Consider the following 56,708-nt stretch of genomic DNA (forward strand, 5'->3'; position numbering starts at 1 on the left):
GAGGATGGTCCTCCCTGCCTTGTGCTTTACGGCGGCGGGCACCCTGCCGCGGCCTACTCCTCATCCGGGTCCCAGTCGATGGGGTCCGGCTCGGTATCCCACACCGCACCGTCGTCCACCGCACCGTCGTCCTCATCAAAGAACAGGTCCACACCGCGGTCGAGCCCCCAGGCCACCTCGTCCCATGCCGCCTCACCAAAGGGCGGCTCTTCCTCGGGCACCGCCGCCATGGTTTGGGCACCTGGATCGGCCTCCGGCCCTTTCCGCCCGGGCGCGCGAGAGGGCGCGCCCAGTCCGGGCCATGGGGCACCATGCGGTTTGGCAGGGAGCGGGCTTTGTTCTTCCACCCAGGACGGGCGCCAGCCGGGCGGCCAGCCCAGCGTGCGCCAGGCAGCCCGTGGTGGGGCGTCCGACCCTTCGTCCCTGGGCATCGGCTCCAGCGGCAGCGGTGCATAGCGGCGAATCACCGGCACCCCCTCCCTTCCTGCAGGCGGCGGGCCGGCCCGCTCCCTAGCAGGCCGGCCGGCGGCCTGCAGGCCCCAAGGGCCCGCCCGCCGCTTCGCGAAGGCGGCCCGGCCGTCAATCCGGCCGGGCCACCGCCAGGATGTGCCCCATCCGCTCCTGGATCCAGCGGGGGGGGAGCAGATCAAACAGGTCCGCGGCGCGCGCCTTCCAGATGGCCGACAGGGGCCCAATGGCTCCGGCGGCCAGATCGGCAAAGCCCATCCCGCAGACCCGCTCCACCAGCTTCCATACGGCGTCCCAATGGCGCCGTACGGAGGCAACGTCCTTACTGGCCTCCGCAATGGCCGCGCTCAGCGCCGCCATCAGGGCGTCGCCCCGCTCGGGCAGGGGATGCCCCAACGGATCGGCCAGAAGGTCCGCCGGCCGCGGGAGATTGGCTTCCCGCAGCCAGCCGGCCAATTCCATGGCCGGGCCGGACCCGACAGCCCCTGCGACCAGGGACGCGACCAGTTCCATGTCCCGGCCGCGCCCCATCGCCATGGCCGCCGCGACAAAATCCGCGGCCATGGACCACGTCCGCGGGCTCGGCCAGGCCCGGCCCGCCTCGCCCGGATCGCCGGGCACCCGGTGCAGCAGCTGGGGCCGCGCTTCGACGAAGGCGGCCACCACGGCCCGGGCCTGGGGCACCAGCGCCCGCCAGGTCCGGGGCAGCACCGGGATGTCCGGCTCCGGCCAGCCCCTCCGGAGCCCGTCCGCCCACTCGCGCACGTCGAGGCCGAACTCGAAGTGCGCGAACCGGTTGGCCAGCGGGGCGGCCAGATCGAGACCGCCCGCCGCTTGCTCAGCCGGGTTCGCTGCCGCGACGATCCAAAGATCGTCGGGCAGGGCCTCCTCCCCCACGACCCGGTCCAGCACGACCCGGAGCATGGCCGCCTGGACGGCCGGGGGGCAGGTCGTCAACTCGTCCAGAAACAGCACGGACGGCCGGCCTTCGGCCGCCATGTCCTGGATCCGGCGGACCCAGGGCATGGGGGCGAGGCGGAATTGACCGCCCTCGCCAACGACCGGCAGCCCCCCGAAGTCGACCGGGTCCCGCAAGGACCCGATCAGCACCTCAAGGTGCCGCCCGATGGACTGGGCCAGCGCCCGGACCCAGGCCGTCTTGCCGATGCCCGGGCCACCCCACAAAATGACCGGGTGGCCGGTTTGGATCGCGAGGCTCATCGCCTCGCGGGTACGTGCCGTCATTGGAGTCCCCCCTTGAATTGAAAATGATCGGGGGCACCCCGCCTGCGGGTCGTTGCAGGCGAGGTGCCCCCCAAAAGGCAAAAGGCCCCGTCCTGGGCTGCCGGGCGATTGGGCCCGGTGAGGGAGGAAGCTCAAGCCTCCTCCGTCGTCGCGCAGAACGAGCGCCTGGCTGCATTGTACCGTGCCTGCCCGTCCGGTCACAAGCCCGGCCCGAAGCGAAAAGGCCGGGACCGCTGACGGCGGTCCCGGCCTTCCGATCGGGCTTACGCGCTGGCCGGCGCGGCCCCGGAGGCCGCCGCCAGGAAGGTGCTGACCTTCCGGCGGCCCACCTCCAAGGTGCCGTCGAGCTCGGCCAGCTGGTCCTCGAGCAGCTGGCGGTACTTGGCGACCATGTCGCGGACGTACTGCCAGCGCTCGCCCACCGCCTTGAGGTCCGACGGCCGGAGTTCCTGCCCCTGGCGGTCATGGCGAATCTGCTCCATCTGGTGGAGCAGCCCCTCGACCGCCGTCCGGACCTCATACAGCACGGACGTCCGGACCATGTCCCGCTGTTCGCTCGTGTCCACGAGGGGCACGAGACGGAACTCGGTATGCCCGCCGCCCCGTTCGCCGGCCGCCGCGGCGAAGGCCTGTAGCGCCCGCAGCGTGGGCTCGTGCCCGGCCGGCACGAAGTAGACGCCGCCGGACGGGCGGACGACCACCGGGTAAAGATCGTCCAGCACGCGCCGGATGATCTGCCGGACGTGGGAGGAGGTGTACGTCGACTTGGCGGCATCGAAGGCCCTGCAGCACGCATCGAACAGCTGCCGGGCGGTATCCTCGATGTCGGCCGGGACGGTGTCGGCACCAGGGACGAGATAGATGGAGTCCGTCTCGTCCTGGTACACCCAGTTGGCCACGTGGTAGTAGGCCAACCGCCGACCTTCCTTGTCGACCACCTCCGCCACCAGGGCCCGCGTGACGTCCGCAGGCCCGCTGTGCACGTCGCGGACCATGTACCGGATTTCGCCTTCCTGCGTCGGCACCCGCCGGGAAATGCCCGACGAGGCCCGGCGGAAGGCGTCCCGGTTCCGGATCGGCCGGGGCGCGTGCTGGGCCGGCAACCCGTGGGCCTCGTAAAGTCCCTTCAATACGTCGGCCCCGATGCGGACCGAATCCTGTACCGAGTACCAGACGAGCTGCCCCAGCAAAGGCAGCCCGGCCGGCCCCTCCGACGGGGTGATGGCGGCGGCGAGATGCTCACCGCCATCAAGCCCGAGCCTCTGCACAGCCTCTGCAACCGCCGACATTGGGGATCGCCTCCTTCGCCCCCAGGGGGGCGGTGTTTTTAGCGGCTCAACACGGCCTCGAAGACGGCTTCCGCCGCCTCGAGGCCGGGGTTGCTGACGGCAAGGACCCGGTCCGCCACCGGTGCCAGGCTCGAGGGGTCGACGTTGCCGATGAGGACGCCCCAGAGCCGGAGCCCAGCGGTTTCCCGGGCCTGCGCGATCCGGGCGGCCGTTTCGTCCCGAACCGCGCAATAGCCGTCCGTCACGAACAAGATGTCGGCTCGCCGCAACCCTTCGACGCCTTCGATGAGCTCCAGGGCTTTCGCGAGCGGGGCATCAAAGTCGGTGCCACCGCCGAAGTAGGCGGTGCCCAGCTCGACAACCCGCTCAACGTACTCGGCCGCTTTCAACCCGGCCGGCACCTCGACCGAAACGAGCTCGCCTTCCGCCCCGAAGACGATCCCGGCGAAATCGCGGCGCTGCTCCCGGGCAAGCTGGGCCAGGGCCAGGGCGATGGCCTTGATCCACGCTTGCACGGCACCGGCCGTGCTGCCTGACGCATCCAGGCACATCACGAACGGCCCCATGCCGCCCTTGGGCCGGGCCCGAAGCCGGTACTGCATGAGCGACCGGTCGAGCAACCGGCCCATGAAAAGCGGCCGCAGCGCCGGATCGCCAAGGAGGGCCATCTCCTGCGGCAGGACTCGCTCCAGGTCCCCGCCGAACTCGATGCCGTAGAGGGTATCGGGGACGCGGTACGTACGGGTGCGGTGCAAACCCCGCAGGAGCGAGCGGATCGCGCCGAGCATCCGGCTGATCTGGCGAAGGTCGGGGTTTTTTAGCAGCCGCTCGACCAGGTCGAGCTGCTTCTCCAGGGGCAGGTGCCGCAGCATGCCCCGGTCGAACCCCCAGGCCGCCAGGGCCTCGGCCGCATCCTCCGCCGTCTGGGCCGCCGCGCTCGCGGCCGCCCGGGCCGCCTGGCGCAGGGCCTGGCTGTGCCGCTTGAGGGCCTGGGCCAGGGCCTCAGCCGTCCCGGGGTCAACGCCATCCCCTGCTTCGGTGCCGTCCTCACCCGAGCCACCACCGCTGTCCCCGTCCGGGCCGCCGTCGGCTTCACCCGCCCCGGCCTGGCGGAACAGCTGGTCGAGCTCCTGGCGCTGGCGGATCTGCTCCAGGAGGGTCTCTCCGAACTGGAGCACCCCCGCGGCACTCAGAAGCTCATCCTGAATGGAGTACGCCCGCGCATCCCGATGCGCGGGCGTCTCCATCGTCATTCGGACCAGTTCGTGGTTGGGACGGTGGCTGGGCCGCATCGCCTCGGCCGGCCGCTGCCGGGGATCCACCTTGTAGAGGGACAAGAACACGTCCTCCACAAGGTCCCGCCAGGCGGGGTACTCCGCACCGGCTTCCAGGAGCGCCTGCAGCCGGGCCGATTCGGCCAGCCGTTCCTCAAACAGCGTCCGGTCGAATCGGACGTGCTCGAGGCTCAGCGTCTCCTGAGGCCTTAGGTGACGCAGGAGGTCCATCATCCAAGCACCTCCCGCATCACCCGCTCGTGCAGGGCCCGGACCTGATCGGCCAAGGCCTCGATCCGGGCCGCCTGGCCCGACGTGCCCGATCCGGCCGCTTCCGCCCGGAGCCGCTCGAAGCGAGCGAGGATCTTCTTGAGCGTCCCGCCCGCCTCCACGGCCTTGGCCACCCGGCCGGCCTCGTCGGCCGCCTCGAAGCTCGAGACGACCTCCTGGGCCTGGTCCAGAAGGTCCTGGGCCTCAAGGACCAGCGGGGCGGCCTGGGCCATGATCGCCTTGCGTACCGTGGGGATCTGCTCCTCGCGATCCCACAGCACGGGGACCAGGGCCTCAAGGTCCGCTTCCGCCACGACCGCCCGGCCGTCCAGCCACGCCGACGCCTGAAGGACCTGCACGGACTGCCGCCAGCGGCGGTCGGAGAGGACGATGCCCTCGCCCCGGAGCCGCCGCCGCAGTTCGACCAAAAGGTCCACGGCCGGCCCGGCATCCACCGCCAGCACCGCCTGCCGCGCCGCCTCCACGTCGGCGAGCGTCAGGATCGGTTCCGGCTCCGGCTCAGCCTGGGCCAGCATCGCCCGGAACCCGCCATCGGAGCCGAGATACTCCACCCGATGGCGGAAGAGGAACCGGTCCCAGAGGGCCGCCGTGTCCTCCTCCGGGTCGGGGTACTCGTTGGAGGCCCCGACCAGCGTGATGAGGGGCGCCGGCTGGACCCGGGTCCCGTTGTGAAACCTCCGCTCGTTCATGAGTCCGAGCAGGAGGTTCAACAGGGCCGTGCTGGCCTTGAAGATCTCATCGAGGAAGCCCACATGGGCTTCCGGGAGCTTCCCCGACGTGACCCGCTCCAGGCGGCCGGCCTGCAGGGCTGCCAGATCCCACGGCCCGAGGAGCTCCTCGGGCGTCGTCGTCCGCCCCAGGAGCCACTCGAAGTAGGTGGCGCCCTCGACGGCCTGGCACACGGCCCGGGCCATGGCGGACTTCGCCGTGCCGGGCGGCCCGACGAGCACGATGTGCTGGCCCGTCAGCAAGGCCAGCACGAACGAGCGGGCCTCCGCATCCCGTTCGACGAAACGGGCGCGCAGGCTCGCCTCAAGCTTGGCAAAGGGCGCCGCAAGCGACGCCCCGGCCAGGGTCTGCATCGACCGCACCTCCTTTGCGCCCTCCGGCGCAGGGGAATGAAAAGGCCCCGCCGCGGGCGCAGGATCTTGCGCTCCGAACGGCGGGGCAAAAGAAAGCAAAAAGCGCCCGCCGGATGGTGGCGGGCGCTTCGGCGTCCCGTGCAAGTCCGCCCCTAGGGGGGCGGCGCAAACAGCCGTTGGCTTGTTTTAAGCGTGCACCAGGGGCGCGTTCTCGTCAAGGGCCACGGGCACCCTGCCGGTTCGATCCACTGGCGCACGGCTGGCGCACGGCCTTCACCGCTTTTTACAAGGCCGCCAACGCCTCGAACCCCGCAAGGTTCTGGGCGTCGGCATCCGATAGGCCGGAAAGCCAGGCCGCCACGGTCTCTGGAGCGGTGCCGCTTGCGGCCATGGCCACCGCCCGGCGCCAGACGGCCGCCAGCGCATCGGGCGGCACGCGGTCGAGCCGGATCCCGAAGGCGCAGCCCATCAGTCGCCACGACGCGTCGCCACCCCGGCCGCTCAGGTACATCCGCGGCACAAGGAGCGCCTTTTCCGGCCAGACCCCGAGCACCGCAAGGCCGTAGTCGGTGGGCTCCGGACCCTCGGTGCAAACGCGTGGAGTGACCCTCCCACTAAGCTCGTCAGCCAACATATAGCCGGCAACCCACCATATGCCGCCGGCCCCTTTGGCGAAGTGGCCGGGTGCGAACACGCGACTGTCGACGACGGGCTCAATGGCAAAGCCACCGAGTGCGCCGCCGAGGGCGAGGGCCTGCAACAATACCCCGGGGTCGACAACCCATTCGAGGCCCGGCTGCGGCTCGACCCGGCCGACCACCCGGCGCCAGGTGCGACCGAGGCGCTCCTTGCCGGATCCCGAGGCAAGGGTCGGCTGCGAGGCCTCGCGCGCCCGGTCGATAGCTTCAGGGGCGGGGACGCCGCTTGTCGCCAGGGCCAGGGCCGTTCCGGCCACCGCCCAGGCACGAGCCCGGGAAAGCCCCGGCGGTGCTGCCGTCCAGACCTCGACCGTGAAGCCCCGCGGGCCTCGTTGCATCACGGTGGAGACGCCCCACGGCCAGGCAGCCGCCACGTCGAGCACCGCGTGGAGCAACCGCTCCGGAGCCGCCGTTCGGGCCCACCAAAGCCGCGGATGCACGGAGACGAGCATCGTGAGCTCCACATTCAACCCGTCGGGCGCGATGGCCTCGCGGAGGGACGCCTCCACCCGGGCCAGCGGCTCGCGGCCCAGGTAGGCCGTCGCCGAAGGCTCCAGGGGATCGCGGCGCCGGCCCAGGGAAGCGAGCTGTCGGATGGCCGCCGGCAGGGGGCCCTCGAATCGCCACCGGCCCAGACGCTCCCTGTCGCGCGGCAGGCGGAAGCGGCTCATGCCACTCCCTCCCCGGCCAGGCGGTACAGGACCGCCATCCCGGCCAGCGTGTCCACGTCGAGCGGGCCGAGCCGCTGGCCGCTGGCGCGCCGCTCCAAAAGCCGCCTCACCACCATGGCGACGACCTCCGGCGGCTCAGCCGGCAGCGCCACCGCGACGACAAAGCTGCCCGCCCGGCGGCCTGCCGAATGGAACAACCCGCCGTCAAGAGCCTCCGGGAGCTCCATGGGGATGAGGTACTTCCAGCCGGCAGGCCACGCCCGAGCCACGGCGACCCGGTCCGCATGGGGAAAGCGGTCCATCCGGATCTCGTGGTAGGGGTACGGCATCTGGACCGATCCCTCCAGGACGTTGACCCGGACGAGCCGCCGGCCGGCGCCGGTCACGGCGACATCGCTCCAGCTCAGGTCCAGACCCACCAGCCAGACGCCGGGGATGTCGCGGAGCCGGCCAAAGGAACCGTCACTCAGCACGGGCACGAACCCGGCAATCGGTTCCTCCCGCACCGCCAGGTCCGCAAAGACCGCCGGCTCAAGCCACGCCATCGCCGGTGGCAACCGCAAGCCGGACAGCGTCAGGATCTCCTCCCGCCCGTCCAGGCTCCGCGGGGCCTCCGGCAGCTGCCAAAGCCACTGCGGCCAGGGAGCCGACCAGCTCCGGGCGATCGCTTCCCGCGTGCCCATACCCCGGAGGACCTGGGCGAACGCGGCGGCGATCACCCCGGCCGGAGCCTTCAGCCAAAGATCAAGGCCTCCGAACCCGTATGAGGCTGCCCTGCCTTCATCGGGCCAGGCCGCCAGCAACCGGCCGAGGGCGCGGCCACGACCGCCGGGTGGTCCCACGAAGAACCGCTCCAGGGGACTCCGAAAGGCTGGGTGCGCCACGTCCACCGAAAGCCGGATCTGCTCCGCCAGCGACCACCGGCTGATGCCGAGGCTCCGGTAGAGCAGAACCCGACCGATCCAGGTCCAGCCGTCTTCGCCCTCCGGGCGTGGGCGCAGCCGCCGTTTGGGCGTTCGCTCAAGCGTATCCCAAACGGCGATCCCCGGATCGGAAAGGGCTGCGTTGTCCTCCGCGCTCACAGGGACCCACCAGTCCCCGGGATGGAGTGGCAGCCGGTACGCCATACGAACCCCTCCTTGGTCAGAAGGCCCGGATGGCCGTACCAGCCTGGAGGCGGCCTGAAAAGCAAAAGCGGCCGCTCTCCGGAGAGAGCGGCCGCTTCAGGCAGCCGTCCGGGCCGGACCGGTCGGGTCCGGGCCTTCCAGGAATCTTGCCTTGATTGTGCCACAGTGGTGAGCCAATGACAAAGGCCCTGAAGACTCCGGTGGCCTTACCATGGTAGAATCAAGTTGTCGGGTGGCCAAGCTCACCCAGGCGCTTTCCGGTCTGGTATCACCTCCATCCGCCGTGGGGGCGGGCGCTTCCTCGAGCATTTGAGGAAGGAGGTGATACCGGATGGGTGAAGGGAGTCACCACTGCTGCCAACTACTTCTTCTCCTTTTGCTGTTGCTGACGCCGACACAAAAGGAGAAGCCGGAACGTGAACCACGTTCCGGCACCCATCACTCATCTGACATCTAGCAAGTGGCAGCTTGCTAGATGTCAAGGCCGGGGAAGCGTCCAGCCCCCGACCCGCCCGCCGGGTGGCAGCCCGGCGGGCTTTTTTAGTTTGCATCGGCGTCCACCTTGATTATACGACACCAGACCACGCCAAACCACACCAAACCTGTGTTCTTCACCACAGATCACTGTTCTTATTACCAAACTACAACAAACCGCAATAAACAGTATTGTGCCCTATGCTTACTGCTACTCTGCCTACGCCTTTTCCTCGAAAAGCTTTCTTTTCCTTCTTTCAGAGACGGCTCAACGCGTCGACGCTCCGCGCGTTGTCGCGACCGAGGCTTCCCACCCACCGCCTGAGGGTCTCTGCCGGCGCGCCGTCCCGAACGGCCCGGGCGACCCGCTCGAAAACACCCGCCGTCGCCGCGGGCGCAGCCGGTAAGACGATGTAGAAGCAGGCACTGCGAACGACCCACCCCGTAACAGCCGAGACGGCGATTCCCTTCCAGCCTTCAGGCCAGGCCTCAAAGGCACGCTCCACCGTCGTCAGATCGAACGCTGCGGCGGCCGGCTCAGGACGGGCCCAGACACTTCCCTCGACCCAGACACTGCCGTCGGCCTCGACCCGCACGGGCCAGGACCGAATGTCGAACGCTTGCCGTAAAACGGAAAGTCCGCCCCATTCCCTGAGAATAGGCTCCGGCACGATGGGCATCCCCGCCGGTCGGGACGCTTGCCAGAGCTGGTTCAAGTCGACCCAGCATAGCGCCTCGGGCAGGTTGGCGGGGTCCGGCCGCAAGTGACAAAGGACGGCCTTTCCGACTGGAGTTCGTTCAAGTGGTGGATCGGCCCAAAGGGCAGCAGGTGCGTGATGGCCGGTCGCCCAATCCAGCGCCGCATCAACCGGCAGGCCATGCCGGAGGGCCCAGCAAAAAGGTCGAAACCGGCCGTCGTCCTCGACCCACAGCACCACACCGTCGCGCTGGCGCACGATCGCCTTCCGCCCGGGCCAGGCGCAAAGTGCCGCCCCGAGAGCCGCCAGGCCCGCATCCTCGACGAGGAACGCCAGGCCTGCCTCAGGCGACCGACCCCGTGCCCGGACCTGCAGCGTCACAGCAGTGTCGTTGACGGCCACCTCCAGGCCCAGTTCCAAGGGCCCGATTCGCGTCCTGCCAAGGGGTGGTGGCGTCGCAACCTCCCAGCCTTCAGGCACACTCCCCCGTGCCAAGTCGAACCAAACACGGCCTGCCGAATCCATCGCCACGGGGACCAACCGCACCTGCACACAGACCGCTCCCTTGTGCCGTTTTAAGGATGTGCGGGTTGCGTCCGCAACGGCAAGCTGTTACTTTCGAGGTAGGCGCAGGCACTTGCCTGACGGTTGCGGCGACCGCTTGAGCGGGACGCCCGGGCGGAACGGGTCGACCGTTCCCTAGACCGTTTGGGCGGGTGCTTTTTCTTTTTGCGCCGGCCCACGAGAAGGGAGGGAAACCGGTGTTTAACCCGTTCGGCTTCTTTGTGGCCGCCGCCACCTTGTTGGCGTCGCGCCGGGCCGAGGCGGCCGAGCCGTCCCAGCCCATGGCCAAGCCCATGGTGGAGACCTGGGCGGCCCGTAAACCCAGTCGGCCTGGAACCATCGAGGCCCAGGCCGACCAGATCGTCGCGGATTACCTCTACCGATGGAAAATCGGTGGGCTCCGCGGCGAACGCAGGTATTTGTAAACCCGCGGGGGCCCCGGACCCCGCGTTGGGGCTGGGCCCGCGGGACGCCGTCGGATGACACCCATCCGGCGGCGTTTTCGTTTTCATCGTAAAGGCGCCACGGTGCAATGTCAACCGTTGCCACCGCCGGGTTTCCCTGGCGAAAGGGCTTCCCGGAAGACCTCGCCCAGCGGGATGGCCCATCGCAGCCACGGCGATCCTTCCTCCGGCCCAACCCGCAAAACCGGCCTGCCGTCCTCGGGCGCCGTGGACCGGAAGAGGTGCCCGGCCGCATCGAACGCTTCTACGCCACCGATCTCCAACACCAGCCAGATCCGCTCCTCCGCGTCCCGTTCCAGGACGAGGCGAAGGGGGAACACGTCCTCCCCCACGACCGGCGCCAGATCGACCGTCCAGGGCCGGGCCGGCGCCGCCACGGAGACCCCCCAGCGAAGAAAGGCCAGCCCCAACACGCCCAGGACCACGACCGGACCTAGCAGCCGCACCGGCCAGACCACAAACCGCCATGCCCACCGCAAGAGCCGCACCCGCCACCCCTCCTGCCCCCAAAAGCAAAGCGGCGCAGCGCCTCTGCGCTCCGCCGCCTGTGGCCTACCCGATTGCTTGCTTGCCAGGGAGACTTTTCGTCCTGTGGCGCCGCTCATCCTGCCGCCCATTAAAGGGGCCCGCCGGGCGGTGCGCCCGGCGGGCCCGGAGGGGGAGTGTCGGGGATCGGGCCTCGGGGGAGAGACCCTTACTCGGAGGGTGTTGCAAATTCCGCGAAGCCGCTGTCAAAAGCCTCGCGGAACCTGCCTGGCGCACCTCATCCGGGCTGCGCCGGACGCCGCCGGCGTCTTATCACCCGTCCTCGCGCCATCACCGGGACCGCGCTCCGGTCCCGGGGCCCCACCCCATGGGCACTACTCCTCCCGACCGGCGTCAGGCGGCCAGAACCGCCTTCTGCCGATCGGGCCGGAGATACGTCGTCTCCTGCTGGCGCGGCATCGGCCGCCCCGGCGGAAGCTCGCCCCAGAGGCCAAGCGCCAGGATGTTCGCCGCCCCCACCACGTCCCGGTGGGCCGTATGGCCGTTCGGACAGCGGAACACTCGCCCGGACGGCTTGCGCTTGGCCCCGCACGCGGGACACGTGCGCGAGGTCCCGCGCTCCGGGATCACGCGCACTTCGATCCCGTGGCGGGCCGCCAGCTGGCGAAGGCGCCGGAGCAACCGGCTTCGTCGCCAAAAGTGCATCCGCTGGCGGTGCCGCCGACCCTGGGCTCGATGCTCGATGCCATCTAGGTCGCCCACGTAAAGGGTCGTGACCCCTTGTTCGAGGCACCAGGCCACGGCGTGCCGGGCGACGCAGCACTCCAGGTGCTCGATCTGCCGGAGGATCTTGCCCAGGGCCCGCTCCTTCGCCCTTTGCAGCCGCCGCCAGCGGCGGGAGCCCTTCGGGCACCGGACCTGCAGCTTCTGCAACCGGCGCAGCGTAAGGTGGTACCCCCGCCACGCCGCGCGGATCTTCCGGCCCACAAGCACCAGGTGCGCTTCGCCCGTGCTCAGGGTGAGGGCGTGCACCTCGCCCAGATCGCCTCCTGCGGCCTTGCCGGCCGAGCCCTCCGCCCGTTCCGACGGAGCCGGCTCGGCCAGCGTCACGTGCAGCCAGTAGGCGCCGTGGCGGTAGACCAGCTGGACCTGGCGCACCCGCTCCCAGGACAGGCCGAATTCCGGGACAATGAGCGGCTCGCGCCCCCGGCCGCAGGCCAGCGCGACGCGGCCGCCCCGGAAGCGGATCTCGGGCGCCTTCCACGTGACCGTGAAGTGGGCCTTCTGCCGGTGGGGCGGCCGCTGGGCCGCGCCCTGCCGGCGGCGGAACCGCTCCACGGCCTCGACGTAGGCTTCCACCACGGCCTGGGTGCTGTTCGCAGCCAGCCCAAAGTCCCCGCCCGCCTTGCGGGCGGTCGCGGCCTTGAGCTGCTTTTCCAGCTCCCAGGCCGAGAGCTTCAGGCCGGCTTCGCGCCAGGTACGATCGAGTTCGACGCACCGGTTCCACACCCGGGCGGCCTCCCGGCGAAGGAAATCGCATCGGGCCGCCTGCCGGGGCCTAAGGCGCAGCCGGAAGCGCAGCACCCGCACGGCTGTCGCGGCCTGCCCCTTGCGGGCCCGCTTGATCGCGGACACGGTTTCACCTCCTTTCGCGGCCCAAGGGCCGCAAAATGAAAAACGACGCCCTGTCCGCGCGAACGCGGCCGCTTCGGCGGCCGGCCCTCGGGCTCCGCTTGCGCGGAGCCCGACCCCCGATGCGCGGGGGTGCGGCGTCAGAGCGCCATGCTTTGAGCAAACTTCGTTGCGGGTTCCCTCAATCCTGCCTCGATCCCGGAAAGGAGGCTCCCAAACCATAGCACGGTGAGCACACGCTCAAGGTGGGAAGCCGAGGCCACCGGAACTGCCAGGGCCGGCTGCGTCTTCAGCCACCCAAAGAACCGTTCGACCGCACCGCGCACCCGGTAAAGCCGCCGGCCCGCAGGCGTCGAAAGCAGCGCGGCGGCCTTCTTCCGGCAGGGAGTGCGAGGCCTGCCCGCCCCCAGACGGCGCGGCCGGGCCAGAAGGCGCACGCCCACCCGGGCATACGCCCGGGCGAGCCGTTCAGAATCGTAGCCCCGATCCGCCAGCAGCACAGTCAAGCCCGTGCCGCGAAAGAATACCCGGCTTTCGCCGACGGCGGCCGGTGTGAGGACGAAATCCCGCAAAAGGCCGGACGGCGTGACGACGGCATGGAGTTTGAGCCCGCAAAAGAGGCCGTACGGCCGGCTCCAGCCCCACCGGCTGCCGCGACTCCGGGTCCGAAGACCCGTCGCGTCCATCGCCCCGATCCAGCAGGGATCGACCTGGCGGGAGAGCCTGCGGCAAAGGAGAAGCAGCTGCGGCGCGAGCCGACGGAGCCGCCGGCTCAGCGTGGCGGCCGAGGGCGCGCGCGACAGGCCAAGCGCTCGTACGAGCGGCGGACTCATCTCAAGCAGCCGCACGAGGTGTCGTAGACTGCGCGCCTGAAGGCGGCACCCGATCACCAGGCAGGCCACGATCTGCGCGTCCGTATAGCCGGCCGGTCCGGGGCGGCGCGGTGCAGGTGGGAACCACTGCTGCAGGATGGACGGAAGTTGCGGCGAAACCATGAAAATGCACCCCGCCCCGATGCTCGGGGCGGGGTGTTGGCCTGTTTAATTTGCAACAGCCTCTACTCGATGATGATCGTGCGGACGGGCCGATCCGGTGAGACGTTACCCACATGCAGCTGCATCGGAATGTCGTGGGTGACGTTGTTGCCCTCCACGTCGCGACCCTGGACCCGGATCGTGAAGTTGTACGTCCCGTCCTCCGTGAACCAGGTGACGAAGAACCGGGCGAGCCAGCGGTTGGTTCCCTGCTGCTGGGTAAAGTCGACCGTGCCGACGTTGGGCACGTTCAGGGCCCGGATGCTCGTCACCGTCGCGCCCGACCCCTCGGCCACGGCCTGGCACACCAGGTCGACGACCTCTGCCCGCGACGCGGACACCGGGTCGGTATTCGGCACGCAGCCAAGGCGATAGGTCTGGCTGTTGAGCACGTCCGTGCCCGTCGAGATGGTCCGCACGAACCGGGTGCCAGAGTCGACCTTCCGTTCGCCGACGACCTTGTAATAGTTCGTGTTGTAGTAGTACTTGCGCTGGATCTCATAGACGTCGTAGTTCTGGTACTCGTTGAGCGCCCAGTCGCGCCGCGTCTCGTACTTGACGTTCCAGAAGTAGCGGTCATGCCACCGCTGCGCCGGAACCGTGTAAGGCGGCGACGTCCACTCCTTCTGCTGGAACCGGGTCGTGTCCCGCGTTTCCGTATAGTTTGCCCAGCGCCAGTACGGGTTTTCCACCTGGACCGTCCATTTATTCAGGACATCGTAGCCGGTCTGGACGATACCCTGATCGACCGTGCCCGAACCGAGAAGGGTCCGACCCGTTTCCTTCCGATAGCCGGTCTTCGTGTAGTACTTGTAATCGACCCTCCACCGGTAGTACTTCTGATACTGGTGCATGCCCCAGTCTCGGCGCGTCTCCCAGTACTGGGTCTCAATGTCGTTCGCGTAGGTGCGTTTGGCGATGATGTCATAGGGGGCCGAGAGCCACTCCTTGATCTGGTAGGGCGGGTCGTTCGTGACCTCGTTTTGCGATTGCGTCACATACGGACCTTCGCGGGTGAAGGGGCCTTCCAGGACGTACTCCGACCGGTAATCGTTGCGAAGGGTCGTCGTCTGCGACCACGGCTTCGACAGCCGCGTCACCGACCCCGCATAGTGGGAATCATAGGAGGCACTGGTACTGGACCATTGGTATAAGTAATCACAATCGGGATAGGTCGATATCTTTTTGGTAATCGGATCGCGGTAGGTTACATTCTCACAATAATACCTGTCGTAATATGTGGTCGTATAGCGAACCATCCTTTCCCAAAGCTCTGAATTGTAGTACATCGTCCCCCATTCGTATCTCACCCAATCATAATAATACTGATACCACACCTTATAGTATTCAAGATCCATCGACCACGAGTAGGAAGAGGCGCTCTCATAGAGATAGTTCTTGTGGGAAAACGCCTCGTATTCACGGCTCCCTTCAATTTGCAAATCGCAATGCCATGGGTAATAGACACACGTCGCATAGTAAAACGAATCGTGCATCCAATCGGTAGTACTTGACCTTACATACCGGTCCTCATACCACCCCGCCTCCGACCGCGGCGTGGCTGCCCACAGAAGGACCATAACCCAGAAACAGACCCATCCCATGCGCATCAAATGGCGGAGCGCAGATCGCATCACGACCTCCTCCTTAATATAAAGAGGGGTAACCATGGCACACAGGTTACCCCCCCCCCATATCGTCTTGTCTTGTTGTCACGCCATCCGACGACGACTGAGCGTTAACGCGCCACGGCCCTTTCAGTCTCCAGGTTCCGTAATGATGATGTGTTCATCGCTCCACGGCCGCGGCGGATTCGGTCCCACCGTCTGCACAGCCTGCTCTAGCAAATCCTCCATGGTGCCCAATTGGACGCACGCCCAGGCACGCTTCTGAACCCAGTTTCCAAAACAGAGATAGTAGTCGATTGCCGAGTCAATGGCATGGGCCATGTACGTAAATACGATGCTGCCTGCCGCCGTCTGCCCAGGAAGCACCGTCTCCGGCAACATCCGGAGCCCCTTCTCCTCAATAATCCATTTCACGATCTTCTTGTCCGCATCCTGATACCGTAACTCCTCCGCCAGTTGTTGGTCAGGCAGGATGAGGTAACGGCCGCCATCATGGAATCCAGCCACGAACCAGTTGATCATGGGATCAAACCCGTACTTCTTACGAAGGTTGTCCTTGTCCGCAATCCAGTACGCCTTGCGCGGATGCAGGTCCAGAACGCCGTCTCCATGGTTTTCGATCGTAACATGGAATTCGGTGATCGGCATGTCGGGCCTTTCTTCCGAAAGACTGCCGTCCGGTAATTTTTCGCGAATCTTCATGTAAAGCAGGCTATTCGCCACCACCGTCAACCGGACCGGCCCGACCTCCAAGGTCTCGCCCAGCTTGGCCATGGGGACCTTGGGTTCGTCCTTGCCCCCCACCTCATAAAGCGGCAGCTCAAGGGGCTTCAGTGCCTCGGGTTCGTTGTCCGCGGGTGTCGTCGTGGGCGCAGACTGTTCCGGAGGCGGTACCTGCTGTTCCGCCCTTTCCGCTCGGCACCCGGTCCCCGCGACGAGTACCGTTCCGATCACGAGCAGCGCGACCATCTTCTTCACCAGTCGTCCCCCCTCCACGCACATCCACCGTAAACAGGGATCAAGTCGACGTACCGGTTGCTCTCATTGTACCGCGTGAAGGGGATGGCGTCTTGCGTTCACCGCTTCTCCGCCGCCTTCTTGTCGGCCTCCATGAGTTCGGCCAGGCTGACCCCGATCTCCCCAATCTTCTTCACAAGCTCCTGCGGCGTCCCCACCCGAACCCGGAAGGCCGCCTTCTTTTCGCTCCAGTCGCCAAAGACAAGATCGAGCGCCGGTGCTTCCTTCTGGTTCAGATCGAGCCCCATGTCGACGGCCACATAGCCGGTGGCCTCCTTGCCCGCGGGAACCAGCGTCGGGAAGGACCCGAGTTCCGTCCCGTACAGGGTCGGCCCCACACTGGCCGGCAGGACCTGTTCGGGCTTCCACCCGTACGGTTCCAAAAGCTCCAGGTCAAAGAGGCGCAGGCACCGCAAGGGCTGGCACTGCTTCGGATCCCGCAAACCAACCCAGGTTTCGGGCTTGTCCAACCCGTCTTCCGACACGACCCAGAGGTTCTCTGCGGGATTGAGGGTCAGATCCTCCGTGCTTTCGTTCTTGACGGTCACCTTCAGGGCAAAAGACCCGGCCCGACCTTCGATGTATTCGTGGGCCCCCACCATGTCGACCTTGACCTTCGCGCCCTGGAACGTCGCCTCCTGGCCGAGACCCACAACCGGTGCATCCTTGACCGCGACCAGGGCCGCCGCCGATTCGCCTGCCGGCGCCTGCGGGCTCTTGTCACCCGGTGCGGCCACGTTGGAGCCCGGTCCGCTCCTGCACCCACTCAGTACAATCGCTGCCGCCAAAAGGATCGGCCACAACCTGCGCACGGTCGTCATGATCGTCCTCCCCTAAAGAAAAAGAGGGAGCAACCCCTTTCCGGGCTGCTCCCTCGGCACACTCGCTTGCTCCATTTGCTTTATCCTAATCCGTTCCTTAGCGAAAGGTCAACGTGCCTGGGTCCGCGCCCACAGCCAGGCCTCGACCCCGGCGATGGTTCCGAAGGCCGCCGCCGGCAACCACAGCCCCCGCACCGCGAGGAACACCGCCACCAGCAACGCCCCCATGGCCACGGGAAGACCGCTCCACGCCGTCACCCTGCTCCACCCTCCTTTCCGTTCGCCCCGAGGCCTTCGCACACCGAACCACCACCGTCCCCGCCACCTAGTCGTGGACACCGTCAAGCCGCCATCGCCACAAGCACAAAGGTCACCACGCCCACGGCTCCGGCCATGCTCAGCCGCGCCCACGACGGACCCGGAAAAAGCAGAGCGATCGGCATCGCAACACTACTGAGGACGATCAAGGACCACATCAAGGACAAACGGCCCTCCTTCCGGACCCGGCCCCCGGCCGTTGCACAGGCTGCACCACCACGTCCCGTCGACCTTCTCCCAACCAGGTAGCGCCCGGCATACTGCCTGGTCGATCTCCTCATCGGTGGGCTCCCGGTTCCAAAACCGGAGCACGACGCCCTGCTCACGTCCGCAACGGCACTTCGGGCGAACAAGCACCAGCGCAGGCCGCCAGCGAAGGGACCATCGCTCGGGAACCAGAAGGGCGACGCCCACGGCCACCGCGACCACCGTGGCCACAAAGAGGGCCCGCTCGCCCATCGGCAAACTGTCCCATGCCATGAAGCCGTCGTGTCGTCCCAGCGCCGCGAGGAGGCTACTTCCAGCCACCAGACCGAGCATGAGGCCCAGCACGCCTTCAACGAAAAACGTGCCTTCCTGACCGCTCCGTTTCATCCGCCTCACCGTCCCTCCCCATCATCCGGACCGTCCCCGTCCCACGTGACCGCCGCGCCCGGCCCTTGCCGGCCCGTCGTTGCCGCTTCGGGGCAGCGTCTTTAGCCGTCTCACGAAAGGTCAGCGCAACAGACTCCAGAGCAGCCACCCCCCATACCCCCCCGCCAGGCCCGGCACCAGCGGCACCGGCTCCCAGAGCCCGGTCGCCCAGGGCCTTTTCGACCGCACGTTCTGCACGATCCGCCCGGCCAGGACGGCCACGTGCCAAAGCCACCCGCCTGACAACGCAGCCAGCGTGGCCGTAAAGGCGTCGATCGGGGTCCACCAGGCCCCGGCGGCCGCCAGGAGCTTCACATCGCCCCAGGACGCCGACCGCTTGGCCAGATGGAGAATCACACCAAAGGCAAGGCCGATGCCCAACCCCCCCAGGCCAAGCCCTAGCCCCCGCACACCGCCTTGCGCCAGGTCGATCAACAGTCCCGCACCGGCAAAACCGGCGTTGAGGGCATTGGGGACCCGCTGCTCCCGCAAATCCCACCACGCGGCCACCGTCACGAACCCCGCAAACACCAGGGCCTCAACGCCGCCCACGCCGTCCCGCCTCCTCGCCGAGCCGCTCCCGGACCGTCCGGGCCAACCGGTCTAAGGCCCGGCGCCAGCCCCGGGCCATCTTTCCTGACCGGACCGCCCCGGACTCGGGAATCCACACGGCCGGCTCCAGCCCGCACGCCCGGGCAATGGCCCGTGGCTGCACCCCGCCGGGCAGGCCGGCCCGGTTGACGCAAAGGAGCACCCGCTCCATCTCGACGTCCTCCAAAAGCCACGACCAGACGGCTCCGATCCGCTCCAGCGCCGCCGGCTCAGGCGTCACGACGACCACCGCCAGCTGGACCTTTCCGAGCCCGCCCCGCACCACACCTCCGTCCGGAGGCAGATCGAGCACGGCATATTCGGCTGCGCCCAGGGCCCCGGCCAGCTCCTCGGGCCGGCGGATCGGCCCCGGTACGACCCACAGCCCTTCGTCGACGGCCTGCGGCTCCCCCGCGGGCGCCCCGTTGAGGCCGAACAGGTAGCGGGCATCCGACCCGGCCGGGCTCAGCTCGATCAGGGCCGCCGGCCGGCCAGGCACCCCCAGGGCCTGGGCCAGGCCCGCGGCCACGGTCGAGGTGCCCACCCCCCCCTTGGCCCCCACCACGGCGATGACCCCCACCCCCTGTAGCCACGACGCCGGCCGGCTCGTCCGCTCGGGCAAGCGGCTCGCCTTGCCTTTGTCCTCGATGGCCGGCCCGGACCCTACCGGCCCGGCCGTCACGACCGGGGAAGGGCCGGCCGGTATCGCCACTTCGGTTGGCACCTGAACGGGAAGGGCCGTCGCGGCCGCAGAAACGGCCCTCGGCCGCTCGACCCGCTCTGTATCGTCCAGTGACGCGTCGATTGGCAACGACACCTCCCTCCCGCCGCCCGCTTCGGGCACCGGCCCAGCCCCCGCCGCAGTGGGAATCAAGGCCTCGGTCGCGGGTTCGTTCGGCACAGTCCCGGAATGCACCGGCACCTCCGATCCCGGTCGGGCCGTAGCGTCCCCCGCGCCGGCCCCGGGCGCAGCCGGACGGGCGGCGGGTAGCGTCCCAGCCGGCTCGCACGTCGCGGTATAGCGCAGCCGGGCCAGCGTCAATCGCCCGGCCGCCTCCAGGGCGGCTTCGGCCGCCGCCTGCACGCCATCAGGATCCGCCTCCTTCGCAGGCAGGAGGGCAAAGCCCAAGGCTGCGGCCTGGCGCCAGTCGGCCAGGGTGGGCTTGCCCGGCACCACTGCGAGCACGCAAGCCTGGGGGTGCCGGTCGAGCACGGCCCGGGCCGGGTCAACCCATTCCCCCGGCGGCCACGGCACGAGGAGCGCTAGGGCCTCGGCGTCCCTGACCCCTTCCAGCACGGCCTCCAAAGCAGCCGGATCTTCAGCCCGGGCGGCACCGGGCAGCCGAACCCGGGCATCGACCGGTCCGCAAAGGACCGCCGCCAGCACGCTTCCGGCCTCCTTCCCCGCCGTCGAAAAGGAAAAGGGCGCCGGCGGGGAATGCCCCCGCGCCGGCGCCCACAATGCGCGCACACAGCTCTTCTTGGGGTTTAGTTTACCACCCCGGCACCTTCCGCGCCAGGGACGTGGGTGCTTCGATCGCCGCCGGCAACGGCCGACGCCGCAAGGGTCGCCGCGACCATGCCGTGAAGGTAGACACCATCGAGCCTCCGGCACGCCGCCAGGTCCTCCACGGCTTGGAGCGCCCGCACGGCGCGTCCCACGGCATCGCCGCGCACCGAGACCGCAGCGGCCAGCCGATCGGCCGCCACGGCGACGACAACCCGCCCGCCGGACCGGCCTTGCCCGAAAGCTCGCCAGACGCAGACGGGACCTTCGGGGTGCTGGAACACCAGGCCCGGCTGGCCGTCCGAAGGCTCCTTCGCCTCCCGGACGGCGGTCCACTCGGGCAGGTCGAAGAGGGACCGCAGAACCCCGTACACCGCCTCGGCCTGCCCGGGATGGGCGAGGAGGAGGAGACTCAGCACAACACGTCCCCTCCTTCCCCCGCCCCGGCATCTGCATCGTAGCGGCCCTCCTCGGCCGCGGCGACCATCGCCGCGTGGGCAGCCTCCAGCGCGGCCGGCTCGATGCTTTCGGGGTACCGCTTTTCCCCCAGCGGCGTGCCCCAGCAGGGCCGGCCCCGGTGATCGAGCGGAACGACCAGCGTCTCGGCCACCCGCTGACCCGGTACGGCCACCGTGGACACCAACACGCGGCCCCGCACCGTCGTCTGAAAATGAACGACGCCTCTCGAACTCGAACGTGTCATCCCGATCACCTCCAGGTGGAATGCGCGGGCCCCGAGCGCAACGACTCGGGGCCCGCATCGCTTTGCGGCCGCCTACTCCGCAGCGGTGCCGCGGCAGGCCGTTACGACGGCCCCTACCGTGGTGCAGGCCGCATCCGCGTTGCTGATGCCGTGGCCGGGCAGGAGGATGCGCTTCGCTCCTGCCTGGCCCTCGGCCTGATCGGCGAGCGGCGCGACATCCTTGAGCGCCTCCCCGATCCCGTCGGGCCCCACCCCCGTGCGGAGCACGACCACGGCCCCGTCGGCGACCACGGCGACAGCAAAGGAGCCCTCACTCCACGGCCCGGCGAGGACCAGGGCAGTCCATCCTTCGTCCGACCGGATTTGCGCGATGTCCCACTCGACCGCCTCGGGGTCGAGGTCCCCGGCCGAGGACGTGCGAACGGCACCCCACACGAGCTGCCATTCCGGCAGCCGGAACCGGCGCGCCGCCACATCATACATCTCGCGGGCGGTTCCGCCGGCCGGAACATAGACGCCAACCGTCACCACCATTGGGGGATTCCCTCCTTGTGTGCCGGCACGGGCGCGGAAAAACAAAAAACCCGCGCCGGCAGTGGCTCGGGTCATCGCAACCCTCAAGTCAAGCAGGGATGGGAATGAGGCGAAATGAGGCTACAGGACACGCCCCAAGGCGAGCCCTGCAATGGCCAGGACAAGACTGGCCAGCAGACCGACGATCCAACGGCGCATCCACCGTTGCTCGTCGCCCAGGGACGCCATCAGGGTGCCGAGGTTGCGGAGTTCGGTCCCCTGCACCTCCAGACGGGTCTCGATCCCTTCGACCCGCTGCTGGAGGAAAGCGACCCTCCCCTCAAGGGCATCGAACCGCTGGCCGAACTCACGAAAGCGCGCCTCCAGCGTGTCCATACGCTGGGCAATAGCGCCCAAACGCGTTTCCATGCGCGATTCCAGCGCGTCCATGCGCTGGGCAAGTGCGTCCCAGCGCGTTTCGAAGCGTGATTCCAGCGCTTCTAGCCGGCGTTCAAGACCGTCCTGCTGGCGCCGGAGGTCCTCCAGGCGCTGCAGAATCAGCCACGTCCCGTCGACCGGGCCCTTTCTGGATCCCGCCTGGGACTCGCCCGCCTCGGGCTCCTTCGTGGCGGCCTCCTCCGGAGCCGGCATCGGCATGCTCCCCCTCCTTTCACCAGTGTACCAAGCAAAAAACGCCTCGCACACCGGGGAATCGCCGCCCTTTCAAGGGGGCGTTCCAAGCCGTCCTTTCCCGAGGACGACCATACCGTGCGCGAAGCGCCTTGCCTTTAGGTTAGCCGGTCCTTCTGACCCAAAGCAAGCCTTGCTTTCAACTTCCGTTTGGCTTGCGTCCATGCGTCCAGATATTTGGACGCTTCCAAACCGCGTATGCGTCGCGTCCAAACGAGGCACTTCAACCGGCCTGGATCGTTCGCCATGAACACCGTGAATTGGTAAACTTCGTTGCAGGAGGTGGACCGGTTGCGTTTTCACCCGAGCCGCAAGGACCCCGAGTGGATCGTCTACCGGGACGACTACTACCCCCATCGGGTGGCAGCGATGCGGCAGGTGCCCGGAGCCCGCTGGATCGGCTGGCAATGGGTTTTCCCCCGCACGTCCTGGCCGCAGGCCGCCCGCGCCTTGCGGCTTCGGCCGGCCCACTGCTATCCGTACCTCACCCGCCTCATTCCGCGGCACCTGACGGGCCTCTTCGCCCGGCTCGGGCCGGACCGGGTCGAGCTGGCCGGCCCTTCGGCACTGGTCGAGGAAGCCGTCAAAGACCTTGAGATCCTGTGCGGCTACGAACAGCCGGCGCCCGTCCGCCGGGGCCAGCCGCCGCGGCCCGAGCGCGTGAGCCTGCTGACGGGCCGCCAGGATCAGCCCGGCGGGGTGGTGCTTTCCTTCCCCGAAGGCCTGCGCCGGCGCATCGGCCACTTCCTGCGCCTTGCGGGCGCCTCCGTCCAGGTCGAGCCGGAACCGGCCCCTCCGCCCAAAAGCGTCCACGCCACGATGCCTGCGCTGCGGGATTACCAGCGCCAGGCCGTGATGGAAGCCCTGGCCCGGCGGCGCGGCACCCTTGTGATGCCCACGGGCGCCGGAAAGACGCGTACGGCCGCCGGCATCATCGCCGCCGCGGGCCAGCGAACCCTGTTCTTGGTCCAGAGCAGGGACCTGGTCCGGCAGACGGTGGCGGCGTTTCAGGAGCACCTGGGCCTGCCCATCGGGGTCATCGTTGAGGGCAAGGTGCGCCTCCAGGAGGTCACCGTGGCCACCGTCCAGTCGCTGCTGGCCCGGACCGCCGAAGGGGCGGCCGAGCGGGACGCGATCCTCCAGTGGCTTGGGGGCGCGCAGCTCCTCATCGTCGACGAGGGGCACGGGCTGGGGGCGGACACGGTCTACGCGGCGGCCCGGATGTGCCGGCCGGCCTACGCCTTTGCGCTGACGGCCACGCCCCAGCGGGAGGACCGGCGGGAAGTGCAGATCGAGGCTGCCACGGGACCGGTCTGGCGGCCGGCGGGCTGCAGCGACGGCGAGCTGGTCGAGCGGGGCTACTTGCTGCCGGTAAAGGTCACCTGCGTGCCGTTCGTCCACGGGCGCAAGGCCCGCGGCCGCACCCCGGCCGAGCAGTTCGCCGAAGGCATCGCGGCGAACGAGGCTCGCAACCACCTCATCCTGCGGCTCGCCCGTACCGCCTTGCGGGCCTACAAGACCATCGTGCTGGTCAAGACGAAGGAGCACGGCGAGCACCTGGCCGCCCAGCTCGGCATCCCCTTCGTGCATGGAGCGACGAAGGATCGCGGCCCCATCTTCGAGGCCCTCGGCCGAGGTACGATCCGTGGGATCGTGGCAACGCCGTTGCTGGAGCAGGGCGTCGACATCCCGGAGGCGGAGTGTCTGATCGACGCGGTACCGCGGCGGAGCGCCGTGAAGATCCTCCAGACCATCGGGCGGGTGCGCCGGCCCGCACCGGGTAAGACGATCGCGCGGGTCGTGACGGTGATTGACCTCGACGGCGGCCCCTTCGAGCGGGCCGCCGCCCGGAAGCTGGATGTGTACGAGCAGGCCGGCTTTGCCTTAAGCTGGCTTGATCCAGTAACGCTCCGGCCGACCCAGGCAGCGCCGGAGGGTGCGGCAGCCACCGTTGCGGGCTAGGCCTTGCGGCTGCCGGCAGCTGCAACCGATGGTCCCGCTGATGCAGGTCATGGCAACGATGACCCCAGACCGCGGTCTCACCAACTTCCCGGTGAGCAGGTCATTGCAACCCCCAGGGGAGGCCAGCTCCCACAGCCGGTCGAAAGTCTCACCAACTTCCCGGTGAGCAGGTCATTGCAACCCTTACCTAACGCCCCACAAGTCTCACCCATGCTTCCCGGTGAGCAGGTCGTTGAAAACCTTTGCCAGATGATCCCTGCTTCACAAAACCCGTTTCAGTCGTTTTTCATTGGGGTTGTGGCTCTCCCGGTCCGGGGGTGGGATTTCGCCTCTTGGGCGGCGTTGCCGCCCAGATTTCATTCCAGGCTCGCCCCGGCCATAGCCCGCTGGGTGGTCGGGGTTCGTGGAAGTTTGGTCATGCACACCACTGCTTTCCGGGCATCCGATCTGGCATCAAGTCCTCCCTACCGCAACGCGCCACGGACCGGCCTGCCTTCCGGACAAACCGTCGGCAATCCACCCGGATGGACGGGGGAAGCGCGCTGCAGCGCCCCCCGCGCCGACCGTCAGGCGTCCTCCTCCTCGCCCCGATCGGCCGCCGTCGCCCGATCGACCACCTCCGTCTCACCAACCATCCCGGTGAGCAGGTCATTGCAACCACAGTAAGTCCCTCTGCTTGGCAGTCGCCGCTTGTCTCACCAACATCCCGGTGAGCAGGTCTTTGCAACCCTAAATTTAACACATCTCGCTTGGGGTTCGCGTGCTTTATGCAAGTGCAGGCCACCATGGCTACGACGCAGACCGCGCCCGTCCCGTGCCCCGTCGCAGGAGGTTGATCGCCGCATTACGGTCCTGGTCCCAGAGGGTCTGACAGTGCTCGCACCGGTGCAACACCATCGATCCGGCCACGAAGCGATTGATCCGCCCGCATACATGACAAGTCCGCGTCGTATCCTTCGGGTCGACTGCGACCAGCTCGCCCCCCCGCTTGCGCAACGCGGAGGACAGGCACTGCCGCAAAACGGAAAGCGCCGCCATATGCCGCAGCGTTCTCGTGGGTGCCGGCGCCGAATCCTTCGCTTCGGCCTCCCCCAGTTCGGCCATCTTCCGCAGATCCATAGCCTCCACGCACACGTACCGGTACCGTGCGGCAACCCTGGCCGCGAACACCCGGTAGATGTCCCGGCGATGACCGATCAGCTTGGCGCGCAGGTCGGATGCCCATGTATAAAGGTGCCGGTCTTGCTGGCGCCAGGCCCACAGCTGCTCAAAGATCGCCTCGTCCCCGTGAAACCGTCGCTCCGCCCACACTTCCGCCAGCTGCCGGAGCCGTCCAGCCGATCGCCACTGCGAAAGTCCAGCCGTGGCAGCGTGCAGCCAGTCCGGAACCTCTCGCCCGTCGAGCCACGCCACCAAGCGGTCGCGCATGGCGCCAAAGTGAAGGTCTGCAATGGACTGCAGTTGCCAGACCTTCTCCATCGCCTGGAGCCACGATCCGGGCAAGACCACCTCTTCCTCGTAGCCATCCTCCCCAACGAGGTACGCAACCCTCAGGCCGTCCTGCACCTTGCGCCATCCGAGGTCGATGCCGCAAGCAAGGGCAGGCGCCGGGTCGAGGATGCGCGCTGACGGAAGCTCAACGGCAAAGTGCAGTGCATAGATCCACCGGAGGCCCTGTCGCCGCCGCTGCAGATAGGCCGCCTTGATGCGGGCCCCTTCCGGCATGGGCCGATGGACCCAAACGGGCACTTCAATCCATCGGGGGGAGCGGTCCGGGTTGGACCCGATACGGATGCGGGCCACGGTCTTGCACAGCTTCGCCCTGCGCCGCCGCCCCCTCTCGCGCCACGCCTCAGGCGGCACAGGGTCGATCTGAATCCGTGTGTCCCGGCCGCTGAAAAGCTCCTTCCACGGGAGTCCCCCCTGGAGATGGACCGCAATCGTTCCCTCTCCCGTGAAGGCGCGGAATCGGGGATCCGCTTTGCTGCGCCGCATCCGCTCGGCCGCCTGTTCCACAAGGCCGTACGTCGGCCAGTAAAGCCCACGACGACTGAAGTCGGCGCGCGCCTCTTTAAGCGCCTCGCGGCTCGACCGGTCGATCGCGTGCAACGCCGTCTTGATAACGGGATCGTTCGCAATCCGCCGCCGCTCTTCGCGCAGCTGCTTGCGAACCTCCGCCAGCTCCTTCCGCACGGCACGCGCCTCGGCTTGCAGGTCCGCTACGCCGGCCGCCGCCCGGCTCCGGGACGCCTGACGGGCCGTCCGAATCTGGCTCCGGAGCGCCTCAAGGCGCTGGGCCAGCGCTTCTGCCTGGGCCGCCAGCCCCGGATCCTGGTACTGATCCAGAAGTTCCCGCACCCTGCGCCGGCGCTCCCGTTCAATTTCGACCAGCTTGTTCCGATAGGCGTGAGCAAGCCGCAGCTGTTCCTCCAGCACCGCGACATGCTCGGGACGGGGCGACGCCGCGCCGTATACGTAACGCATCGCCGGACCCGCTGACCGACCAAACGCCATGCCCCTCGACCCCCCTACCCCGCGTTGTCGGCCGCCGCCACCAGCTGCTGCAGGACCGCCCGCCCGGCCTCCAGGGGCCGTACCCTCTCAGCCGGCCCGAGGACCTCGATCCAGGCGACGTCCCGCTCCCACACCCGCTCCAGGACCGGCCAGAGCCGGCTTAGCTCCTGCAGGCGCAGCCGGGGAAGCGGCACGGCCCCGTCCGGTACCGTTCCGTACACGGCCTCCCACCACCGGGCCAGCGCCTCCAGCTCCTCGGCGAGCGCCGCCCGGGCTGCGGCGGTCCAAAGGCACCGCCGGCGCCAGGCCCGAAGCCGGTGGCCGATGAGTTCCCACGTGCCGCGCCGGACCGTCCAGGCCGTTTCCCCGGCCCGCTGCCAGACGTCCTGCAACACCGTGGCGGCGATGTCCAGGCCCATGGCCGCCTCGTGCCGCATGGCCGCCACATCCGGCGGAACGCGCCAAACGGACTTGGCGACGACATCCAAGGACACGTCGAGCCACCACAGCGCGGCCGGCAGCCGGCAAAGGCGCGGATCGCGCCGATCGAGGGGGAGCTGGGGGGCGGACGGATCCTCATCCTGCCGGGAGCGCCGGAGCACCCGTGCCATCTGGGCGAGGACCGCTTCCGCCGCCGGGGCGTGGCGCCGGTCTCCGGCGGTCCGGGGTCCTAGACCAATGGGCATTCGCTCAAGCCTGGGGCGACGGCGCCACCCGTGCATGTTCGGGGCCCTCATCGCTTCTGCCGCGCCTCCAGGGCGTCCGCGAGATCCTCGAGGATCTGCCCGGCGCACTGCATCGTGTAGGCCCGCTCGAGCCACTCGAGGGCATCTTCGCTACCCGGTCCCCGCTCGACCATGCTGCGGGCCACACCGGCCAGCGAATAGCCGATGTGCCGGAGCTCTTCGGCCAGGATCGGCTCCTCCCAGGGCACCCAGACCACATCGCCGCTTTCGGGCAGCGCCTTCAGCTCCGCCTCAAGCGCCGCCAGGCGGCCCCGGATGGCCCGGCTCGACAGGGCCGGGTCGTTCGTCCGCAAAGCCGCCGCCAGGTCGCGCAGCCGCACCGCAAAGCTCATGCGTCCTCCCCCTCTCCTCCCTCGCCTTGCGCCTGGGCGCTCTCGGCCAACGCCCTCCGCAGGAGCCGCTCGACGGTTTCGCTCAGGTACTCGTCGTTCCGCGCCGCCTCGACCCGCAGCGCCCGGACCAGATCGGGCGGCAGAAAGAACGTCACGCGCCGGCGGGCGGGCTGCTCCCCCTCGGCCATCCCGGATCCCCTCCTCTGTCTTCGTTCGATGGGCAGGACAAGCCCTCGGGTTGTCGCCATTGTACCACGTGGAACGTCACTCATGCTGTATGCGGGCACAGTCTGTGTTGAGGACGTAAGGTGATAACCCTGTGATGCCATGGCATAGATTGCACTGCAACTGCAACAACTAATCAGCCCAGCGGCGGGGATGCCGTCTGGGCCGGGCCGGGGTGCAAGTCTTGCGGGCAAGTCTTGCGGGTGGAGGACGGTTCAGGGAAGCCAAAACGTCTCGACCAGGAACTTCGTCAGGGCCAAGGTTGCGCCCGTGATGACGAGCACCCAGCCCAGGAGCACGAGTCCAGGCCGCGCGGCCGGCTGCATGGGGGCTCACCTCCACCCGGCAGGGTGTCCCCGCCGCGGTCCGGCCATGCGTGAAGGAGGCCGGGGGCGATGCGCATCCTTGTCAGTTGGGGCCGGCAGGGCCCGGAGCGGCCCCCTTTCGTCCGAACGGCCGCGGCCGTCCTCGTGGCGGCGGCGGCCGGCCTGGGGAGCCGTCTTGCGGAAGCCTCGCTGCCGCCGGGGCCCATGCCCGTCCCGCTACCGGCTGCGGGGCTTGCGACGACCGACATGGTGATGCGGGCCTTCGACCCGCTCATCAATCTCGTCCAGGCGCTAAGCTATCCCCTCTGCTTTCTGCTGCTGTCGGCAGGCTGTTTGCTGATCATGGCGGGCTACCGGGCGCGAGGGCTCGACATGATTCGCTGGGCGGCCGTGGGTTACATCCTGGTGCAACTGGCGCCGGCCATCATGCGGGTCCTCGTCGACGTGGGGATGGCGATGCGCCAAGCGCAGGCACCGTAGTCTGGGCCCTGGCGCCCGGGTCCGATCCAGGTCACCCGGAGCGGTTCTGCCGGGCCGTCGCGGATCTTTGGACGCCGCCGGCGGAGCGCTGGCAGGCAGGCCGGTTCGAGCCGCTGCCGGTCGTCAGCTGGGAGCTTTGGCTGGAGCCGGGCGGGGCGCGCTGGCAGCTTGCCGTACCCGCCGCTCTTGCGGCCAGCCTCCGGCGCCAGGCGGAACTGGCCTGGCCGGGCATTCAGCTCGAACCGGCCGCGGACGCCATGGCCCGCTTTGCTCCACAAGCGGCGGGCATCGCGACCCTGCAGCGTCATTACCTCTTCCCCCTTCGGGCCGACCGGCGCACCGCCGATCCGTTACCCGGCCTGTTGGATGCCGGCCGGCTGCTCCGTTCCGGCGAGCGGGCGGTGCTCCAAGTGCTCCTCGTTCCGGCCCCGCCGGATTGGTGGGCAGCAGCCGTTGCGGCGTACGAGCGGTTGCGCCAGGGCATCATGCCGCGCCGCGTCGCCGTCGACGGGGCGGCGCTGGCCCGGGGCGGCGCCTACGCCCTGGCCCTGGCCCTGTGGGAGGTCGCGTCGATTGTCGGGGAGCTTTTGGTGGGGGAACCGCCGCCGGCCACCTGGCGGCAGGAGGAGCCCGACCTGGCGACGGTGCTTCGCGAACGGCCGGATCACCGGCGGATTGCCGCCAAACTCCGCGGCCCGGCCCTTGACGTCACGATCCGGGCGGGGGTGGAAAGTCCCGATCCCGTCCATGCCCGGGCCGTATTGCAGGCGCTGGGCTGGGCGCTGCGGGATTTGGACGCGGACAATGCCCTGATTCTCCGGCCAGCCTCTCCCGATCGGCTGGCCGCCGCCTTGCGCCAGCGCGCCGTGCCGTGGAAGGTCAACCACGACTACCTGTCCCTGGCCGAGGCCGCGGCCCTTTTGCAGCTGCCGTCCCGCACGCTGGCCCAGGCGTTCGACCTGGCGCTTCCGCCGGGACCGGAGCAGGCCCCCCCTGCGGTGCTGCGGGCGGGCGGGTTACGGATCGGGACAGTGACCTTCCGGGGCCGGACCTGGCCGGTGCACCTGCCGACCGTCGATCTGGACGAGCTCTGCTTGCCACGGCTGTGCATCGGCGGGATGGGCACGGGCAAGACCCGGGGCTTTGCTGCGAACTTTGCGTACGAGGCCGTGCGGGCGGGCTACACCGTCATCGTCTTTGACCCTGCGGCCGGCGAGATCGGCGATGAGCTCGAAGCCGTGTTGCCGCCCGAGCAGATCCGGCGGATCCGCTTGGGCCGGGACGTCATCGCGATGGACTGGCGGGAGGTGCGCTATGCGCTTCGGGCGCGGAACCGCCTGGCGTCTGAGGTGCTCGGCTTTTTCGAGGGCATGGCGGACGAGCCGGGCGTTCAGACGGCGCGGTTTTTGCGGGCGGCGGCGAAGGCCGCGCCCGGAGGCCGGTTGTCGGAGATCACGGCGCTGTTTGTGGACCCGGCCTACCGGCGGGCGCAGCTTGCCCAAATGCGGCCGGCGGAGCGGGCCGTGTGGGAAAGCTACGACGCGTTATCCGACGCCCGGCAAAACCAGATTGCCTTGCCCGTACTCAACCGGCTGGACGTGATTCTGGGGGACGATTACCTGGCGGACTGTTTTGCGGCCCAAGCGGGGCTCGATCTGGTCCCCGTGATGGAACGGCCCGGACATGTCCTGGTGCTCGATGCTCCGAAAACGGACCTGGGGGCGGAGGCGCTGGACGTGTTGGGGGCGCTGGTTGCCTCGAAGATCCACCTGGCGATGCTGCTGCGCAAGAGCCGGCATCCGGTCTTTGCCGTGTGGGACGAGCCGCACCAGTACCTGCGCTCGGCGCGGACCTGGCGGGCGGCAGCGGTGGAAAGTCGCAAGTGGCGGGTCGGTTACGTCTGGTTGATCCACGCGTGGGAGCAGCTGCCGCGGGACGTGGCGGCCATCATCCGGGCCGCCCTGCCTCACTATCATCTCTACCCGTCCAGCCCAGCGACCTGGCAGACGCTGGCCGCGGAGATCGCCCCCTGGACGGTGGAACAGGCGCTGCAGATTCCCCGCTACCACGCCCTCCACATCCTACGGGCCGGTGGCCGGACCCTCCCGCCCGTGCTGGTGGCGATGGATCCGCCACCATCACGGCGCCACCGACCACCAGAGGGCCAGCACGGCGGCCACGGCGCCGACGCCGCCAAGGATCAGGGCGGCCTCCCGAAGCAGCGCCCGCTCCGCCGGGCTTAGCGCCTCCTCCGGCGTGAGCGGTCCACGGAGGCGTCGCTGCGCCCAAAGCTTGCGCACGATCGTCCGCAGACTCGATCCCTCCGATCCCGGCCGGTCAGTCCGGCGACACGTTTTGCCACAAGTTTACACAAAAAAGAGGGGGGCGCGGCCGTCGCCCCCCTTCCATCTCGCCGGGGCTACAGGCGCGCCAGCGCCTGCGCCCCGATGATCCGCCCCTGGTCGTCGCGGACCGTTTGGTCCACGATGACCAGGTCCTGGCGGTCCGGGACCGTTTCGGCGACGGCCCGGGCCACCAGCAACAGGACCCCGGGTTCCGGCTCCGGCAGCTGGGCCGGGGCCGTCACCCGGGATCGGAAGACGGGCACCGGGAAGGGTACGCCCTCGATGTCGACGGTCCCTTCCTCAACCCGGCCAATCACCACCCGCGCCGGACCGGCCGGATCCGGCGCAATGGTGTGTTGTTCCCCATCCGGTCCGACCAAGGTGACCGGATGGGGCGTCAGGTTCCGCAAACGAAAGCGGGACATGGTGAACCCTCCTTACGCCGGGCCCCGGCCCGGCGGATAAATAGAAAATGCCCACTCGGTCGACCCGGCGGGCAAAAAGACAAAAAGCTGCCTTTGTCTTTGGATGGCCGCCGCTTGAGCGGCGGTCCTTGGACCGCACCTAAAGGCGCAGTCCGTTCCCCCCAAAGGGGGTGGTGCACAAGGCACCCGTACTGCCTTCACGTTACCACTGCAGCTCGTCTTTGCCAAGCCTCCGGGCGCGTTCCGTCGACGTGGTACGGGACCTGCTCACACGCCGACCCGCCCGCCGGGTCGGCAAACGAAAAGGCTGCCGAGACATCAGCCCAGCAGGCCGAATGCCTCGGCAGCCGCCACGTCCTCGGTGCGCAGGCTTGTCAGCCAGCGCGCCAGGGCCTCCCCTTCGAGCCGCTCGGCGGCCGCCAGGCCGCGCGTCAGCCGATGCGCCACCAGCCGGGGAGGTTCGCCCGGCCAGCGGACCCAGATCTCGGCCTGGGCCGAGCCGCCGCGGACCGCCAGCCCTCGCCATGCCGCAGGCCAGGCGGCCAGCAGCCGGCCCAGCGAAGGTGCTTCGCACACCGCCGCCACCCGCGCGGCTTCTTCGAGCACCAGGCGGGCGGTGTCAGCCACCACACCGTCCTCCGGCACCGGGCCCAGGCAAAACCCCGTCCCGTCGGTATGGGTCGCGGCCGGCTCGATCCCGGCGGCCACGGCGATGTTCCACCCGACCCGGCCGCCCAGGTTCCGCCACCACGCATCGGCAGGGGCGGACCCGGTCCAGGCCCGGACCAGCGCCCCGAAGATCCCCCCGAGGCGTACGGCCTCGGGCGAGACCCACACGGTCTGGCCGGTCGTCATGAGCAGCCTTTCCTCGGCCGCCCAGGTCAGGCCGTTGCGCAGCCACGGTACCGGCCGGTCCCCCGACCCTGGCCGTGGCGCGGACAGGATCCGGCCTCCGGCCAGCAGCCAGCGCGGAAACCGCCCCCGCCATCCCAGCTGGGCATGCGGCGGATCCGCGGGCTGCCAGGTAACATACGTGCTGGCCTGGCGGACAAGCGGCAGCCACCCCGCCGGCCGCTTGGACCCGCGGGGCAGCGTCGCCAGCGCCCACACGAGACGCTCCGTCCCAGGCCGGACGGCGGGGCCGTCTTCCACGCTTGCACCTCCTACGCCCCGCCGAGCCGAAGCCGCTCGGCCAGCGGGTGCCGCCGTACGGTGGGCGGGAGGGATGCCAGAGCCGCCAGCACCGGCGTGCAAGGGCGCGGGACGGCCGCCGCACAAAACCACAGCTTCGGCCCGCTGCTCCGGTAAGGGCGGCGCCACAAGAACGCCTCCGGAGCCGCCGCCCAAGCCGCCTCCAGGGCCTCGAAGACGGCATCGGGCGCCGCCGCGCAACGACGCAGACCGAGGGCGCCGGCGATAGCCTGGGCGACCGGCTGGAGGATGCGGACCTCCACCGCACCGACCCCTTCCTCGCCGCCGCCAAGATCGCGCACCTGGTCGAAGACCAGCACGCCGCCTGGCACGCGCCGGGCTACGGGGGGCTTGCCGTCGACCGCCGACCGGATGCGGCGAAGGAGGGAAAGGCGCCATGTCGCTTCCGTTGCGGTCATAGGGAGCCCTCCTCTTGAGACGCCGCAGCATACCCTGCGGCGTCGGTTTGTGCGAAGCCGGTGGGGGCCGGCCCGCGATGGACCCGGCCCCCACCCCACGTTCCGCCGTTGCTTTACGCGGCCTCGATCTGGGGCACCCGCACGGGCAGAACCCAGTACCGGACCGTTCCGCCGCCGTGGGCGGGCTCGAGGACCGCGGCATTGGTGGGGCTGGAGAAGCCGATGGCCACCTGGTCCCCGGCCACACAGCGCAGCCCGTCAAGCAGGTACCGCGGGTTGAAGGCGATCCGCAGGGTCCCGCCCGTGACGGTAGCCGGGACGACATCCCGGGCCGCTCCCAGGTCCTGCCCGCGGGCGGCCAGCCGGATCCCGTCGGGTCCCACGTCGAGGAGGACGCAGGACTGGGCAAAAGGGACGACCATGACGCCGACCCGGGCGAGGGCGGCGGCCAGGGCCTGCCGGTCCACGACAGCCCGCACCCCGTAGCTTTGGGGCAGCAGGTCGTGGATCGCCGGATAAGTCCCCTCGAGGAGGGGCAACCGAACGGACGTCACGACCGCACCCGTCCGGATCTCCGCCCAGGCGGCCTTCGGGCCCATGCGCAGCGTGACCCGCTCCGCCCCGGCTGCAACCCGCGCCGCTTCGGCCAGGGAGCGGGCCTCGACGACGACGGCGTCGGTGCTCAACACGAGCCCCTTGCGCTCCAGCGCCAGAACCCGGTAGCCGTCCGTGGCCCAGACGGTGGTGCCGTCCGGGCCAGGCCGGAAGCACACACCCTGCAGGATCGGCCGTGTCGCGTCCGTTGCCGTGATGGGCGCGGCTCGCTGGCCCAGGTCCGCGAAGTCGATCCCGGCCAGGGTGACTGCAGACCCCTCCGCATCCGCCTCCGCGAAGACGGTGGCAGGGAACAAGTCGACTGAACCGGTTCGCAGCAGGACGGCCGACCGGTGCGTTTGGAGCAGGACGCCGCCGGCGTCGCAGCGGATCGTGACATCCCCCGCCAACCGGCTGGCCACCTGGTAGAGCTTCCGGCCCGGCAGGACGGCTTCGCCCGCGGCGCGAACGGTCGCGGGCACGGTGCGGCGGATGGCCCGCTCGCCGCCCCAGCCGTCGACGACACACTGCCCGGCCGTGGCGGCAAGCCGTACGGCCGTCTGGATGCGGTCCGTGGCCCGCAAGGCCGCCCGAGCCGCAGACCGCAGAAGCGCAGCATCGACCACAAGGTGCATTGCACCCACCTCCCCCGGGGGACGTGATGGGGGCCGTTCAAGGCCCCAAAAACAAAAAGCGCCCGCACGGGATGGGTGCGAGCGCTTCAGCGCCACGAGCTTCGGCCAGCCTCTTTGGAGACTGGCGCGGCAACCATCGTTCTGCCGCCAGTCTAGCGAGCGGGGCCACGGCCGTCAACCACGCTTCAGCCCAAAAGCTGCCGCGTCAGCCCGGTCGGACAACCGTCACGACGGCCATCTCCAGTGCGTCGGCCTTTTCGCCGCCCGTGGGCTTCCGAGGCTTGCCCTGCCGAAGCGCGCCGTGCGACACATCGGGGAGTTCAATGCGCGCTCCGTACTTCTTCACGTTTGCGTGCGAGGAACGGAATAACTTTCGCCATGGGCGGCGTTGGCAACACAATCCGCCCCGCGTTGATCCACCGTCGGATAGTGGCGGGCGTGGTACCCATGTACGCGGCCACCGCTTTGATGCGACGCCGGGCATCCTCGACCGGGATGCCGAGCGCTCGGGCGAGTCGTTCCGTGCTGTTCACTGGCTCCCACCTCCTTCGCAACCCACCTGTCGCACGCGCGCCTTCGGGCAGGCGAATCACCTGGGGCGGTAGCCGACAGACGGCACATCGGGCTGCGCTCGGGCGTTGCGGGCGTCTTACGATCCGTCCTTGCGCCTGCACCGGGATCGGGATGCCCGGCCCCAACGGCCCACTCCACGGGGTCCTACTCCACCCGATCCGCGTCAGGCCGACCGTTTAGGCCTAGGGCTCGCATGTTTCCGGCGGCACGTGTTCCAAGGTGCCGGGCCCATCGGACACGATGTAGCAGGCGCCGGTTTTGCTGTCGCGAACCACGAACAGCCGAGCGCCAGCGTCCTTGACGTAGTACCGGCCGACGAGCTGGAAGCGTTTGTCGTCGGCAGCCGGGAAAACCTCGTCACTAGAGACGCCCGGGGGGATCACCATGGCGTAGAGGACGGCGACGAGGAGCCCGAGCGTTAGCAGCGTTAGCAATAGCCCACCCAGCAAAAGACCTCCTGTCCTTTTGACCCCGGCGAAAATCCCTTGCACACCCATTGCCTTCCTTAACTTGGCCTATACCCTAAGCGACGTGGCCTTTACCCTAAGTGGAGCGCCGTCTCCCGGACACTCACCCCTTGCTCGCGCAAAAGCTGCACCTGCCGGCGGGCGAAATCCTCCTCGGCCGTGCCAGCCGATACGAGGTAAACAGCGCGGGCGGTATCTTTGGGCCGCATGATGCGCCCTGTGCGCTGGGTGCCTTCCTGGCGGCTGCCGCCGTGCCAGCTGAGCATCAGGGCGAGTTCCGCATCGGGCAGGTCGAGGCCCTGGTTGCCGACGCGGCTGACGACCAACGCCCGGATCCGGCCGGCCCGGAAGTCGGCGTAGAGGCGCTCCCGCTCGGCATGGGGCGTTTCGCCCCAAACGAAGGGCAACCCGAGGGCCTGCGCCACCGCCTGCCCGTGCTCGACCCACTCCACGAACAGGAGGGCTTTGGCGCCCGGCTCCGCGGCAAGGATCCTGCGGGCCGCCTCGATCTTGGCCGGGTTCATGGCCGCGACCTGCACGGCCCGAATGCCGCGGGCCCGGCGGTAGGCCTGGCGGGCCGTCTCCGGCAGCGGCAGCCGCCACAGTTCGACCTCGGGCTGCGCGACGAACCCGCCGGCAAAGAGCCGGCCCCACTCCCCGCCGATGGGCGGGCCGATGAGGGCCCAGATGTCCTTTTCGCGCCCGTCTTCGCGGACGGGGCTTGCCGTCAGGCCTAGGCGCCGGATGGCCTGAAACCGCGCGGCCTGCCGGAAAAAGGGCGCCGGCAGGTGGTGGCATTCGTCGAAGACGATCAGCCCCCAGGGGCGGTCAAAAAGGCGCTGGTGAGCCGGATCGGCCGCCATGGTGTAAGTCGCAACGGTGATCGGCGCGATCCGCTTTGCGCCGCCGTGGTAAAGGCCGATCTGGTGTGCAGGCCAGGTCGTCTTCTGGGCGATCTCGCGCCGCCACTGCTCGGCGAGCTCGCGCTGGGGCGTGAGAATCAGGGTGGACGTCTGGCACTTGCACACAAGCCCGAGCGCCACCACGGTCTTGCCCGCCCCGGGCGGGGCGAAGAGGACGGCTGCACCCAGCCGGTAGGCCTCTTCAACGTAGCGGCGCTGGTAGGCATCCCAGCGCGGGTCGGCTTCCACGTCCGGCCGCAGGCGGATCGCGACGGGCTCGCCCTCGGCAAGCCGTGCCCGGTCGGCGACGGGATAGCCCAGCCCGAGGAGGACGCGCTTGAGGGCATGCCGGTGGACCGCCCCGTCAGCCCCCTGCTTGATGCGGACGGCGGGGAGACCGCCGACGCACCGGTTCGGGGCATACAGGTGCTTGCGGACCGCCTCGCGCCGGAGGATGCCGGCCAGCTCCTCTTCCGAGCGGGACCGGAGGACCAGATAGCGGCCGTCGGGGCCGTCCTCGATGGCAAAGACGTTGCGCCGATCCCAGGCCTGCCTGGCCCACTCCCAAAAGTGCGGATGGTCCGGCGCGTACCGGCGGAGGATGGCGTCGACGACGTCCCATTCCGCCACCCGCCAAAGATCCTGTTCCCGGACGACGACCGAGTAGTTCCCGTCCTTGTCGGCGTAGTCGAGATGACCGATGGTGGCAAGGTCTTCGAGCTGCCGCGGGGAAGGCCGGGATACGATGAACTGCCGGCGCGGCTCAAGGAAGAGGACGGTGCCCTCCGGCTCGGGGGTCGAATCGGCGCGCGCGGCCCCCTTGTCCGGGGCGCGGGACGCGTCCAAGGCCGCCCGCAAGGCGGCGGCCGCCTCCTCGAGCTGCATGGCCAGGTGTTCGATGACCTCGCGCCGCACGGTGATTTCCGCCACCGGCTCCCTCCTCCCCGCGGGTCATTGGGTGCGACCTTATTCCTGCTTGTCTCGACCTGTGGGCACCTGAATGAACGGAATCGCCCCACCAGTAACATTGGGCAAATGGCCATCCCACTTTTCAATCGCGGCCCGCATGGCTTCGATCTCCCGTAGGCGAAGCAATTCTGGCGTTAGGGCTTCCCGCTGGATCCGTAGCGCTTCGGCTTCCGCCTTCGCTTCCGTCACCCGTTGCTCGGCTTCTATGCGGATGCGCTCCAGATCCCGCCTGGCCTTGAGCGCCATTTGTTCGGCGGTTTGCTGGCTTCAATGGCCCGGTTGAACTCTTCGCTGAAATTGAAGTCGATGATGTTGTATCCATCGACCACTAAGCCGTAGGGGGCAAGTTTCTTTTGCAAAAGGCTACGCGCCGCTTCGCTGACTTCGGGTCGTTTCGTAATGAGGTTTTCCGCATTGTATTGCGCCGTAACCGCCTTAAGGCTTCCTGGACGGCAGGCTCAACAACGGTTTGGGCGTAGTCGGGTCCGACCCTTTGGTAGAGGGTGTGGGCCTAATTCGGGTCCACGTGGTAGTTCACGGCAATCTTTGACGTGACCAACTGCAAGTCGTTGGATGCCGCGCTCGCGTCGGTTTCAACCTTTCTCCGTGATGCCCATCTCCGGCCACCACGGGGACGCCATCTTGGCCTGCCCCCGCGTCTCCGCCCACACGACATCCCACACCTCGCCGCCATCCGGCTCCGTGACGTAGACATACCACGCCTTCATTCCGCACCACCCCGCAGCCGTCCAAGGCGTCGCAACCGCGCCCGGCACCGCAGGCAGGTGACGTCTGCCTCCGTGCCGAGAACCCGCGGCCTCGGCGACCGCAGCCAGATCGGCTTGTTATCGTCGCGGACGAACCGCCAGCCGCACAGCGTGACGTCGGCATCGCCCTCCACCGCGTGCAGCTGCCTCCCGTAGACGATCCAAATCCGCTCGTCCTCTGGGTAATGCGACACCCTCCGCGCCACCCAACTCGCCCTCCCCATCCGGACCGACACCTCCATCGCCACGCCCATTGCTCGCGCCAATTGGACGGCCCGGGCCAGCGACCGGAAGAACAGCTCCAGCGCCAGGTCGGGGTCCACATCCTGGGCCCCGTGCTCGGGCGGCGGCGGCCGCCTCGAGCTCTTGGGCGAGGTGTTCGAGGACGTCGCGTCGCACGGCGATCGTCTCCACGTCCTACCGCCTCCCCCGCTGCGTCCGGTCATCCGAAGCCTCGCCGCGACTTCGGTTCTAGAGCCCGGCTTCCTGCGCCCCCACCGCTTCTTGCCGGCGGATCCACTCGAGGATGGCCTGCCGCTCCCGTTCGGCCGCTGCGAGGTCGATGCCGTAATAGTCGCCGAGGATCTGTTCGATGGTCCGTCCGGCCGGCCAATAGCCGGCCGGTTGCGCGAAATCATCGCCGACCCGTACGGCGTCCTGCCAGACGCAAAGGACGTACCCCTCGTCCCGTAGCCAAGCGAGGAACTCGCCGATCATGCGCAAGGCCTCCTGAACGGCGGCCATCTTGTCCAATTGCGGCGTTGCAGGCCGGTGATGCGGCATGGTCGCACCTCCTTCGCCACGCATCGCGACTGGCACAAGCATACCACATTCTCCCTGCACGGAAGGCCCGGGCGAAGAAAGCCAAAGCGGGCGGCGCCCACTGGGCGCCGCCCGCCGGCTGTCACCGCGGCCTACTTGACCGGAACAAGCCAGTCGAACGTACCGGTGCTGGAAGCCGCGTCCGGATCGTGCTGGCCATCGGGTCGCCAGCTGAGTTCGCCCCGCGCGGCGTCGATCCAGTACCAAGTCCCGGCCTTGGTACGGGCAAAGTCGACGCTCCAGTAACCTGGCAGGGCGGCACCGATTCGCTCGGCGTACGTCGTCAGCAACGCGACTTCTTCGGGCGTTTCCTGGTTGATCGCCCGCAGGCGTTCCCGCCAGTTGGCGGGTGTCTCCTGGCAAGGACGGATGGCGGCCTCGGGCCAGTAGGGATAGTGGGTCTCCACGCGACCGTCCCGGACAAAGTACCGCCGCTCAGGCGCAATCGGCAGCCGGCCGTGGAAGGCGACAAACCGCGCATCGAGCGGCAGCACCTCGCGGAACACCACGGCCGTGAAGGGCAGCCCGAGAATGTCCGCGAGCAGGTTTTCCTCGACGAGGCGAAAGAGGTTGGGCACAAGGTCCTCGCGGCATTCGACGAAGCAGGTCTGCCGCCACGAATGCTTCGCCGCTGCGGCGTCGGTCCGCATGAAAACGGGATAGCCGATACTTGCGGCAGCGGCCTCCAGCTCGGCGCGAAGGGCCGGAGGAAGGGGCCGGTCCTTCGTGACCGCCTCCCGAAGGGCCCGCCCGCAATCGGCCACGATGACGGTCCGCGGCTTCGGCACGTTCACGTGGGCGGTCCGGGGCCACCAGTACGTCAGATTGCTCTGCAGAGCCAGTTCGGTGGCACCGATTGCCTCCAAGGTGCACGCCCCCTTTCTGCAAAAGCAAAAGCGCCCCTGCCCTGCGGAACGCCGCCGCTTGCTGCGGCCGGCTTTCCGGGGGCCCGCTTTCACAGGCCCCGCCCCCCAACGGGGGCCGGTTGCAGGTGCGCTCGCACCGACGTCGCAACGTTTCGGCAAAGACCTGGCAAATCCTTCTGGTCTTGTGCTACGGCACGCCCGACCGTCTGACAGACCACCGGTCGTGGGCCCAGACCAGGCCCTATACGTTCAGGCCGTGGCCGAGCGCCTGCGCGGCCGCACGGAGTGTCGTGCCGGTTACGACGACGTTGTCCACGAGCCAAACGGTGCGGTACCTTGCCAGGATGGCGTCCCCGCCGGCGCACAGGACAATGGCCTGCGATTCCGGCGGAACGGAGCCCCGGCCTGCCAACCGGGATTCACGGCTTGACGCAACGGCGTGAGAGCGCGTAAGCAGCGGGGCCACGACCAGCCCTGTACGCTGCGCGATCGCCTGGCATAAGGCCGCATTGGCCGACGGATCACCCCACCGGTCCGGCACCGGCACCAGAAGCCCCGGGCGGTCGATCGCCCCGCCCGTGCCAGCACATCGGCCACGGTGCGCAATGCGGCGGGATCGGGCCGCTTGAGCCGCCACGCCAGATCGCGCACGGCCGGATCGGCCCGGTACCAAGCGCCCGCTCGCACGCGCAGCGGCGGCCTCACTGCGCCCACCGCGCTTCCCGCGGCGGGCAAAGCACCAGATCGGTCCCGCGGCGCCGGACCTGCACCGGCCAGATCCCCCCAAGCCGTTCCGTTTCGACCGGCACGATACCCTCCCGCTCAAGCTGCTCTTCGATGATGCCGGCCGCCGCCGCGGCATGCCCGGCACCCAACAGGTACGGCGCCCACAGCGCCCCGGATCCGGCGAAGGTCCGCCCGGCCCACAGAGTCGCCAGCGCGTAGTCGACAGGCGCATCGGGCCGCCACGGCTCGGCCGAGTGCAGGGAGACCATCAAGGCCAGCGGACCGCCGCCAACCTCCGGCGCCACAAGCCAGGTCCAGTACGGTCCTTCAAACGCCGCTAGGGCCCCCCGGCCCATCGCCAGGCCCAGCGCCGCCGCCGGATGTAGCCGCGCCGCATCGCCGAGCTCATCGAACAGGCGGACCACGTCGACCCGCTGCCGCAAGATCGCGCCGCCAGCGGCCTCCGCCGCCTCCGGGATCTCGCGCTGCAGCCGGAGCTGGCGGGCAAAATGCCGCGCCGCCGTCTCCGGGGCCATGTTGTGGCCAAAGAACAGCGCCCAGCTGGTCCAGTCCCAGCACGGCATCATCACGTCCGGCCCCGCCAGTGCCATCGCAGTCGCCGCCGTCCAGGACGCCGGCAGGTAGCGCGCCCCCTCAACGGGCGCGTCGACGCCCGGATAGCGCAGCACCACCTGCCGCCCGTCATCGAGCAACCAGCGACCGACGATCCCGCCTGGCAACGGTACCCCGGGCGGAATTACCTGCCACTCCCAATCCTCGATCTCCTCCGCCTCGGCGACCGGCACCGGCCCCTCCAGGACGACCCGCGCAACCCGGTCCGGGCCGACCAGGGCCTGACCGGATAGCCGTCCCGGCCCCCAAAGCCGCGGAAGCTCCACCGGCACCCACGTCCCGCCCTGCTCCTCGCTGTAGACGACGGCCAGCCGCCCATCCTCCCAGTGAACCACCGGCCCTCCTCCTTCCCCCATCACCCAGACAGGCACGTTCCGGCATCCCCGGAGCATAGGCTGGCGCAGGCTTCAGCCGCGCCAGCCCTGCCCGGGCCCTCGCAGGCTTTCCAGAAACGTCGCCACGGCCGCCTGTGCATCGCCAAAGTCGACCGGATCGGGGAGGACCAGCACCGGCCGGCCGAGCGCATGGGCCGCCCGGATGGCCTGCCACGTCCCGCCGCGCCCACCCCGCCGCGGGAAGGCGATGACCGCCCGCGCCATGTCCACCAGGCCGTAATCCCGGGCCAAGAGCCGCCGGGCCCAAGAACCCAGGCGCTCGGGTGCAGGGTGGAGCCGGTCCACGGATGCGGTCCACTCAGGCTGCCGCCGAGGATCATAGACGACCACCCGCCCTGCCAGCCCCTCGCACGACCCAAAACCCCGCCACGGCACGACGACCACGGCGTGCTGCTGCACAGCGGCGACGGCGGCCGCATCGACGCCCTCCGCCCCGCCGGTGACCACCTCATAGCCGGCCGCCACCGCCGCCTTCGCCGCCCAGGCGGCCGCCGCCCGCGTCGGCGGCGCCGGTTTCCGCGTGCCTACAATGGCCACCCGCACCGCTCCCCCTCCCCTGTCCGGCCCGTAGCCCCTCACCGGGCCCGCCGGGCCGTCCGTGCCGGGCGGGTGCCCGGGCCCGGGCCGGGCCGAACCGGCCCGGCAATCCGTTCCCAACCGGCTACCGAAGCGGCTGCCCCTGCCTTCCGCGGCGCAAGGCGAAGGCCGCCATCCGTGGCAAAGAGCGCGGATGTCGTCCACAAGACGCGCCGTCCGGCCAAAAGATCGGCAGCCTCTTCCCCGGCCAGCCAGAACACCGGGTAGATCCGCCCACCCGGCAGAGCCGCCGCCCACGCTTCGGCCCGCCCGGCCCAGGCCAAAAGTCCCCCTTCGTGCCGGGCATCGAGCACCAGAAGACCGGGCCGCCCCGGTCCGGGCCGAACAAGCGGCATCCGCCACGCACCGGGCGGTTCGACCCACTGGACCGTTGCCCCCGCATAGCCCGCCTGCTGGAGGGTCTGAGTGATCCGCTGTGCGGCCTCTTCATGGGGCCGGGCCGCCCCGGGCCGGCCCGCCCAAAAGTGCCACTCGGCGCGCAGCCGCTCCAGGCAGGCTTCTTGCGCGCCGACCCAGATCGATAGGGCCGGTCCGGCCCCGGCCCGTTCCCCGGTCAGGCCCGCCGGCGCCGTGCAGAGCCACTCGTCGAGCCACTCAGCAAAGAGCACGTTCAGCTGTGCAAACCGGGTGGGGCTCGGCCGCTCCAGCACCCACAGCACGCGAATGGACCGGTTCCGGCCGAAATCCCGGAAGGCCAGGACCTCCCGAAGCCGACTGAGCTTCGACTTGAGCTGGCTCGGCCGGACCGTTCCTCTGTCCACCTCGACCCACACGGAAAGCCCATCCAGGTCCACCCGGGCATCGGGATCGTAACTGACGTCATACGTTCCCACCGTCGCCCGCCCGTGGGACCGCCACAGGCCAAGCACCGGTGCGCCGTCCAGCGTCTCCGCCACCGCCGCAAAGAGCTCGTTCAGCAAGGCGCGGTGGCGGGACGGCTGCCGCGGCCGGTACCCCCAGCCGCTCAGGGCCGGGCCGGTCCAGACTTTGGCCGCCCACGCCTCGCCCTGTGCGGTGATCGCCCACCAGGCGAACCGGTCCCGAGCCGTCCGCCGAACCAGGCCGTCCCTTGCCATTTGGGCGATGGCCTTCCGCACCCACCGGTCACTCCGAGCCATGCCGACACTCCGCAAGACCTCGCGAAGATCCCCCGAACGGAACTGGCCCATGCGATCCGCAGCGACGAGGGCGGCTGCGGTGTCTTCCGCCGTGACGGCTTGGGGGACCGGCTCGAACGTGCGAAACAACTCGGACCTCACCACCGTGAACGATCCTATAGCACGCGTGCCAACGAATCTGGAGCAAGCCTTCTACCACCAACGTTTTTTGGTCCTGAAAACCGTGCCATTGTTGGCACGGTTTTTTACCCTATTTTCACCGTCCGAGGCGGAACGTGCAAACGTCGCATTTCGCCGTGCCAGCGAACACGAAAAAACCCTTGCAGCACAAAGTTTTTTGGCGATTGACAGTCGTGCCGCACCTGGAACGGACGCACCCCGTGTCGCCGTCGCCCCCTTCGGTTGGGGCCGTGAAGGGCCCTTGGAGGGCCCTTGAAGGGCCCAAGGCCTTCGACCACCTCGCCGATGCCCCCTTGAAGGGCCCTTGAAGGGCCCTTGAAAGGCCCAATCTTCTGTAGGTGCCGGCGGTGAGGGGTCAATGGGGACTTCAAGGGCCGTTGAAATCCCCAATGGCTGCGGAATGCCGCTTCTAGCCCGCCGAGACAGCGTCTGGCGCGTTTCTACAGGGGCGGACGGCGCTGGCGCAGCCATGCAGGTATGCTGGATACTTGAACCAGACTTGTGCTACCCATCACCTGGGGTGAAGGAGGGGTGCATTGGATGCACCGGTACGTAGCTGGAATCGACATCGGGTACGGGTGGACGAAGATTCTCTCCTCGGCCGCGGGCGCACCGCTCGTCTACCCGACCGTGATCGGCGATCCGAACCGCGACCTGATCGTCGTCGACGGGGCGGGTGCCGGGTTGAGGGAAGTCTCGCTGCGGCGCCTGGCCGTGCGTACCGAGCACGGCTTGCACTTTATTGGCGAGCTCGCTCTGGCCGAGTGCGATGCGTCGACGATTCGGACGGCCGCACAAATCGTGGACCGGGTGCAGGATGTCGACTTCGCAGTGCTTATGAGTGCGGCCCTGGGCCTGGCGCTGGGGCCAAGCCGGGCCGGAAGCCTCGTCGTCGTCACCGGTTTGCCGCTGACGGTCTACCGCCATGAGCGGGCAAGCTTGCAGGATCGCCTCACCGCCCGTCACACCCTAACATTCGTCGATCCCGCGAGCGGGGAAACGCTGCGTTCGAGCGTCGTCGAGGTCGCAGCCACCCTTGTGGTCCCGCAGCCGATGGGTGCCTTTGCCGCGACGCTTCTTGACGAAGGAGGCGCCGTTCGCGAGCCCGATTTGCTCAAGGCGCGGGTCGCCGTACTCGACATCGGGTTTGGCACGACGGACTTGCTAGTGCTGCGCCCGGGCGGCGACGTCGATAGCCGCGCCAGCGCGAACATCCCTGGCGGCGTGCGCAATCTCGTGCACCGCCTGCAGCGCGATCTGCAGGCCGATCCGACCTTCCGGCGGTTGCAGCCGGCGCAGATGCACCTGCACGAGTTGGAGCCGGCCCTCCGCGAATATCTCCTCCCCGGCCTGCGGCAGGACCGTCCGGAAGCGGCACAGCTGCGCCGGATCGTTGACCGTATCAAGACCGATGCGGCGCATACGATGGCCCAGCGCCTGGAAAGCCATCTGGGCGGCAGCCAGCAGCCGGACATCATTCTGCTGGCCGGCGGGGGCTCGGCGTTGCTCGGCCACGTCCTGGTTCGGGCGGTTGAAAGTGCCTTCCCCCTCGCCACCGTTACGCTGGCGGAGGACCCGCAGCAGGCCAACACCCGCGGGTTTTACCGGCTGGCGCGGCAGCTTGCCGCGAGGAGGGGCCTGAGCGTTGCGTAGTCAGCGCTCTGCGATGGTCGAGATCAAAGTGCGGCTCTATCGGGGACTCGACGACGCCGTCATCGCGTGGTGGGATGGCCTGCCCAAGAGGCGGCGCGCCGAAGAAGTTCGCCGCATTTTGCGGGCCTGCGTCCTCGGCTCCCCGCCGGTGGACACCCCGGTGGCGCCCCCTGGCGAGCCGCCCTCCAGGGCGGAATCGCACCACCTGGCGAAGGACAGCGATCCGCCCCGGCCCGCCGACAGCGACCAACCGTCCGTGCCCCAACCCAATCCCGTCCTCGACACGCTGTTCAGCCAGCTGGAATCCGGCTTCGCCGACGAGTCCGACAATCCCTGGACGGACTAGCGGGTGAAAAGAACCAGCCGGCGCCTAGATCGAGGTGCCGGCTGGTTCTTTGCCATCGATCGGCTTTGGGACCCAAGGGGCGAGGGCCTCTGGCTGGTCGGATTCCACCGTAAGGCGCCAACCGGTCTTGGTCCTTTCGAGTGCTGCCCGCACGCCGGTTGCCGCCGCCGCGGCACGGATCCGTTGGACCAGCTTGGCGGCATCGGACGGCTCGGCCTCATCTCGGCGGGTATGCGGGCCCCCCCGCTCTTTCCGCTGCCGCCGGCGCCGGACCGCCGCCTCGACCTGGCGGACGGTGGCGCCCCGCGCGACCGCCTCTTGCGCCAGTGCTTCGATCGCCTGAGGGTCATCCGCGATCCCAAGAAGGGCCAGGGCATGGCCCGTACTGAGCTGGCCGGCGGCCACCATCGCCCGGACCGGCTCGGGCAGTTGGAGGAGACGCAGGAGGTTGGCGATTCGGGCCCGGCTCTTCCCCACCGCCCGGGCAATCGCCTCTTGGGTCAGGCCGTGCTCGCTTTGCAACCGGGCGTAGCCCTCCGCCTCTTCGATGGGGTTCAAGTCTTCGCGCTGGAGGTTTTCGACGAGGGCGAACAGGGCCAGGCGCGCTGGGTCCATCGGTGGCCGCACGACACACGGCACCGTCTCCAGGCCGGCCTGCTCGGCCGCCCGATAACGCCGCTCGCCCGCCACCAGCACGTAGCCGCCGCCATCGGGCGTCACCACCAGCGGCTGAAGGAGGCCGTGTTCGCGGATCGAGGCGGCCAGGGCCTCGATCGATTCCGCCGGGAAGGTGCGCCGGGGCTGATAGGGATTCGGGCGAATCCGGTCGAGACGGACCTGGACGACCGTGGTCCCGCCTTCTGGGGTCCCCAAAAGATCCAGCAGCCCGCGGCCCAGGCTTCGCCGCTCCATTCTCCGTCCCTCCGTCCGTGGCCGTTAGAGGATAAGGGCGCCGAGCGTGTTCACCGCCGTGCTCGCACAGGCCGAGACGTCGTTTTCGGTGACCATCGCAAGGGCGTGCAGCAGCGCCGCCGCCGGGCGAGGCAGGTCGTACACGACCTTCCGGACAGCGGGCTGTTCCGGCACGGCCAGGCGGATCAGCCCGCGCCCCAGGCGCTTGCGAGTCGCGGGCGCCGCAGGCCGTTCGGGAACCCCCAGACCCTGGGCAGCATGCCAGGCCACCACCTCAAGCCCGATGCACACGAGCTTATAGGCCGCAAGCCCGGTTTCGGCCTGCAGTTGCTCAAGGAGTTCGAGATCCGGAGCGCGCAGATACAGGGTCTGCCTTCGCACCCGGGGGGTGCGCATGCCCGGCTCGTGGGCGGCCCACACCGCCAATCGCCCCTCAAGCCACCCCGCAAGGCCCTCCGGCCAGCCCTCTTCCCCGTAGGCCGCAGCCGGCACCGTCCTTACCGCACCGCGTTCCGGCAGCTCCGCCTCCCACCCCCCGGGCAGAGCGACCCGAACCCGTCCGTTTTCCCGAAGCAGAAGCCCCGCCAGGTCCCCCGGCATGCTTCCGCGCCGGCGCCGCCTCCCGGCAGGGGACCGCCGGCCCACGGCCAGGCTGTCATCTTCCCTCCCGCTGTCCGGACCGGACCGGCCTGCGCTCCACCCTGTCCCTTGCCCTGCCATCTGCCCTGTCATTTGCCCTGTCAAACTCGGGGGCGCCACGGCGGCGGCCTGCCCTGCCATACGCCCTGTCAACTGCCCTTTCTGATGCCCAATCATCCCCCCTGTCTGACTGCCCGTCATCTGCCCTGCCTTTTGCCCGGTCTCGAGCCCCGTCATGTGCCCTGTCTGCTGCCCTGTCGCACGCCCTGTCGCTTGCCCCGTCGGTTGCCCTGTTGCCGACCCCGTCAATGCACCCGCCGTCGTACCCGTTACATGCCCTGTCGGGTGCCCCGTCATCGGACCTGCCGCGTGCCCTGTCTGTGAACCTGTCATTTCCGTTGTGCTCACAGAAGACGATTCAGCCCCTCCCTCAGAGCCTTCGCGGGCGTCCGCCGGCGCCCCAGGTGGGGAAGGGGCCCTATCCTGCGGGCGCGACAGCCCTTCCTCGGCTGGCGCCCCGCCGTCGTGCTCGGTCGATTCGGTCGGCGCCCGACCCTCCGTCATGGCCGGACCTGTCGTTTTCCCTGTCTCTTGACCTGTCGTCCGCCCCGCCACCCCCCCTGTCGGGTGGCCCGTCACTCGCCCTGTCATCCCGCCTGTCGCGTGCCCTGTCTTGTGCCCTGTCGTCTGCCCCGTCCCCGAGCCTGTCACAGGCCCTGTCTCAGAACCCGTCCCTTGCCCCGTCGTCCGCCCTGTTGTCTGCCCTGTCTCTCGCCCCGTCGGTTGCCCTGTCTCGTGCCCTGTTGCCACACCTGTCATCGGGCCCGCCATCTGTCCTGTTATTGGCCCTGTTGGCTGACCTGTCATCGCGTCCGGCATGCCGGGCCCGCCGGAGGCCGCGCCCTCGGGGACTGGGGGAAGGGCCGCCTCCGGAGCGCCACGACTCCCACTGCCGATCGCTTCCACCGCAGCGGTCGCTGGGGGGCAGGCAGCCGCAGGGTCCGCGGCTTGCCATGCCGCCAGGACCTCGTCGACCCGGTTGCCCAGGTCGAAGACGATGGCCGCGATGGCTTCGTCGCGGTTGCGGGCCGGGAGCCCCTGGCCTCGCACCCATTCGAGCAGCACCGCATCTGGGACGGGCGCAAGGCGCGAGGCCGCGTCCTCCCAACCGTAGTCCGCCATGGCGCGAAAGCGCCGCCGCTTATCCCTGGCCACCGGCCTCCACCTCCGGGAACGCCGCCCGCTCCAGGGCGGCAAAGCGGCGGTCCACCTCCACGGCCAGGGCCCGGAACACCTCGGCCACTTTCCCCGCCCGCTTGCCGCCGCCCTCCACCGCGTAGTCAAAGACGGTCTGTCCCAGTGCCGCGGCCTCCGGGAAGGCGGCGGATTCGGGCAGCTCGACCTCAAAGACCCGGTCGCCCTTCGCTTCCCGGACGAGGCTTGCAAACTCCCGCCGCACGGTGGCATCCCGCTTGGGGTGGTTCAGCAGATACCCCAGCGGGTCGATCCGCTTCCCGATGTAGCCCAGGGCGTCGTCCACCAGGTCCTCAAACACGTGGATCCCGTAGACGGCAAACTCCTCCGGTTCGACGGGCACAAGGTACGCTGACGCCGATGCCAGCCCGGCGATGGTCAGCGGCCCGATCACGGGCGGCAGATCGAAGATGATCCAGTCCAGGTCCATGGCCTGCGAAATGGCCCACACCTGCTGGGGGAGGGTAAGGAAGAACGTCCCGATCCGCCGCTTGATGTGCTCCGGGTCGGGCAGGACGGGAGCGCTGGCCAGCTGTAGGGCCGTCGCAATAAGCGCATGCTCGACCACCAAGAGCCGGTCGTCGGCTGGGGCCAGCCAAATCCGCTCCCTCGCCTGCACGACGATGTCGGCCAGCGGCCGGGGGTGGGGGATGTCGGGCAACTCCCAGATCTCCGCCAGGGTCGCCCGGTACGGGCGGCGCCGGGGGCTCCGGCCAAAGCCGAAGTGCCGCGTGGCGTTCCCCTGGGGGTCGGCGTCGATGACGAGCACCTGGGCGCCCAGCTCCTCAACTAGGGCAGCGGCCAGGTTCACGGCCACCGTCGTCTTGCCGACGCCGCCTTTGTTGTTGGCAATCGCCAGGCGGCGCGGCCCTCCCGGACGGCTAAAGCGCCGGATCTCGTCGGCCAGCGGGCCCCCCGTGCTGGTCTGCCAGACGCGCACGGCATGGCGCACTTCCCGGGGGTCAAAGCGCCAATCCCCGTTCGGCAGCCGCCACGGTCGGATCCCTTGCTGCTGCATCTGGCCCGATTGGATCCACGCCTCCACCGTCCGCCGGCTCAGGCCGAAAAACCGCGCCACGTCCGCCGTCGTCCACGGCCGCTCCGGCGGCAGGTCCGCCGATGGCATCCGCACCCCTCCTCAAGCCGTTTTGGCAATGTGGCACTTCGTGGCAGGAGTTCGCAGGATCGCGCCGAAACCCTGCTTTTAGCGCACCGGAACGCAAACCGCGCACGAACGGGTCCCCGGGGCCGCCGAATTGGGACGTCGAATCGTGGCGCCTCGAAGCAGGAAAACGGGGGAGGAGGGCGAAAGGCCGCCTAAGAGCAGAAGCCAGGGAAAAGTTAGCAATTCAGTGGCGCCGCCGGAAAAGAAAAAGGGCCGTGTTGCCGCACGGCCCCGGTGGCGTGGCGGTCGGACGGGGCGACCGCCTTCGCGAGTTCTCTTCGACGCGAAGGAGTGGAATCCTTCCGCCGCCAGCAACGCTTGCGGCGGTTTTTTATGCAGGCAGGGAAAAAAGAAACCCCGATCTGTGGCCGCAGATCGGGGGCAGTGCCCTCTGGAGGGTGCGCTGGATTCCAGGTGTTATTTTAAAGCCAGCCCTCCAGCGGGTCAAGGTTTTTGTTGCCCAAAGGAGGGTTGGGTATGGGCGAGCCGGTCTCTCGCATCGTCTACCGCCCAGGCCCCCAGCGCCGGGGGGGCTTTGCCGCGGTCTACCACGAGCTCCTCGACCTCTACATGCCCCACATCGGCGGCTTTTTAGGCGTGGGCTATTACACCCTGCTTCTGCGGCTCGTCAGTCGGCGACCCGGCGACCCCTACGCAGACCGCGCCTATCCCACCAAACGCTACCTCAAGCATGCCGGGGGCATCGGCGCCGACAAGCTCAAAGAGCTGGAGCTGCGGCTTGTGGCCTGGGGGCTGCTGGAGATCCAGATCGAGAGGATTCCCGTTCGGGGCCGGGGCGGCAACCTCACCCAGGCTCTGAAGTACACGTACTACGTGAACGACCCGCTGCCCCCGGAGGCCTTTGAGGCCGCCGTGCGGGAAGGCCGCCTGCCCCGACCCATCCCTCCGGCGCTCTTGCCCTCCTGGTGGTCGCCCGCCGTTGCCCAGCGCCTCGGCATCCCGTATTCCGCCCAGGCCCCTTTCCCTGTTCCCGAGGAGGAACAGGGAACACCGTTCCCCGTTCCCGGTCAGGAACAGGGAAACACGGTCGCTGTTCCTGGACAGGAACAGGGAACCGAAGCGCCCGCTGTTCCTGGTCAGGAACAGGGAATTCCCTGTTCCCAGTCAGGAACAAAGAAAAACAAAAAGACGTTGACGATAAAAAACAACGTCGTCGTCGCTCAAGAAACTCCGGTGCAACAACGAAGCAGCCGGCGGACGCCATCGCGACGCGACGACGACGATGTTCACACCCTTTGCAAAGCCTACGAGGCCGTCACCCGGCAGCCGATTCCGCCCGAGCAAGCCCGCCAGCTGCTCGCTCGCTACGGTCTCGTCGACTGCCTTCGGCAGCTGCGTACCCTGGCCTGGCGCCTTGATCGGGGAGGTCTTGAGCGGCCGCTGGCCTACTACCTCAAGGCCCTGGAAGGGCGGTACGAACCGGGGCCGGTTCGCCGTCATCGCCAGGCCGCCCGGCGGGCGCAGCTGGAAGTCCTCAAGGCACGGCGCGAGGCCGCGGCGGCTAGCGAGGCCGTCCAAGCGAAGCGGATCCAGGCCCAGCGGGCGGAGGCGCTTCTTGCAGTCCTGCCGGAGGCGGAACGCCAGGCTCTGGAGGAGGAAGCCCGGCGGCGCCTGACCGGGCGAGTCGGGACGGTGCTGTCCGAGGCGATGGTGCGTATGGAGATGCGAATGCTGGTCCTGGCCCGTTACGGCTCCGAGCTTGGGGACACGAACGGCTAGCCAGGGGCCGGGCGGATGCGGTAAAATCATCCGAGACGTCGACGACAAGCGAAAGCGGCCTTTGAGGGGCGCCATGCGGGATCCTGTCGATCCCCATGGCGCCATTTCTTATGCAACGGAGGCATAGGGGGGAGGGCCGAAGGATGCGCCGTGTGGTGATTGTCTGGCCATCGCTCAGCACAATGACGTCGTCATTGCGCATGCGCCTGGCGGAGCACGGTCTCACGCTTGACGAGGTCGAGCCCGACATCTCGCCGGACGTCGTCGCGCGGATCGTCGACATGGGCTGTGATGTGGTCCTCGTCGCCGACTGGACGCCCGGCCAACCAGGTTACGGGTTTCGCGAGTTTGCGCGGGACCTTGTCCACCAGTGGGCATCCGCAGACCCCGAACGCCGACTGCTGGCGGTCATCTCCCAGCAGCCGGCCGGTGCCGAGCTGTACAACTGGCTGGCCAGCCGCGGCGTGTACAACATCGCCACGGCAGCCGGCAAAGAGCGAATCGGCATCGAGGATCTCGTCCGGCTGATGACGCAGCGCTTCCGCCCGACCGATCCGGCGGTCCTTGCCTTGATCGATCCGGCGTATGCAGAGAGCCTCAAGCAGGCACCGGCCGAAGGGATCCGGCGCGAGCCTGCGGCCGCGAACGGGACTGGACCGGCGGGCGTGTCCGCTCCGGGGAAGGGCCGCATCGTGGCTATTCGCAAGCTTGCTCAGAAGGCTTCGGCATCACCTGCGCCGGCACAGGATGCGGCAGGGCGGAAGCCCGTGCCCCCGCCGTCGCGCCGGCAGGAACCAGCGGATGCCGCTCCGGCCTCAGACGACTCTCCGAAAGTGGGGAACCGGCCCGCGCACCCGGCCGGGAGGCAGGCCACCAAGGAGGCGAGTGTCGCCGGCACGACAGAGGGCGTGCGGCCCGCGTCGCCCTACGGACAGCGGGGGAGCGGCCGGATCTACGTCGTGGCCGGCTACAAGGGAGGGGTCGGCCGGACGACGGCGGCTGCGTCGATCGCGGCGCTACTGGCCGGCCAGGGCTTGCGGGTGGCGGCCGGTGACCTGCACTGGGAGATGCCGACGCTGGGGGCACATTTCGGCCTAGAGTCCGTCGCTGCAGGACCGGGCTGGGAGGCGATCTGCACGGGCTATGTACCCAAGGACTTGCCGTCCCGCTGGGGCGTGACCGTCATTGCCGCGCCCAATGGTTACACCTGCCAGGTGGACGATCTCAGGGCGGGGCTGCGCCGGCTGACCCAGGAGTTTGATGCGATCGTCCTGGACGTCGGCCCAAGCCCATGGGATACGGCCTTCCGGGCCGCTGCGGTCGAGGCGGACCGGATCGTGGTGATGACAAGCAACGACCCCATCACGGTCGAGGCCAATACGCGGCTGGTGGAACTCCTCGCTGCCGAGCTCGGGGTGCAGATGGTCCGCGTGCTGGCCGCCGGCATGGCGTGGCGGGATCAGGCAGGCGGTGTCCCAGTCGACCTCGTCCGGGAGGCCTTGGGCGCACCCGCAACGGTCTGGGCCGGGGTCGTCCCGAGCGATCCCACGTCCGCCATGCAAGCCCTGGCCGGGGGCACACCGATGGGCCTTGTCGCGCCCGCCGCATGGGAACCGCTCATTCAGGCCCTGACCGGCCAGTCAGGGCGAAAGACCGATCGGGCGGCGCAGGCCGCAATAGGGGGCTAACCGAACATGCCGCGCCTTAAGATCAGCACCGTCCTGTTTGGGCTCTCGCTCGTCCTGGCCATCGCGGCGGGTGTGTCCTTGTACGTGTACGCGAGCAACCTGCAGGCGACCGTCGCCGTGTTACAGCTGAACCGGCCCGTCGAGGCGGGCACACCGATCACGAAGGGCCTGCTGGGGGTCGCGTACGTGCCGGCCGAGGCGGTCCCCGAGGATGCCATCCGGTCATGGGATGCCATCGAGGGGAAAGCCGCCCGGGGTTGGATCCCCGAGGGGACGATCTTGCGAGAGTCGCTGCTGCTGCCCAAAGAGCAGGCCAAAAGCCCCATCGAAGAGGTCCTCGGGACTAACATGGTGGCCATGACCGTCCCCTTGCAAGTCCAGTCTGGCGGGCTGCTCCCGTCGGCCGGCGACCGGATCATGTTGTACGGGCTCATGGCCGAGCAGAACAGCACGGTCACGGTCACCCGCATCGGCGAGGCCATTCGGGTGCTGGAGCGTCTCGGCCCGCCGCCCCTGACCACACCGGAGCCGCCGGCGCCGCCACCCGACGCCACGACGCAAGCGGCCTCGGGGGGAGGGCTGGTGGGCGGCGTTACCGGCGGCGCCACGACTCCGCCGAAGAACGACGAGGAGGTCAAGCCGGATACCACGGTGATCCTCGTACTGGAAGTCTCCCGCGATCAGGCCGAGACCATTGCTCGCCACATGGTGGCCGGTCGGTTGCTGGCGGTGCTTCCGAACCAGGACTCCTTGACGGCGGGGGGAGGCTTGTCAAGTAGCGCACCGGCTCCGGAGCCGTCGGTTCCGCCGGCCGCGCCCTCCATGCCTAGCAACGCAGGGGGCGAAGCCGCAGCGCCGGCCCCCGAGGCCGGGCCGTCGCCGAACAACCAAGCGCCATCGCCGGAGACGCCACAGACTGGAGGGACCCTCAGCTCATGAGCCATTTGCCGATTCGGGTGCTTGTTGCCGACACCGACCCGTCCGTTCGCGACGAGCTGCAGCGCCTGCTCAAGGACTGCGGCTGTGCAGTTGTCGCCACGGCCGACTCGAAAGCGGCGCTCCTTGAACGGACCAAGACCTACATCCCCGACGTGGTCCTTTCGGCGTGGGAGCTCGACGGCCCCATTGGCGACACCGTTGCGGAACTGACACGCGACGGCGGGCCGGCCATTTTGGCCACCACGCCGGGCCGGTACGATCTGGCCACCTGGCGGGCGGTTCGCGCGGCGGGGTGCCATAACTTGTTGCGCATCCCCATTGGCGATCCACAGGAGCTTTTGTCGAGTATTGAGGCCGCCCTGGCAAGCCGCCACCGCTTGCCCGAACCCGCCGCGGGCCCTTCCCAAGCGGCGCCGGGCGTGAGCCTGAATGGGACGGTGCGTCCGGTCGGAGGGCGCCTGATCGCCGTCTACAGCCACAAGGGCGGGGTCGGCAAGTCGACCGTCGCGGCCAACCTGGCCGTTGCCCTTCGCCAGCTCGGCTCGACCGTGGCCCTCGTTGACCTCGATTCGCCGCCCGGGTCGATCGGTACGATCATGGGTGCTCAGAATGCGGGCGTCCGACGGCAGACCATCAATGACTGGCAGCTGGTGCAGGGACAGCTCATCAGCTGGGCCGACGCCCGGGCGCTGACGATGGAGCACCCCTCGGGCGTCCACTATCTGCCGGCGGCCAACAGCATCGCCGAGATGGGGATGGGGGAGGACGGTAGCCCGCGCTTCCTCGATGAGGGGCTTTATGAGACCGTCCTGACGACGCTGCTGCGCTATTGGCGCTTTGTCATCGCAGACTGCGGGACCGAACCGGAGCTCACCCATGCCGGAGCCCGGGTGGCGCTACGCCACGCCGATGACATCTTGCTTGTCACAACCCCATCCATCGATGCCATCGTCCGGGTGCGGTCCCGACTCAACCAAGTTGCCCCGCAGAACGTGCGTCATAAGGCCCGGCTCATTGTCAACATGATGGAGCGGACGGTGCCGTGGGATCCGGCGGAGATCGCCGGGAAGATGGGGCTGGCAATGGGCTGCGTCATTGCCCGCGACCCGCGCCTGGCCCAGTTGGAGCAGTCGCGGGGTCTCGCCGTCGTCGACATGCCGCGCTCGGATCTCGCCAAGAAGATTCAGGAGCTTGCCGCCAACATCGAAGGCGCCCGCTCGTCGGGGCCGGCTTCGGTGGACGCCGATCCCGCCCCGGCTCGCCGCCGGCGCTTTGCCCTGTTTGGAAGGAGGTCGTAAGGTGTGACCCCGCGCCAGCCGGCCATCCGCCTGCGCCCCGTCGCACTCCCGTCCGCGTCAATGAACGGTCATGGCCCGGCCTTGCCGGGCGGTCCGGGCCGTTCGCCATCGCAACCCCGCCAGCCGGGCATGACGGAGGCCGTGCTGCAGGACTTGCGCGAGCGCCTTCGCGATGCGGTGCGGGCCGAAACACAGAACCTCGGGGTCGATCCCACGTCGAACACGCACGAATACCGCGACGTGCTGTTGCGGTTGGTTCGCGAGACGCTGGCCGCCTACGTCCGGGAACAGGGCCCCACCGTCCTCGGGGGCCTGGGGATGGACCAGGCGATCCAGCATGTGTTTTCGGAGGTCTACGGGTTTTCCGTTCTGGACCCCCTCCTGGCCGACCCCGAAGTGACGGAGATCATGGTGGTCGGCCCGGAAAAGGTCGCCATCGAGGTGGGCGGGAAGACGACCCTGGCGCCTGTGACCTTCCGAAACGAGCAACACCTGGTGGACGTCATTGCACGCATCGCCCGGTTCTGCGGGCGGGAGATCAACGAAGCTCAGCCGCTTCTCGATGCACGGCTGCCCGACGGTTCGCGGGTGCACGCCAGCTTGAAAGTGGTGTGCCCCACAGGCCCCGAACTGACGATCCGGAAATTCCGGGCGCAGCTCTCCCTTGAGCGCCTGATCGCCTTCGGGTCGCTCGACGAGGCCCTGGCCGACCTGCTCAAGCAACTTGTGGTGGGGCGGGCGAACATTCTTGTCTCGGGCGGCACGGGGTCGGGGAAGACCACGATGCTTAACATCCTTTCAGAATTCATCCCTGACCACGAACGGATCATCACCATCGAGGACAGCCGGGAGCTGCAGATCCGGCAGTGGCACTGGGTGGCGATGGAGGCCCGGCCGGCGAACATCGAGGGCCGCGGTGAGATCACGATCCGGGAACTGGTGCGAAACTCGCTGCGGATGCGGCCCGACCGGGTCGTGGTCGGTGAGGTCCGGGCGGGAGAGGCCTTTGACCTTCTCCAGGCGATGAACACGGGCCACGACGGGACGATGGGAACGATCCACGCGAACTCGGCCGCCGACTGTATCAAGCGCATGGAAAGCCTCGTTCTGATGGCCGGCATGGACCTACCGTACGCCGCGATTCGGCAGCAGATCGCAAGCGCCATCGACGCCATTGTCCAGATCAAGCGCCTGCGCGACGGTTCACGCAAGGTCGTCGAAGTGGCCGAGATCGGCGAGGAACAAGCGCCCGACGGAAGTCCCTTGGCCGTCGCCAAGCCGGTTGTCCGCTTTGTGGAGGATGGGGAAGTCCACGGCAAGATCCAGGGCCACTGGGAGCCGACCGGCCACATCCCCCGACGGCTGATCGAGAAGTGCCAGCTCCACGGCGTGCGGTTGCCGGACTGGGTAACAAAAGGAGGGGAGCAAGGGTGAGCCTCCCGATCGGGCCCGCCACGGCGGCCGTCCTCTTCGCGGCTGCCATTGCCCTGGTGGGCGTTGGGATCATGGTGCAAGCCCGGGAGCGGTCGCTTGAACGGGCGCTGCACGATCCGGGCGCCCGCCCGGCGCGAGGGGGGGAGCGCCAAAGGGACCCGATGGCCCTGCTCTCGCAGTCGCAGGAAGTGCTGGGCCGCCTTGTCGGGTCCACGTCGGGTCTGGCGGCGATCCTCTTGCCTATCCTGTGGTGGCTGACCCACAACCCCGTGGCGGCTGTTGTGGCCGCGCTGCTGACGGCAGCGGGCTTTGTCGCACTGCGTGAACGCCAGGCCAAACGGGCCCAGCGAGAAAAGCTGCTCTCCCAGATTGGGGTCATGCTCATGCGGATCGAGCAGCAGCTCACGGCCAAGTCGCTGGTACAGGCGGTCGCGTCGTTGCGGGGTGACTTGCCGGAGCCGCTGGCGTCAATCATGGACCCTATCCTCACCGAAGTGGCAGAAACGAGCCGGG

57 protein-coding genes (1 of these 57 running past the window's edge) are annotated in these 56,708 nt (G+C 68.9%); 12 read left to right on the top strand and 45 right to left on the bottom strand.

Features of this window, described 5'->3' with window-relative positions; genetic code table 11:
* Window positions 1-53 precede the first annotated feature (53 nt).
* The 8 genes from ACYQ02_RS01180 to ACYQ02_RS01215 all read right to left on the bottom strand — a co-directional run bounded on the left by ACYQ02_RS01180 (window position 54) and on the right by ACYQ02_RS01215 (window position 9,737).
* On the bottom strand, window positions 54-230 hold the full coding sequence (locus ACYQ02_RS01180; protein WP_460038609.1) for a hypothetical protein: 177 nt from the start codon (window positions 228-230) through the stop codon (window positions 54-56).
* Between the two features lie 349 nt (window positions 231-579).
* The gene (locus ACYQ02_RS01185; RefSeq protein WP_460038610.1) at window positions 580-1,713 is read right to left on the bottom strand and encodes an ATP-binding protein; all 1,134 of its coding nucleotides are present in this window, start codon (window positions 1,711-1,713) and stop codon (window positions 580-582) included.
* Window positions 1,714-1,976: 263 nt separating this feature from the next.
* Window positions 1,977-3,002 (bottom strand): DUF6744 family protein, encoded by a 1,026-nt coding sequence (locus tag ACYQ02_RS01190; protein ID WP_460038611.1) that lies wholly within the window; start codon window positions 3,000-3,002, stop codon window positions 1,977-1,979.
* Between the two features lie 38 nt (window positions 3,003-3,040).
* Entirely contained in the window at window positions 3,041-4,510 is a 1,470-nt protein-coding gene (locus ACYQ02_RS01195) for a VWA domain-containing protein (RefSeq protein WP_460038612.1), read from the bottom strand.
* Window positions 4,507-5,649, bottom strand: a complete 1,143-nt coding sequence (locus ACYQ02_RS01200; RefSeq protein ID WP_460038613.1) for an AAA family ATPase — start codon at window positions 5,647-5,649, stop codon at window positions 4,507-4,509. Before ACYQ02_RS01200 ends, ACYQ02_RS01195 begins: the two co-directional genes overlap by 4 nt.
* Window positions 5,650-5,932: 283 nt before the next feature.
* Window positions 5,933-7,018, bottom strand: a complete 1,086-nt coding sequence (locus ACYQ02_RS01205) for a hypothetical protein (RefSeq protein WP_460038614.1) — start codon at window positions 7,016-7,018, stop codon at window positions 5,933-5,935.
* Window positions 7,015-8,145 carry a hypothetical protein gene (locus ACYQ02_RS01210; protein WP_460038615.1) on the bottom strand — a complete coding sequence of 377 codons (1,131 nt, stop codon included), beginning with the start codon at window positions 8,143-8,145 and terminating at the stop codon, window positions 7,015-7,017. The genes ACYQ02_RS01205 and ACYQ02_RS01210 overlap by 4 nt, the downstream gene beginning before the upstream one ends.
* A 731-nt stretch (window positions 8,146-8,876) precedes the next feature.
* Complete coding sequence (locus ACYQ02_RS01215; RefSeq protein WP_460038616.1) at window positions 8,877-9,737, bottom strand: hypothetical protein; 861 nt, start codon at window positions 9,735-9,737, stop codon at window positions 8,877-8,879.
* Window positions 9,738-10,078: 341 nt separating this feature from the next.
* On the opposite strand from ACYQ02_RS01215, the gene ACYQ02_RS01220 reads away from it, so the two are divergent.
* Window positions 10,079-10,306, top strand: a complete 228-nt coding sequence (locus tag ACYQ02_RS01220; RefSeq protein ID WP_460038617.1) for a hypothetical protein — start codon at window positions 10,079-10,081, stop codon at window positions 10,304-10,306.
* Between the two features lie 110 nt (window positions 10,307-10,416).
* Here the strand turns inward: ACYQ02_RS01220 and ACYQ02_RS01225 are convergent, their stop codons facing one another.
* From ACYQ02_RS01225 to ACYQ02_RS01290, 14 genes are all read right to left on the bottom strand, one after another.
* The gene (locus ACYQ02_RS01225) at window positions 10,417-10,833 is read right to left on the bottom strand and encodes a hypothetical protein (protein ID WP_460038618.1); all 417 of its coding nucleotides are present in this window, start codon (window positions 10,831-10,833) and stop codon (window positions 10,417-10,419) included.
* 391 nt (window positions 10,834-11,224) lie between these two features.
* Window positions 11,225-12,466 (bottom strand): RNA-guided endonuclease InsQ/TnpB family protein, encoded by a 1,242-nt coding sequence (locus ACYQ02_RS01230; RefSeq protein ID WP_460038619.1) that lies wholly within the window; start codon window positions 12,464-12,466, stop codon window positions 11,225-11,227.
* 137 nt (window positions 12,467-12,603) lie between these two features.
* Window positions 12,604-13,458 carry a transposase gene (locus ACYQ02_RS01235; protein ID WP_460038620.1) on the bottom strand — a complete coding sequence of 285 codons (855 nt, stop codon included), beginning with the start codon at window positions 13,456-13,458 and terminating at the stop codon, window positions 12,604-12,606.
* A 62-nt stretch (window positions 13,459-13,520) separates the two neighbouring features.
* On the bottom strand, window positions 13,521-14,597 hold the full coding sequence (locus ACYQ02_RS01240; protein ID WP_460038621.1) for a hypothetical protein: 1,077 nt from the start codon (window positions 14,595-14,597) through the stop codon (window positions 13,521-13,523).
* 657 nt (window positions 14,598-15,254) lie between these two features.
* Window positions 15,255-16,103 carry a hypothetical protein gene (locus ACYQ02_RS01245; RefSeq protein WP_460038622.1) on the bottom strand — a complete coding sequence of 283 codons (849 nt, stop codon included), beginning with the start codon at window positions 16,101-16,103 and terminating at the stop codon, window positions 15,255-15,257.
* Between the two features lie 98 nt (window positions 16,104-16,201).
* Entirely contained in the window at window positions 16,202-16,963 is a 762-nt protein-coding gene (locus tag ACYQ02_RS01250; RefSeq protein ID WP_460038623.1) for a hypothetical protein, read from the bottom strand.
* A gap of 108 nt (window positions 16,964-17,071) precedes the next feature.
* Complete coding sequence (locus ACYQ02_RS01255) at window positions 17,072-17,221, bottom strand: hypothetical protein (RefSeq protein WP_460038624.1); 150 nt, start codon at window positions 17,219-17,221, stop codon at window positions 17,072-17,074.
* Between the two features lie 192 nt (window positions 17,222-17,413).
* Window positions 17,414-17,875 carry a hypothetical protein gene (locus ACYQ02_RS01260; protein WP_460038625.1) on the bottom strand — a complete coding sequence of 154 codons (462 nt, stop codon included), beginning with the start codon at window positions 17,873-17,875 and terminating at the stop codon, window positions 17,414-17,416.
* 120 nt (window positions 17,876-17,995) lie between these two features.
* A complete protein-coding gene (locus tag ACYQ02_RS01265; protein ID WP_460038626.1) occupies window positions 17,996-18,466 on the bottom strand; it encodes a prepilin peptidase in 471 nt (156 codons plus the stop codon).
* On the bottom strand, window positions 18,453-19,892 hold the full coding sequence (locus ACYQ02_RS01270; protein ID WP_460038627.1) for a CpaE/TadZ family protein: 1,440 nt from the start codon (window positions 19,890-19,892) through the stop codon (window positions 18,453-18,455). Before ACYQ02_RS01270 ends, ACYQ02_RS01265 begins: the two co-directional genes overlap by 14 nt.
* Before the next feature lie 101 nt (window positions 19,893-19,993).
* Window positions 19,994-20,431: a hypothetical protein gene (locus ACYQ02_RS01275; RefSeq protein ID WP_460038628.1), complete on the bottom strand. Its 438-nt coding sequence runs from the start codon at window positions 20,429-20,431 to the stop codon at window positions 19,994-19,996.
* Entirely contained in the window at window positions 20,425-20,715 is a 291-nt protein-coding gene (locus ACYQ02_RS01280) for a hypothetical protein (protein WP_460038629.1), read from the bottom strand. The genes ACYQ02_RS01275 and ACYQ02_RS01280 overlap by 7 nt, the downstream gene beginning before the upstream one ends.
* Window positions 20,716-20,787: 72 nt before the next feature.
* Complete coding sequence (locus tag ACYQ02_RS01285) at window positions 20,788-21,249, bottom strand: hypothetical protein (protein ID WP_460038630.1); 462 nt, start codon at window positions 21,247-21,249, stop codon at window positions 20,788-20,790.
* Window positions 21,250-21,369: 120 nt separating this feature from the next.
* Entirely contained in the window at window positions 21,370-21,885 is a 516-nt protein-coding gene (locus tag ACYQ02_RS01290) for an AAA family ATPase (RefSeq protein WP_460038631.1), read from the bottom strand.
* A gap of 324 nt (window positions 21,886-22,209) precedes the next feature.
* Here ACYQ02_RS01290 and ACYQ02_RS01295 point away from each other — a divergent pair, with 324 nt between their 5' ends.
* Window positions 22,210-23,880, top strand: coding sequence for a DEAD/DEAH box helicase (locus tag ACYQ02_RS01295; RefSeq protein WP_460038632.1), 1,671 nt, complete (start codon window positions 22,210-22,212; stop codon window positions 23,878-23,880).
* Window positions 23,881-24,669: 789 nt separating this feature from the next.
* On the opposite strand, the gene ACYQ02_RS01300 is transcribed toward ACYQ02_RS01295, so the two are convergent.
* From ACYQ02_RS01300 to ACYQ02_RS01315, 4 genes are all read right to left on the bottom strand, one after another.
* Window positions 24,670-26,364 carry a zinc ribbon domain-containing protein gene (locus ACYQ02_RS01300; protein WP_460038633.1) on the bottom strand — a complete coding sequence of 565 codons (1,695 nt, stop codon included), beginning with the start codon at window positions 26,362-26,364 and terminating at the stop codon, window positions 24,670-24,672.
* Window positions 26,365-26,408: 44 nt separating this feature from the next.
* Window positions 26,409-27,005 carry a hypothetical protein gene (locus tag ACYQ02_RS01305; protein ID WP_460038634.1) on the bottom strand — a complete coding sequence of 199 codons (597 nt, stop codon included), beginning with the start codon at window positions 27,003-27,005 and terminating at the stop codon, window positions 26,409-26,411.
* Window positions 27,006-27,127: 122 nt separating this feature from the next.
* Window positions 27,128-27,472 carry a hypothetical protein gene (locus tag ACYQ02_RS01310; protein ID WP_460038635.1) on the bottom strand — a complete coding sequence of 115 codons (345 nt, stop codon included), beginning with the start codon at window positions 27,470-27,472 and terminating at the stop codon, window positions 27,128-27,130.
* Window positions 27,469-27,660, bottom strand: a complete 192-nt coding sequence (locus tag ACYQ02_RS01315; protein ID WP_460038636.1) for a hypothetical protein — start codon at window positions 27,658-27,660, stop codon at window positions 27,469-27,471. Before ACYQ02_RS01315 ends, ACYQ02_RS01310 begins: the two co-directional genes overlap by 4 nt.
* Window positions 27,661-28,092: 432 nt before the next feature.
* Between ACYQ02_RS01315 and ACYQ02_RS01320 the strand changes: the two genes are divergently transcribed.
* Window positions 28,093-28,503 (top strand): hypothetical protein, encoded by a 411-nt coding sequence (locus tag ACYQ02_RS01320; RefSeq protein WP_460038637.1) that lies wholly within the window; start codon window positions 28,093-28,095, stop codon window positions 28,501-28,503.
* A 257-nt stretch (window positions 28,504-28,760) separates the two neighbouring features.
* Window positions 28,761-30,746: an ATP-binding protein gene (locus tag ACYQ02_RS01325; protein WP_460038638.1), complete on the top strand. Its 1,986-nt coding sequence runs from the start codon at window positions 28,761-28,763 to the stop codon at window positions 30,744-30,746.
* Window positions 30,747-30,922: 176 nt separating this feature from the next.
* Here ACYQ02_RS01325 and ACYQ02_RS01330 read toward each other — a convergent pair whose 3' ends face one another.
* The 16 genes from ACYQ02_RS01330 to ACYQ02_RS01405 form a co-directional block, all read right to left on the bottom strand.
* Window positions 30,923-31,273 carry a hypothetical protein gene (locus ACYQ02_RS01330; protein WP_460038639.1) on the bottom strand — a complete coding sequence of 117 codons (351 nt, stop codon included), beginning with the start codon at window positions 31,271-31,273 and terminating at the stop codon, window positions 30,923-30,925.
* Between the two features lie 318 nt (window positions 31,274-31,591).
* The gene (locus ACYQ02_RS01335) at window positions 31,592-32,425 is read right to left on the bottom strand and encodes a hypothetical protein (RefSeq protein ID WP_460038640.1); all 834 of its coding nucleotides are present in this window, start codon (window positions 32,423-32,425) and stop codon (window positions 31,592-31,594) included.
* Between the two features lie 11 nt (window positions 32,426-32,436).
* Entirely contained in the window at window positions 32,437-32,883 is a 447-nt protein-coding gene (locus ACYQ02_RS01340; protein WP_460038641.1) for a hypothetical protein, read from the bottom strand.
* A 113-nt stretch (window positions 32,884-32,996) separates the two neighbouring features.
* On the bottom strand, window positions 32,997-34,112 hold the full coding sequence (locus ACYQ02_RS01345) for a DNA polymerase III subunit beta (RefSeq protein WP_460038642.1): 1,116 nt from the start codon (window positions 34,110-34,112) through the stop codon (window positions 32,997-32,999).
* Window positions 34,113-34,432: 320 nt separating this feature from the next.
* Complete coding sequence (locus ACYQ02_RS01350; protein ID WP_460038643.1) at window positions 34,433-34,645, bottom strand: hypothetical protein; 213 nt, start codon at window positions 34,643-34,645, stop codon at window positions 34,433-34,435.
* Between the two features lie 222 nt (window positions 34,646-34,867).
* On the bottom strand, window positions 34,868-35,176 hold the full coding sequence (locus tag ACYQ02_RS01355; protein WP_460038644.1) for a hypothetical protein: 309 nt from the start codon (window positions 35,174-35,176) through the stop codon (window positions 34,868-34,870).
* Window positions 35,177-35,223: 47 nt separating this feature from the next.
* Window positions 35,224-36,984, bottom strand: coding sequence for a DEAD/DEAH box helicase (locus ACYQ02_RS01360; RefSeq protein WP_460038645.1), 1,761 nt, complete (start codon window positions 36,982-36,984; stop codon window positions 35,224-35,226).
* Window positions 36,985-37,020: 36 nt separating this feature from the next.
* Entirely contained in the window at window positions 37,021-37,269 is a 249-nt protein-coding gene (locus ACYQ02_RS01365) for a hypothetical protein (RefSeq protein WP_460038646.1), read from the bottom strand.
* A complete protein-coding gene (locus tag ACYQ02_RS01370) occupies window positions 37,227-37,424 on the bottom strand; it encodes an SPFH domain-containing protein (RefSeq protein WP_460038734.1) in 198 nt (65 codons plus the stop codon). Before ACYQ02_RS01370 ends, ACYQ02_RS01365 begins: the two co-directional genes overlap by 43 nt.
* A 192-nt stretch (window positions 37,425-37,616) precedes the next feature.
* Window positions 37,617-37,751, bottom strand: coding sequence for a hypothetical protein (locus tag ACYQ02_RS01375; protein ID WP_460038647.1), 135 nt, complete (start codon window positions 37,749-37,751; stop codon window positions 37,617-37,619).
* Window positions 37,748-37,984 carry a hypothetical protein gene (locus tag ACYQ02_RS01380; protein WP_460038648.1) on the bottom strand — a complete coding sequence of 79 codons (237 nt, stop codon included), beginning with the start codon at window positions 37,982-37,984 and terminating at the stop codon, window positions 37,748-37,750. The genes ACYQ02_RS01375 and ACYQ02_RS01380 overlap by 4 nt, the downstream gene beginning before the upstream one ends.
* A 277-nt stretch (window positions 37,985-38,261) precedes the next feature.
* Window positions 38,262-38,573 carry a hypothetical protein gene (locus ACYQ02_RS01385; RefSeq protein WP_460038649.1) on the bottom strand — a complete coding sequence of 104 codons (312 nt, stop codon included), beginning with the start codon at window positions 38,571-38,573 and terminating at the stop codon, window positions 38,262-38,264.
* 131 nt (window positions 38,574-38,704) lie between these two features.
* Window positions 38,705-39,478 carry an ATP-grasp domain-containing protein gene (locus tag ACYQ02_RS01390; protein ID WP_460038650.1) on the bottom strand — a complete coding sequence of 258 codons (774 nt, stop codon included), beginning with the start codon at window positions 39,476-39,478 and terminating at the stop codon, window positions 38,705-38,707.
* A gap of 701 nt (window positions 39,479-40,179) precedes the next feature.
* Entirely contained in the window at window positions 40,180-41,172 is a 993-nt protein-coding gene (locus ACYQ02_RS01395; protein ID WP_460038651.1) for a hypothetical protein, read from the bottom strand.
* A gap of 72 nt (window positions 41,173-41,244) precedes the next feature.
* Window positions 41,245-41,775: a DNA-processing protein DprA gene (locus tag ACYQ02_RS01400; protein WP_460038652.1), complete on the bottom strand. Its 531-nt coding sequence runs from the start codon at window positions 41,773-41,775 to the stop codon at window positions 41,245-41,247.
* A 32-nt stretch (window positions 41,776-41,807) separates the two neighbouring features.
* A complete protein-coding gene (locus ACYQ02_RS01405) occupies window positions 41,808-42,998 on the bottom strand; it encodes a replication-relaxation family protein (protein ID WP_460038735.1) in 1,191 nt (396 codons plus the stop codon).
* Window positions 42,999-43,667: 669 nt separating this feature from the next.
* Here ACYQ02_RS01405 and ACYQ02_RS01410 point away from each other — a divergent pair.
* Complete coding sequence (locus tag ACYQ02_RS01410) at window positions 43,668-44,780, top strand: ParM/StbA family protein (RefSeq protein WP_460038653.1); 1,113 nt, start codon at window positions 43,668-43,670, stop codon at window positions 44,778-44,780.
* On the top strand, window positions 44,773-45,126 hold the full coding sequence (locus tag ACYQ02_RS01415; protein WP_460038654.1) for a hypothetical protein: 354 nt from the start codon (window positions 44,773-44,775) through the stop codon (window positions 45,124-45,126). The genes ACYQ02_RS01410 and ACYQ02_RS01415 overlap by 8 nt, the downstream gene beginning before the upstream one ends.
* A 24-nt stretch (window positions 45,127-45,150) precedes the next feature.
* Here the strand turns inward: ACYQ02_RS01415 and ACYQ02_RS01420 are convergent, their stop codons facing one another.
* The 3 genes from ACYQ02_RS01420 to ACYQ02_RS01430 form a co-directional block, all read right to left on the bottom strand.
* On the bottom strand, window positions 45,151-46,038 hold the full coding sequence (locus tag ACYQ02_RS01420) for a ParB/RepB/Spo0J family partition protein (protein ID WP_460038655.1): 888 nt from the start codon (window positions 46,036-46,038) through the stop codon (window positions 45,151-45,153).
* A 24-nt stretch (window positions 46,039-46,062) separates the two neighbouring features.
* A complete protein-coding gene (locus tag ACYQ02_RS01425) occupies window positions 46,063-46,464 on the bottom strand; it encodes a hypothetical protein (protein WP_460038656.1) in 402 nt (133 codons plus the stop codon).
* Window positions 46,465-47,878: 1,414 nt separating this feature from the next.
* Window positions 47,879-49,057, bottom strand: coding sequence for a ParA family protein (locus ACYQ02_RS01430; RefSeq protein WP_460038657.1), 1,179 nt, complete (start codon window positions 49,055-49,057; stop codon window positions 47,879-47,881).
* A 516-nt stretch (window positions 49,058-49,573) separates the two neighbouring features.
* Between ACYQ02_RS01430 and ACYQ02_RS01435 the strand changes: the two genes are divergently transcribed.
* The 6 genes from ACYQ02_RS01435 to ACYQ02_RS01460 form a co-directional block, all read left to right on the top strand.
* Window positions 49,574-50,836: a hypothetical protein gene (locus ACYQ02_RS01435; protein WP_460038658.1), complete on the top strand. Its 1,263-nt coding sequence runs from the start codon at window positions 49,574-49,576 to the stop codon at window positions 50,834-50,836.
* Between the two features lie 143 nt (window positions 50,837-50,979).
* Entirely contained in the window at window positions 50,980-52,524 is a 1,545-nt protein-coding gene (locus tag ACYQ02_RS01440) for a nucleotide-binding protein (RefSeq protein WP_460038659.1), read from the top strand.
* A gap of 6 nt (window positions 52,525-52,530) precedes the next feature.
* Window positions 52,531-53,463 (top strand): Flp pilus assembly protein CpaB, encoded by a 933-nt coding sequence (gene cpaB / locus ACYQ02_RS01445; RefSeq protein WP_460038660.1) that lies wholly within the window; start codon window positions 52,531-52,533, stop codon window positions 53,461-53,463.
* Entirely contained in the window at window positions 53,460-54,761 is a 1,302-nt protein-coding gene (locus ACYQ02_RS01450; RefSeq protein WP_460038661.1) for a P-loop NTPase, read from the top strand. Before cpaB ends, ACYQ02_RS01450 begins: the two co-directional genes overlap by 4 nt.
* 3 nt (window positions 54,762-54,764) lie before the next feature.
* A complete protein-coding gene (locus ACYQ02_RS01455; RefSeq protein WP_460038662.1) occupies window positions 54,765-56,195 on the top strand; it encodes a TadA family conjugal transfer-associated ATPase in 1,431 nt (476 codons plus the stop codon).
* Window positions 56,192-56,708, top strand: the 5' portion of a protein-coding gene (locus ACYQ02_RS01460; RefSeq protein WP_460038663.1) for a type II secretion system F family protein. The gene runs 365 nt beyond the window's last position; only the first 517 of its 882 coding nucleotides appear in the window; its start codon is at window positions 56,192-56,194; its stop codon lies off the right edge, out of view. Before ACYQ02_RS01455 ends, ACYQ02_RS01460 begins: the two co-directional genes overlap by 4 nt.

The organism is Thermaerobacter litoralis, assembly GCF_054654595.1.

What these genes read in the sequence shown, in the direction of transcription:
- ACYQ02_RS01260 (WP_460038625.1), bottom strand. Translation starts at nt 17,875, where the DNA reads ATGAAACGGAGCGGTCAGGAAGGCACGTTTTTCGTTGAAGGCGTGCTG.
- ACYQ02_RS01340 (WP_460038641.1), bottom strand. Translation starts at nt 32,883, where the DNA reads ATGACCGCAACGGAAGCGACATGGCGCCTTTCCCTCCTTCGCCGCATC.
- ACYQ02_RS01375 (WP_460038647.1), bottom strand. Translation starts at nt 37,751, where the DNA reads ATGAAGGCGTGGTATGTCTACGTCACGGAGCCGGATGGCGGCGAGGTG.
- ACYQ02_RS01285 (WP_460038630.1), bottom strand. Translation starts at nt 21,249, where the DNA reads ATGGTGGTGACGGTTGGCGTCTATGTTCCGGCCGGCGGAACCGCCCGC.
- ACYQ02_RS01330 (WP_460038639.1), bottom strand. Translation starts at nt 31,273, where the DNA reads ATGTCCCGCTTTCGTTTGCGGAACCTGACGCCCCATCCGGTCACCTTG.
- ACYQ02_RS01410 (WP_460038653.1), top strand. Translation starts at nt 43,668, where the DNA reads ATGCACCGGTACGTAGCTGGAATCGACATCGGGTACGGGTGGACGAAG.
- ACYQ02_RS01405 (WP_460038735.1), bottom strand. Translation starts at nt 42,998, where the DNA reads ATGGGCCAGTTCCGTTCGGGGGATCTTCGCGAGGTCTTGCGGAGTGTC.
- ACYQ02_RS01205 (WP_460038614.1), bottom strand. Translation starts at nt 7,018, where the DNA reads ATGAGCCGCTTCCGCCTGCCGCGCGACAGGGAGCGTCTGGGCCGGTGG.
- ACYQ02_RS01435 (WP_460038658.1), top strand. Translation starts at nt 49,574, where the DNA reads ATGGGCGAGCCGGTCTCTCGCATCGTCTACCGCCCAGGCCCCCAGCGC.
- ACYQ02_RS01420 (WP_460038655.1), bottom strand. Translation starts at nt 46,038, where the DNA reads ATGGAGCGGCGAAGCCTGGGCCGCGGGCTGCTGGATCTTTTGGGGACC.
- ACYQ02_RS01305 (WP_460038634.1), bottom strand. Translation starts at nt 27,005, where the DNA reads ATGGCACGGGTGCTCCGGCGCTCCCGGCAGGATGAGGATCCGTCCGCC.
- ACYQ02_RS01300 (WP_460038633.1), bottom strand. Translation starts at nt 26,364, where the DNA reads ATGCGTTACGTATACGGCGCGGCGTCGCCCCGTCCCGAGCATGTCGCG.
- ACYQ02_RS01325 (WP_460038638.1), top strand. Translation starts at nt 28,761, where the DNA reads ATGGCCCGCTTTGCTCCACAAGCGGCGGGCATCGCGACCCTGCAGCGT.
- ACYQ02_RS01385 (WP_460038649.1), bottom strand. Translation starts at nt 38,573, where the DNA reads ATGCCGCATCACCGGCCTGCAACGCCGCAATTGGACAAGATGGCCGCC.
- ACYQ02_RS01250 (WP_460038623.1), bottom strand. Translation starts at nt 16,963, where the DNA reads ATGACGACCGTGCGCAGGTTGTGGCCGATCCTTTTGGCGGCAGCGATT.
- ACYQ02_RS01310 (WP_460038635.1), bottom strand. Translation starts at nt 27,472, where the DNA reads ATGAGCTTTGCGGTGCGGCTGCGCGACCTGGCGGCGGCTTTGCGGACG.
- ACYQ02_RS01450 (WP_460038661.1), top strand. Translation starts at nt 53,460, where the DNA reads ATGAGCCATTTGCCGATTCGGGTGCTTGTTGCCGACACCGACCCGTCC.
- ACYQ02_RS01440 (WP_460038659.1), top strand. Translation starts at nt 50,980, where the DNA reads ATGCGCCGTGTGGTGATTGTCTGGCCATCGCTCAGCACAATGACGTCG.
- ACYQ02_RS01315 (WP_460038636.1), bottom strand. Translation starts at nt 27,660, where the DNA reads ATGGCCGAGGGGGAGCAGCCCGCCCGCCGGCGCGTGACGTTCTTTCTG.
- ACYQ02_RS01200 (WP_460038613.1), bottom strand. Translation starts at nt 5,649, where the DNA reads ATGCAGACCCTGGCCGGGGCGTCGCTTGCGGCGCCCTTTGCCAAGCTT.
- ACYQ02_RS01345 (WP_460038642.1), bottom strand. Translation starts at nt 34,112, where the DNA reads ATGCACCTTGTGGTCGATGCTGCGCTTCTGCGGTCTGCGGCTCGGGCG.
- ACYQ02_RS01290 (WP_460038631.1), bottom strand. Translation starts at nt 21,885, where the DNA reads ATGCCGATGCCGGCTCCGGAGGAGGCCGCCACGAAGGAGCCCGAGGCG.
- cpaB (WP_460038660.1), top strand. Translation starts at nt 52,531, where the DNA reads ATGCCGCGCCTTAAGATCAGCACCGTCCTGTTTGGGCTCTCGCTCGTC.
- ACYQ02_RS01320 (WP_460038637.1), top strand. Translation starts at nt 28,093, where the DNA reads ATGCGCATCCTTGTCAGTTGGGGCCGGCAGGGCCCGGAGCGGCCCCCT.
- ACYQ02_RS01180 (WP_460038609.1), bottom strand. Translation starts at nt 230, where the DNA reads ATGGCGGCGGTGCCCGAGGAAGAGCCGCCCTTTGGTGAGGCGGCATGG.
- ACYQ02_RS01235 (WP_460038620.1), bottom strand. Translation starts at nt 13,458, where the DNA reads ATGGTTTCGCCGCAACTTCCGTCCATCCTGCAGCAGTGGTTCCCACCT.
- ACYQ02_RS01210 (WP_460038615.1), bottom strand. Translation starts at nt 8,145, where the DNA reads ATGGCGTACCGGCTGCCACTCCATCCCGGGGACTGGTGGGTCCCTGTG.
- ACYQ02_RS01430 (WP_460038657.1), bottom strand. Translation starts at nt 49,057, where the DNA reads ATGCCATCGGCGGACCTGCCGCCGGAGCGGCCGTGGACGACGGCGGAC.
- ACYQ02_RS01365 (WP_460038646.1), bottom strand. Translation starts at nt 37,269, where the DNA reads ATGGCGCTCAAGGCCAGGCGGGATCTGGAGCGCATCCGCATAGAAGCC.
- ACYQ02_RS01195 (WP_460038612.1), bottom strand. Translation starts at nt 4,510, where the DNA reads ATGATGGACCTCCTGCGTCACCTAAGGCCTCAGGAGACGCTGAGCCTC.
- ACYQ02_RS01190 (WP_460038611.1), bottom strand. Translation starts at nt 3,002, where the DNA reads ATGTCGGCGGTTGCAGAGGCTGTGCAGAGGCTCGGGCTTGATGGCGGT.
- ACYQ02_RS01185 (WP_460038610.1), bottom strand. Translation starts at nt 1,713, where the DNA reads ATGACGGCACGTACCCGCGAGGCGATGAGCCTCGCGATCCAAACCGGC.
- ACYQ02_RS01280 (WP_460038629.1), bottom strand. Translation starts at nt 20,715, where the DNA reads ATGACACGTTCGAGTTCGAGAGGCGTCGTTCATTTTCAGACGACGGTG.